The sequence below is a fragment of the Mesorhizobium sp. M0701 genome, from assembly GCF_040320365.1.
In the GTDB taxonomy this organism is placed as follows: Bacteria; Pseudomonadota; Alphaproteobacteria; order Rhizobiales; family Rhizobiaceae; genus Mesorhizobium.
Window position 1 is genome coordinate 1 of record NZ_JAMYPO010000032.1, and the last position, 57671, is coordinate 57671.

50 protein-coding genes and 2 pseudogenes (1 of these 52 running past the window's edge) are annotated in these 57671 nt (G+C 60.7%); 20 read left to right on the forward strand and 32 right to left on the reverse strand.

Going from position 1 to position 57671, the window contains the following annotated elements; all coding sequences use genetic code 11:
• Nucleotides 1-345, forward strand: a 345-nt coding sequence (locus tag NKI24_RS25025; protein ID WP_352749204.1) for an NAD-binding protein, incomplete at its 5' end; no start/stop codon positions are given.
• A 518-nt stretch (nt 346-863) separates the two neighbouring features.
• Nucleotides 864-1427, forward strand: a complete 564-nt coding sequence (locus tag NKI24_RS25030; RefSeq protein WP_352449123.1) for a cytochrome b — start codon at nt 864-866, stop codon at nt 1425-1427.
• Here NKI24_RS25030 and NKI24_RS25035 read toward each other — a convergent pair.
• Entirely contained in the window at nt 1374-2135 is a 762-nt protein-coding gene (locus tag NKI24_RS25035; RefSeq protein WP_352449124.1) for a protein-L-isoaspartate O-methyltransferase family protein, read from the reverse strand. The genes NKI24_RS25030 and NKI24_RS25035 overlap by 54 nt on opposite strands.
• A 71-nt stretch (nt 2136-2206) precedes the next feature.
• Here NKI24_RS25035 and NKI24_RS25040 point away from each other — a divergent pair.
• Nucleotides 2207-2356: pseudogene (locus NKI24_RS25040) on the forward strand (ABC transporter ATP-binding protein); the annotation flags it as partial.
• A 303-nt stretch (nt 2357-2659) separates the two neighbouring features.
• Here NKI24_RS25040 and NKI24_RS25045 read toward each other — a convergent pair.
• The 12 genes from NKI24_RS25045 to NKI24_RS25100 all read right to left on the reverse strand — a co-directional run bounded on the left by NKI24_RS25045 (nt 2660) and on the right by NKI24_RS25100 (nt 11776).
• Nucleotides 2660-3571 (reverse strand): D-glutamate cyclase family protein, encoded by a 912-nt coding sequence (locus tag NKI24_RS25045; protein ID WP_352449125.1) that lies wholly within the window; start codon nt 3569-3571, stop codon nt 2660-2662.
• 94 nt (nt 3572-3665) lie between these two features.
• The gene (sctT, locus tag NKI24_RS25050; RefSeq protein WP_352449126.1) at nt 3666-4481 is read right to left on the reverse strand and encodes a type III secretion system export apparatus subunit SctT; all 816 of its coding nucleotides are present in this window, start codon (nt 4479-4481) and stop codon (nt 3666-3668) included.
• Nucleotides 4482-4490: 9 nt separating this feature from the next.
• The gene (locus NKI24_RS25055; RefSeq protein ID WP_352449127.1) at nt 4491-4760 is read right to left on the reverse strand and encodes an EscS/YscS/HrcS family type III secretion system export apparatus protein; all 270 of its coding nucleotides are present in this window, start codon (nt 4758-4760) and stop codon (nt 4491-4493) included.
• 18 nt (nt 4761-4778) lie between these two features.
• The gene (gene sctR / locus NKI24_RS25060) at nt 4779-5432 is read right to left on the reverse strand and encodes a type III secretion system export apparatus subunit SctR (protein WP_352449128.1); all 654 of its coding nucleotides are present in this window, start codon (nt 5430-5432) and stop codon (nt 4779-4781) included.
• On the reverse strand, nt 5425-6537 hold the full coding sequence (sctQ, locus tag NKI24_RS25065) for a type III secretion system cytoplasmic ring protein SctQ (RefSeq protein WP_352749212.1): 1113 nt from the start codon (nt 6535-6537) through the stop codon (nt 5425-5427). The genes sctR and sctQ overlap by 8 nt, the downstream gene beginning before the upstream one ends.
• A gap of 29 nt (nt 6538-6566) precedes the next feature.
• Nucleotides 6567-7052: a hypothetical protein gene (locus NKI24_RS25070; protein ID WP_352749215.1), complete on the reverse strand. Its 486-nt coding sequence runs from the start codon at nt 7050-7052 to the stop codon at nt 6567-6569.
• Nucleotides 7039-8397, reverse strand: coding sequence for a FliI/YscN family ATPase (locus tag NKI24_RS25075; RefSeq protein ID WP_352749218.1), 1359 nt, complete (start codon nt 8395-8397; stop codon nt 7039-7041). The genes NKI24_RS25070 and NKI24_RS25075 overlap by 14 nt, the downstream gene beginning before the upstream one ends.
• Nucleotides 8394-9008, reverse strand: coding sequence for a type III secretion system stator protein SctL (sctL, locus tag NKI24_RS25080; RefSeq protein ID WP_352749221.1), 615 nt, complete (start codon nt 9006-9008; stop codon nt 8394-8396). The genes NKI24_RS25075 and sctL overlap by 4 nt, the downstream gene beginning before the upstream one ends.
• Nucleotides 9009-9013: 5 nt before the next feature.
• Complete coding sequence (locus NKI24_RS25085) at nt 9014-9634, reverse strand: SctK family type III secretion system sorting platform protein (RefSeq protein WP_352749224.1); 621 nt, start codon at nt 9632-9634, stop codon at nt 9014-9016.
• Nucleotides 9631-10458, reverse strand: a complete 828-nt coding sequence (sctJ, locus tag NKI24_RS25090; RefSeq protein WP_352749304.1) for a type III secretion system inner membrane ring lipoprotein SctJ — start codon at nt 10456-10458, stop codon at nt 9631-9633. The genes NKI24_RS25085 and sctJ overlap by 4 nt, the downstream gene beginning before the upstream one ends.
• A gap of 22 nt (nt 10459-10480) precedes the next feature.
• A complete protein-coding gene (locus NKI24_RS25095; RefSeq protein WP_352449134.1) occupies nt 10481-11110 on the reverse strand; it encodes a hypothetical protein in 630 nt (209 codons plus the stop codon).
• Nucleotides 11111-11128: 18 nt separating this feature from the next.
• Nucleotides 11129-11776 carry a type III secretion protein gene (locus NKI24_RS25100; protein WP_352449135.1) on the reverse strand — a complete coding sequence of 216 codons (648 nt, stop codon included), beginning with the start codon at nt 11774-11776 and terminating at the stop codon, nt 11129-11131.
• Nucleotides 11777-12008: 232 nt separating this feature from the next.
• Between NKI24_RS25100 and NKI24_RS25105 the strand changes: the two genes are divergently transcribed.
• Complete coding sequence (locus tag NKI24_RS25105) at nt 12009-12731, forward strand: L,D-transpeptidase (protein WP_352749229.1); 723 nt, start codon at nt 12009-12011, stop codon at nt 12729-12731.
• Complete coding sequence (locus tag NKI24_RS25110) at nt 12718-13767, forward strand: LysR family transcriptional regulator (protein ID WP_352749232.1); 1050 nt, start codon at nt 12718-12720, stop codon at nt 13765-13767. Before NKI24_RS25105 ends, NKI24_RS25110 begins: the two co-directional genes overlap by 14 nt.
• Here NKI24_RS25110 and NKI24_RS25115 read toward each other — a convergent pair.
• Both NKI24_RS25115 and NKI24_RS25120 read right to left on the reverse strand, forming a co-directional pair.
• Entirely contained in the window at nt 13740-23609 is a 9870-nt protein-coding gene (locus NKI24_RS25115; protein ID WP_352749235.1) for a LysM peptidoglycan-binding domain-containing protein, read from the reverse strand. The two genes, NKI24_RS25110 and NKI24_RS25115, sit on opposite strands and share 28 nt — an antisense overlap.
• Before the next feature lie 76 nt (nt 23610-23685).
• Complete coding sequence (locus tag NKI24_RS25120) at nt 23686-24561, reverse strand: MurR/RpiR family transcriptional regulator (protein WP_352449139.1); 876 nt, start codon at nt 24559-24561, stop codon at nt 23686-23688.
• Between the two features lie 197 nt (nt 24562-24758).
• On the opposite strand from NKI24_RS25120, the gene NKI24_RS25125 reads away from it, so the two are divergent.
• The 7 genes from NKI24_RS25125 to NKI24_RS25155 all read left to right on the forward strand — a co-directional run bounded on the left by NKI24_RS25125 (nt 24759) and on the right by NKI24_RS25155 (nt 30864).
• Entirely contained in the window at nt 24759-24941 is a 183-nt protein-coding gene (locus tag NKI24_RS25125; RefSeq protein ID WP_126092905.1) for a hypothetical protein, read from the forward strand.
• A gap of 123 nt (nt 24942-25064) precedes the next feature.
• Nucleotides 25065-26069, forward strand: a complete 1005-nt coding sequence (locus NKI24_RS25130) for a SctD/MshK family protein (RefSeq protein WP_352749238.1) — start codon at nt 25065-25067, stop codon at nt 26067-26069.
• Entirely contained in the window at nt 26066-26497 is a 432-nt protein-coding gene (locus NKI24_RS25135) for a hypothetical protein (RefSeq protein ID WP_352449141.1), read from the forward strand. The genes NKI24_RS25130 and NKI24_RS25135 overlap by 4 nt, the downstream gene beginning before the upstream one ends.
• A 25-nt stretch (nt 26498-26522) precedes the next feature.
• Nucleotides 26523-26834: a tetratricopeptide repeat protein gene (locus tag NKI24_RS25140; protein WP_352449142.1), complete on the forward strand. Its 312-nt coding sequence runs from the start codon at nt 26523-26525 to the stop codon at nt 26832-26834.
• A gap of 17 nt (nt 26835-26851) precedes the next feature.
• The gene (gene sctV, locus NKI24_RS25145; RefSeq protein ID WP_352749242.1) at nt 26852-28999 is read left to right on the forward strand and encodes a type III secretion system export apparatus subunit SctV; all 2148 of its coding nucleotides are present in this window, start codon (nt 26852-26854) and stop codon (nt 28997-28999) included.
• Between the two features lie 44 nt (nt 29000-29043).
• Nucleotides 29044-30402, forward strand: coding sequence for a type II and III secretion system protein family protein (locus NKI24_RS25150; RefSeq protein ID WP_352454230.1), 1359 nt, complete (start codon nt 29044-29046; stop codon nt 30400-30402).
• Nucleotides 30403-30414: 12 nt separating this feature from the next.
• Nucleotides 30415-30864 carry a hypothetical protein gene (locus NKI24_RS25155; RefSeq protein ID WP_352449145.1) on the forward strand — a complete coding sequence of 150 codons (450 nt, stop codon included), beginning with the start codon at nt 30415-30417 and terminating at the stop codon, nt 30862-30864.
• Nucleotides 30865-30947: 83 nt separating this feature from the next.
• On the opposite strand, the gene NKI24_RS25160 is transcribed toward NKI24_RS25155, so the two are convergent.
• Complete coding sequence (locus NKI24_RS25160) at nt 30948-31745, reverse strand: tetratricopeptide repeat protein (RefSeq protein ID WP_352449146.1); 798 nt, start codon at nt 31743-31745, stop codon at nt 30948-30950.
• A 90-nt stretch (nt 31746-31835) separates the two neighbouring features.
• On the opposite strand from NKI24_RS25160, the gene NKI24_RS25165 reads away from it, so the two are divergent.
• Nucleotides 31836-32876, forward strand: a complete 1041-nt coding sequence (locus NKI24_RS25165; RefSeq protein WP_352749247.1) for an EscU/YscU/HrcU family type III secretion system export apparatus switch protein — start codon at nt 31836-31838, stop codon at nt 32874-32876.
• Between the two features lie 207 nt (nt 32877-33083).
• On the opposite strand, the gene NKI24_RS25170 is transcribed toward NKI24_RS25165, so the two are convergent.
• The 6 genes from NKI24_RS25170 to NKI24_RS25195 form a co-directional block, all read right to left on the reverse strand.
• Nucleotides 33084-34712, reverse strand: coding sequence for an ABC transporter ATP-binding protein (locus NKI24_RS25170; protein WP_352449148.1), 1629 nt, complete (start codon nt 34710-34712; stop codon nt 33084-33086).
• On the reverse strand, nt 34702-35586 hold the full coding sequence (locus tag NKI24_RS25175) for an ABC transporter permease (protein ID WP_352449149.1): 885 nt from the start codon (nt 35584-35586) through the stop codon (nt 34702-34704). The genes NKI24_RS25170 and NKI24_RS25175 overlap by 11 nt, the downstream gene beginning before the upstream one ends.
• On the reverse strand, nt 35583-36629 hold the full coding sequence (locus NKI24_RS25180; protein ID WP_352449150.1) for an ABC transporter permease: 1047 nt from the start codon (nt 36627-36629) through the stop codon (nt 35583-35585). Before NKI24_RS25180 ends, NKI24_RS25175 begins: the two co-directional genes overlap by 4 nt.
• Nucleotides 36630-36729: 100 nt before the next feature.
• A complete protein-coding gene (locus NKI24_RS25185) occupies nt 36730-38337 on the reverse strand; it encodes an ABC transporter substrate-binding protein (RefSeq protein WP_352749252.1) in 1608 nt (535 codons plus the stop codon).
• Between the two features lie 113 nt (nt 38338-38450).
• On the reverse strand, nt 38451-38804 hold the full coding sequence (locus tag NKI24_RS25190) for a Rieske (2Fe-2S) protein (RefSeq protein WP_352449152.1): 354 nt from the start codon (nt 38802-38804) through the stop codon (nt 38451-38453).
• An 11-nt stretch (nt 38805-38815) separates the two neighbouring features.
• Nucleotides 38816-39898 carry an amidohydrolase family protein gene (locus tag NKI24_RS25195; RefSeq protein ID WP_352449153.1) on the reverse strand — a complete coding sequence of 361 codons (1083 nt, stop codon included), beginning with the start codon at nt 39896-39898 and terminating at the stop codon, nt 38816-38818.
• 133 nt (nt 39899-40031) lie between these two features.
• Here NKI24_RS25195 and NKI24_RS25200 point away from each other — a divergent pair, with 133 nt between their 5' ends.
• Both NKI24_RS25200 and NKI24_RS25205 read left to right on the forward strand, forming a co-directional pair.
• On the forward strand, nt 40032-40889 hold the full coding sequence (locus NKI24_RS25200) for a LysR family transcriptional regulator (RefSeq protein WP_352449154.1): 858 nt from the start codon (nt 40032-40034) through the stop codon (nt 40887-40889).
• Between the two features lie 91 nt (nt 40890-40980).
• The gene (locus tag NKI24_RS25205; protein WP_352749257.1) at nt 40981-42057 is read left to right on the forward strand and encodes an FAD-binding oxidoreductase; all 1077 of its coding nucleotides are present in this window, start codon (nt 40981-40983) and stop codon (nt 42055-42057) included.
• Nucleotides 42058-42291: 234 nt separating this feature from the next.
• On the opposite strand, the gene NKI24_RS25210 is transcribed toward NKI24_RS25205, so the two are convergent.
• The 4 genes from NKI24_RS25210 to NKI24_RS25225 form a co-directional block, all read right to left on the reverse strand.
• Nucleotides 42292-43437: a LacI family DNA-binding transcriptional regulator gene (locus tag NKI24_RS25210; protein WP_352449156.1), complete on the reverse strand. Its 1146-nt coding sequence runs from the start codon at nt 43435-43437 to the stop codon at nt 42292-42294.
• Between the two features lie 88 nt (nt 43438-43525).
• A complete protein-coding gene (locus NKI24_RS25215; protein WP_352449227.1) occupies nt 43526-45055 on the reverse strand; it encodes an amino acid ABC transporter permease/ATP-binding protein in 1530 nt (509 codons plus the stop codon).
• 76 nt (nt 45056-45131) lie between these two features.
• The gene (locus tag NKI24_RS25220) at nt 45132-45968 is read right to left on the reverse strand and encodes an ABC transporter substrate-binding protein (protein ID WP_352449157.1); all 837 of its coding nucleotides are present in this window, start codon (nt 45966-45968) and stop codon (nt 45132-45134) included.
• Nucleotides 45969-46129: 161 nt separating this feature from the next.
• Nucleotides 46130-46996, reverse strand: coding sequence for a PfkB family carbohydrate kinase (locus tag NKI24_RS25225; RefSeq protein WP_352749261.1), 867 nt, complete (start codon nt 46994-46996; stop codon nt 46130-46132).
• 90 nt (nt 46997-47086) lie between these two features.
• Here NKI24_RS25225 and NKI24_RS25230 point away from each other — a divergent pair, with 90 nt between their 5' ends.
• Together NKI24_RS25230 and NKI24_RS25235 are read left to right on the forward strand one after the other, a co-directional pair.
• On the forward strand, nt 47087-48088 hold the full coding sequence (locus NKI24_RS25230) for an SIS domain-containing protein (RefSeq protein ID WP_352749263.1): 1002 nt from the start codon (nt 47087-47089) through the stop codon (nt 48086-48088).
• Between the two features lie 64 nt (nt 48089-48152).
• Nucleotides 48153-49280: an NAD(P)/FAD-dependent oxidoreductase gene (locus NKI24_RS25235; RefSeq protein ID WP_352749266.1), complete on the forward strand. Its 1128-nt coding sequence runs from the start codon at nt 48153-48155 to the stop codon at nt 49278-49280.
• 680 nt (nt 49281-49960) lie between these two features.
• Here NKI24_RS25235 and NKI24_RS25240 read toward each other — a convergent pair.
• The 4 genes from NKI24_RS25240 to NKI24_RS25255 all read right to left on the reverse strand — a co-directional run bounded on the left by NKI24_RS25240 (nt 49961) and on the right by NKI24_RS25255 (nt 52412).
• Complete coding sequence (locus NKI24_RS25240; RefSeq protein ID WP_352745134.1) at nt 49961-50398, reverse strand: TA system VapC family ribonuclease toxin; 438 nt, start codon at nt 50396-50398, stop codon at nt 49961-49963.
• A complete protein-coding gene (locus NKI24_RS25245; protein ID WP_023679266.1) occupies nt 50395-50622 on the reverse strand; it encodes a hypothetical protein in 228 nt (75 codons plus the stop codon). The genes NKI24_RS25240 and NKI24_RS25245 overlap by 4 nt, the downstream gene beginning before the upstream one ends.
• A 343-nt stretch (nt 50623-50965) precedes the next feature.
• Complete coding sequence (locus NKI24_RS25250; protein WP_352540695.1) at nt 50966-51559, reverse strand: DJ-1/PfpI family protein; 594 nt, start codon at nt 51557-51559, stop codon at nt 50966-50968.
• A 151-nt stretch (nt 51560-51710) separates the two neighbouring features.
• On the reverse strand, nt 51711-52412 hold the full coding sequence (locus NKI24_RS25255) for a GntR family transcriptional regulator (RefSeq protein WP_352749271.1): 702 nt from the start codon (nt 52410-52412) through the stop codon (nt 51711-51713).
• A gap of 323 nt (nt 52413-52735) precedes the next feature.
• On the opposite strand from NKI24_RS25255, the gene NKI24_RS25260 reads away from it, so the two are divergent.
• The 3 genes and pseudogenes from NKI24_RS25260 to NKI24_RS25270 all read left to right on the forward strand — a co-directional run bounded on the left by NKI24_RS25260 (nt 52736) and on the right by NKI24_RS25270 (nt 56288).
• On the forward strand, nt 52736-53962 hold the full coding sequence (locus NKI24_RS25260; RefSeq protein WP_352749273.1) for an iron-containing alcohol dehydrogenase: 1227 nt from the start codon (nt 52736-52738) through the stop codon (nt 53960-53962).
• Nucleotides 53963-53971: 9 nt separating this feature from the next.
• A pseudogene (locus NKI24_RS25265) lies at nt 53972-55458 on the forward strand (NAD-dependent succinate-semialdehyde dehydrogenase).
• Between the two features lie 8 nt (nt 55459-55466).
• Entirely contained in the window at nt 55467-56288 is an 822-nt protein-coding gene (locus NKI24_RS25270) for an alpha/beta hydrolase (protein WP_352749276.1), read from the forward strand.
• Here the strand turns inward: NKI24_RS25270 and NKI24_RS25275 are convergent, their stop codons facing one another.
• Both NKI24_RS25275 and NKI24_RS25280 read right to left on the reverse strand, forming a co-directional pair.
• Nucleotides 56289-57038 (reverse strand): ribonuclease activity regulator RraA, encoded by a 750-nt coding sequence (locus tag NKI24_RS25275; protein ID WP_352749278.1) that lies wholly within the window; start codon nt 57036-57038, stop codon nt 56289-56291.
• Nucleotides 57039-57060: 22 nt separating this feature from the next.
• Nucleotides 57061-57671, reverse strand: the 3' portion of a protein-coding gene (locus tag NKI24_RS25280) for a mandelate racemase/muconate lactonizing enzyme family protein (protein ID WP_352749280.1). It continues 553 nt past the right edge of the window; only the last 611 of its 1164 coding nucleotides appear in the window; its start codon lies off the right edge, out of view; the stop codon is at nt 57061-57063.

Here is a 57671-nt window from a genome sequence, read left to right on the forward strand (position 1 = left end):
GTCAGCAAGGGCGGCGTCGACAAGCAGCTATATCTCGACATTCTGACCTCAACGCTGTTCGGGGCTCCCCTCTATAAGACCTATGCGGCGCTGATCGTGGAGGGCAAGTTCAAGCCGGCCGGCTTCGCGGCGCCGTTGGGTCAGAAAGACATCCGGCTGACGCTGGCAGCAGCCGAGGATTTGCGCGTGCCGCTGCCGATCGCCAGCCTCCTGCGTGACCGCTTCCTCACCCTGCTCGCCCATGGCGGCGAAAAGCTCGACTGGTCGGCCATCGGCAGGCTTGCCGCCAGGGATGCCGGCATGGACGCACCTTCGGGGGCGGGCATGCCGTCATCGGAGGCATAACCAAACAGTATTCCGCTGCCCTGTCCCGAGCGGCCTCGCCGGCGTTCGTCGGAATAATGACAAGCTTTCCTCGAGGTGAGCGGCGATTCGAAACAACTAAAGCGGCAAATCGATAGAACTTCTTGGATATCCGTTGCATCCGCACACGCGTCACAAAGCATGAAATTACTTTTTATCCGCAAGCGGGAGGAATTGGCCGAAGATCCGACAATTTTGGTTATCTGTCTCGAATGGCGAGCCATTTTTCCGTCCCCAGCAGGAGTTCTACGCCTTCTATCTGCTCAGCCACGGCCTGATGGTGGAGGATCGTGCGACAGCGCAAGCCCCGCATGACAATGGGTTATCGCACCTCTGCTTAATGGAGTGGACGACTGACCAATAGAGGATTGCTCAGGCGAATCCCGCCTGAGGGTAGCTTGCGGCTGAGAGACGCTTTGCATTACGAAACCGTAATATCGGAGCCGCAACTTCGCCCTAATGCAGATAGCAACTCGGACGGTCGAAACCGGAGATGCCCTATGCCGACAGTCGGCTATTCCTCGACCCAGAAGAGTTTGCACTGGGCTTTGTTCGCGTTGGTTGTAGGCATGTATCTGCTGACCTTCGGCGATGATCTCTTCCAACGTGGCGATCCCGACCGAGCCCTTGCATGGTGGCTTCACATCTCTTTTGGCCTGCTTCTGGCTGCTCTCGTGCTCTGGCGGGTGGCCTTGCGGTTGGCAAGAGGCGCACCGACCCTGCCCGATTCCATGACAGGTTTCGAACGTGCCGTGGCCAAGCTTGGTCATCTCGCCCTGTATGTCCTGCTTGTCGCAATTCCCGCGCTTGGCATCCTGCTGACGTGGTTCAGAGGCGATGCGCTGACCTTTTTCGGATTGTTTACGATTCCGGCACCTTTTGCGCCGGATCGCGGCATCGCGGGCAGTATCAGAGAAGTTCACGGCCTTTGCGCTAACGCAATCTTGATCCTGGCTGGAGGACACGCGCTAGCCGCGCTCTGGCACCATTTCGTGAAGAAGGACGACGTGTTAAAGCGGATTCTGCCCCGAAGGGAACCAGTAACCTGCTTCGAACGCCGCTAGAATAGCTCCGCTGCAGGGGTAAAACCCGCATGGCATAAGTGATCTTACAGGAAACGCACAGCCAGCCCTTTCCAGAAGCATCATGAAGCCTCGTTGGTCTTCACCTGTGAACGGCAGCGCCATCCGACCCTTGTCGGACAAATTTGAAAGCCACCGTTCCGGCACGTGCGTCACTCCGGCAAAGGCGACCACAACATCGAGGTTTGGCAGATCAACTGCCTGCGTTGCATCACCGGATATCACTTCTACATGGGCATAATGAGCAAGATTGCTTTGCGCGCGCCGAGCGAGTTCTTCGTCGATCTCGTATGCAATCACGCGTCCTTCAGACCCCGTCAGTTCCGCGAGGATGGCGGTGAAATAGCCGACACCAGCGCCCACCTGAAGGACAGTCTGACCGGGAGCCATATTCAGATGGTCGAAAGCCAATGCCCAAAGTGACGGCAGGCCGCTGTTTAATCCGCGCTGTTCGTCAAGCGAGACCAGAACGTCGTGGTAAATCTCGTGAAGTGCGGTTGAAGGGCTGGTATGGACCGCCCCGATTTGCAATCTCGAATGGATACGCCATGGCCCGTCGCCAAGGTACTGTTCGCGCGGAACCTTTGCGAAGGCCTCGATGACCGCAAGATTGTGCAAGACAGGTGATGAGACACGCAGGTCTTCGGCAAACCACCGGCGCGCTTCACTGGCATCGATTCTTGTTGGCATGGAAATATCGGCTCGCGGATTGTGCGTACTTTGTCATGCTCTCAGAAAACCGAACGACGGCAAAGGGTCCCTATCCCCGCAAGACGATCCGCTCGCAGCTCAAGGAGCCGCTCCGAAACCAAGGGTTCGCAACGAACTCGGCAGACGTGGAAGCCGTCCTGCGGTCGGTCGGCCTGGATCCGGCCCTCAGTTACAGGTTCCCGCACCAGCTCTCTGGCGGGATCAGTTCCGGAACCTTATACCGCTACCGAAGGTTGATCTACCGAGCTGGGCCGGCGAATAAGCCAGAAGCCCAGCCAGAGCGGCAGATAAAATGAATGAGCCCAATCAAGTACAGTCCGAAATCATCACCGCTGACCTACTCTTCGCGAGGGTCATGCACGACTATGACTACCAAGCTTCGAGGCACAGCCAAGGCTCTCGCGAAAGGCCGTGGTGGGGTCCACGGTCAGAGGCCATCCCGTCCGCCCTGCTGTCGAGGTGCTTCGAAGCGTTGGACCAGGCAAGCTCTGACTTGAGCACGATCATTGCAAGCTCGCGCCAAGCTCGACATTAGGCCAAGACAGCGCCCGTGCATCCACGTCGGTGATCAGCATATGGCCCGGCGACACTGTGATCGAGATCGCGAGTTCGGCACGAGCAAGAGCGTCTTGGGCGGTCAGGCTGCTGGCCCAGAATACAGGCACCTCCCCTTCCAAGACTTCGACGGCATCGCCCCAGTCGGGAGCCATCAAATTTCGGATCCCGATCGTCGTGGGCTCTCCGACATGGATGGGCGACCCGTGCGCATGCAGAAAACGCGCGGTGAGCGCGCGAACCTTGTCGACGTCGCTATACCTTATCGGGCGCATTGAGACGACCATTTCGCCACCGAACGGTCCGACTTGGGACGTCTCGATCTTGGTGCGGAACTTGGGGGCGGTTTTTCCACGGCCGATGCGCCGGAATTTCACGCCCTTTTCGACAAGTGCGGCCTCGACGGTGAGCGAACTGCCGAGCGCGAAAGCCGAAAAGTCATCTCGCCATAGGTCGATGATGTCTGTGGTCTGCCGGATCATCTCGCCAAAGTAATAGATGCTGTACTGTGGCGCATCGGTACGGATATCGATATCGCCCAGCGCTGGCAGCAATGGGCTGCCCGCACGGCTCACGCCCACCAAAGGGCAGGGTTTCGGATTGCGGACGCAAAACTGATGGAAATCGGCGGCAAAGCTGCGGGGCACAATCACGACGTTGGCCTGGAGCTTGCCGCGCGCAAGCCCTCCTGTATGCCCCTCATAGGCACCCATCCTGACGAGCCTGCGTAGGCTGTCCGCATCGACCATTCGCAAATCCTCGTAGATCAATGAAGTGATCGGGCGAGCCATGGCTTCCAACGGATATGCACGTTTCAGAGACACGTCGAGAGCGCGTAAGATCATCGGCGGGTCGGTCACTTGTCAAATCATCAGAATCTTTTCTCATCGATAAATCGTATTTATTGGCTGGCGAAGGATGGCGCTTATTATTAGCTTTTGCTCATATTTGTTCTCATTGACAGCTGCGGCAGCCGATCGCTTTTATCTGTCGGCTCGCCTCGTGCAGGAAGCCAAGATCCCGGTTCATGTAGAAAAGCAGGAAAGCCGCATAGAGTACAAAGACAAGGCTGAAGACCAGCGTCTTGACGACCAGCGACAATGCAAAAACATTCAGGTGCGGAGAGGCCCGCGCCAGGAAAGCCAGCACAATGTCGGACAGGAGCATGCTGATAATGAGCGGGAAGACGAGGGTCAGCGCCATCGCCAGGATGCGATTGAGCAGACCGAGAAATATCCCCGCAGCATCCTTGCTGAATACAGGCAGAAGTTGATCGATCGGCCACAGGCCGTAGCTCTCGTAGAGACTGGTCAGGGAAAGCTGCACACCTCCGGCGGCCAGGTAGACCGTGACCATGATGACGGCGAGTAAGGTGCCGGTGGCACTCGTCTCATGCGTCATCATCGGGTCAATCAGCGTCCCCATCGTGGAGCCGCGCTGCAGGTCAAGGACATCGCCAGCGGCCTCCGCTGCCCAGAACGGTATACCCATTGCGAGCCCGAGCGTTACGCCGACCACCACCTCCTTGAGGATGTACACCACGATCATCGTGGTCGTGATATCGGTGTTCGTCAGCGTACTCACGATCATCGGAAGGACCGGAACCACCAGCGCCAGCGCCACGCCATTGCGCAAAAGACCTGACAACGGCACACGCGAAAAAAGCGGCATCAGAAGCATGAAACCGGTCATGCGAGCGAGCGCGAATGCGCCTGCCAGAAGATAGACCTGAAGCTCTTTGACGGAGGCGAAGAGTGGTTCGACCGGCATCCGCGTGCCTCAACGCGTGACGACGGGAAATTCGTCCAGCGCCGTCGAGGCCTGTTGCGCGATCTGTTGTCCAAGCAAAGGACCGAAGACGATGATGACCAGCAGGATCACGACCAGCTTGATGGTCTGCGGCAGCGACTGGTCCTGAATTTGCGTCAGCGCCTGGGCAAGACCGACGAGGACGCCGACCGCCAGCGCAGCAATGATCGCCGGGCTGGACGCGAACAGCACCGTGAGAAGTGCGCTTTGGACCTTTGCCAGGATGAAGTCATTGCCCATGCAACCCTCCCATCGGCGTCAGCCGTAACTCAGAATGAGGCCATGCATCAGCCGCGACCAGCCATCTATGGCAACGAAAAGGAACAGTTTCAGAGGAATCGATATGAGGACCGGCGAGACCATGATCATGCCGAGCGTCATCAGGATATTGGCAACAACGATATCGATGATGAGGAAAGGAAGATAAAGCAGGAAGCCGATCTCGAAGGCACGGGTCAGCTCGGATGCGACAAAGGCCGGAACAAGGATCGAGAGATCGTCGTCCTTCAGGTTCTGCCGCGCCTGTTCCGGCCACAGGCGGCTCGTTCCATCGAGAAAGAACTGCCGCTCCTGCGGCTGGGTGAACTTCATGAGGTGTCGCTGCAATGGTTCCCTGACCAGTTGCGCCGCTCTGGCGAGGTCGTCCGTGGTCTGGAACTGAACCTGCCCTTCCTCAAGTCGGCCCGACATCTCGCTCAGCAACGGGGTCGTCACATAGACCGTGAGCACAAGCGCTATGCCGTATAGCACCAGATTGGGTGGCATCTGCTGGACGCCGAGCGCGTTGCGGATGAGAAACAGCACGACCGAGATCTTCAAGAATCCCGTCATCGTGACGACCGCCAGAGGCAGCAACCCGACAAAGCCGACCGCGATCAGAATCCCAAGCAGATTGGGCGAATTCTCAACCATTATCGAACATGCGCACGATCCGCACGCCCAGGCTTTCGCCGATCCGCACGATCTCACCGCGGCCGACACGTTTGCCGTTGGCGATGATGTCGACAATCGCCTCGGTCACATCGGCGAGCGGAACAATAGTGCCGGGCGCAAGCTGCTTCACCTCCCCGAGAGGCATTGCCGTGCGGCCGATCTCGAAGGCAAGCACGACCGGCAACTCGTCCAGGGTTGATTCTTCCAAAGTCTGGCCGGCTGGCGGCGACGTGTTCTGGTTCATGGTCCACTCCCAATTCGATCCGGCGATAGCCGTCGGCGCGGCAAGCAATTGCGGCCCGGCGGCCGTCAGGGCGACCGGCGCATAAAGGCGCTCGGCAATGATGAGTGCCGCCATGCGTTCTTCCGCCTCATTCCTGAAAAGAACTACGTCGTCAGGCTGGAGGCTTTTAAGCTCGCCAAGGGTTAGGTTGAGTGCGCCACGCCGAAGGCAGATTGGCAGAGGAAATTCGGCCGGGCACGGCGGTCTGGCCTTGGCGATCTCGTCGAAAAGACGGCCGATCCGTACCGCCAGCCCGGCGTCATTCGTGTTCAAGACGCAGTCAATCGTTTCCTGACTGCCGGTCAGGACAAAAGCCAACGGGGTCTCGCCCGAAATGGAAACGGCATCTGCTTGTGTGACCGAGGTGAGCGCGATGCTCTCGCCCAGTTTGGCCTCGACCCATTCGAGATCCTCTTCAAACGCGGATTCCAGCAGCAGTGCTGCGTGAGCGGGGGCCAGCCGCTTCATGTCGACCAGTTCGTCTGCCCTGGCGAAGCCCCGTTCGACCACAGAAAGCGGCAGGCGCAATTTGCCCATCGTGTCTCCGACGGAGAACGCAATCGTGCACCACCGCTGGTCGGCAGGGTTCGGCGCCGGCCAGACGGCGGCAATCGCCACGGCCTTGCCCGCGATCGTGATTTCCGCGGGCGCGCGCCGGCGGTAGAAGGCGTTCAATGCCTCAACGTCGACAGACGCAACAGAGTTCAGCACCAGCCGCTCGCCAACGCTCGACCGTGAGGCCTTGCGTTTTGCCGGCTTTACCTGCGCTCTCGTTTTTCCCGACGCGAAGGCTTGGGGCATCACATCCATATTCACGATCACAAACTGGGCTATCGTTCTGTGGACAGGCGCGTTGGACCGCGCTCCTCTTCCTCGGAAAGCTCGGCAAGCGCCAAGCAACGCCGTGCGGTGCGTTTGGTCAGATGCTGCAACAGCCTGTCCAGCTTCGTCACCGCCTTCATGGTTGCACGATGATCATTGCGGGCTTCCGACAGCTCCGCTTTCCGTTGCTGCTCGACAACGCCCGCCATCTTCTCGTTTTCCCGCAACTGCGCGGTTTTTCTGGCGGCGATTTCGAACCGTGCCTGTAGCCGGTGAAGACTGGCAGCCTTTATCGGATGCCCAACAAGCGAGCCGAACGCTGCGTCTTCGGCATCGATGCGCTGGAGGTGCTCCGTGACCGCACCGGCCGCCTCCCGACCCTTCCTCGCGGCCCGGTCCACAGCAGCGTGCCTTCTGATCACCTCTTCCCTTGCGCGGTCTTCACGCCGGCGTCTGAGGTCGCGTAATCGAGCGATCATCTCACGATCTTTCACCGACGATCTCCCGCATGAGTTGGCGTGTCCTCTCCAGGCTCTCATGAGTGGCGGACGCCTGACGCAGAAAGGCGTTGATGACACCGATCTTCGCCACTGCCTCGTCCGCCACGGGATCGCTGCCTTTTTCGTATTCACCGACGCGCAGGAGAAGCTCGATGTCAGCGTAGCGGGCAAGCAGTTCACGCAGGTGGCCGGCGTCGGACCGATGTTCCGGCGCCACAACCGCATCCATGAGGCGGCTTCGGCTGCGCAGGACATCAATGGCCGGGAAATGGTTGCGCTGCGCAAGCTCGCTCGACAAGAAGACGTGGCCATCAAGGAGGGCCTGAACTTCCTCGGCGACAGGGTCCAGCGTACCGTCGCCTTCAAGAAGAACGCTGTAGAGGCTGGTGATGGATCCGACGCGACCCGTGCCTGACCGCTCGAGCAGACGGGGCAAGACCGCAAACAGCGAAGACGGAAAGCCGCGACGCGTCGGCGGCTCGCCCGCGGCCAGGCCAATCTCTCGCTGCGCACGGGCAAACCGCGTTATGTTGTCCATTGCAAGCAACACATGCTTGCCCTGGTCGCGAAAATATTCGGCAATACTGGTCGCCACATAGGCGGCCTTGACACGCTCGATGGCAGGACGGTCGGAGGTCGCAACGACGACAATGGCCCTCGCCCGCCCCTCCGGCCCGAGCTGTTGTTCGAGGAATTCGCGCACCTCACGTCCGCGCTCTCCAACAAGGGCGACCACGGCGACATCGGCATCGGTGCCGCTGACGATATCGGAAAGCAGGATCGACTTTCCCACCCCAGGTTCGCCAAAGATGCCGACGCGCTGCCCGCGCGCGCAGGTGAGCAGCCCATCGAGGGCGCGTATTCCGAGCTGGATCGGCTCGGAAATCAAGCTGCGCTCCAACGGAGATGGCGGATAGGCATTGACCGGATAGCTGCCGATGATGCCATTCGGCGAAAGCGGCTTGCCGTCCAATGGCTCGCCAAGCGCGCTGATCACTCGACCAAGAAGGCTGGGACCGACTGGCACCTGCTGGTCTTTTCCGGTCGCCACGACCTCAGTCAGGTTTGAAAGACCGGCCAAATCGCCAAGCGGAACAAGGACCGCCATTTCGTCCATGAGGCCGACGACTTCCGCCTTGGTCATCCTGCCAGTCCTGGGGTCGACGAGTTCGCATATCTCGCCAATACGGGCCTCCTCCACAGTCGCATGAATGACCGTGCCGGCGACCCGCCGTACACGCCCCTTCCTGGGCCGGCCGGTATCGTCGCGCAGGCCCGAACGCAAATTCGGAATGATGGAGGCCAGACGGCTTTCGATATCGGCGGCGGGCGCGGTCATCGGACCTCCGTCTTCGGCGCAATCGCGGCAGCTATGGCTTTGAGCTGCGCGTCGATGCTCGCGTCGACGACGGCAAAGTCGGTCGAAACGATGCAGGCGTCCGCAGCCAGCGCGTCATCCGCGTCGATCTCAACCGTCATCGCCAGATCACTCTCGCGCAAGACTGCCTCCAGCTCATCACGAACCCTTTCGATGGACCCGGAATGAACTCGGAGTTTTAGGTACTTGGCGCGGCGGATTTCAGTCACCGCCTGTCTTGCGCCTTTGGCGACAAGCGCGCCGACGTCGAATTCTCCCAGAATTCGCCTGACGATATCGACGGCAAGGCCAACGACTTCGGATTCCAGCCCACCGAAATAGCGATCCACTTTGACCGCCGTCTCGCTGATTAACCGCGTGGCCTCCGCATCGCCTTGCGCCCTGCCGTCGTCATAGCCCTGCGCGTATTCGGCCGCATAGGCTCGCCGTGCGGCGTCGCGCAACTGCTGCGCATCACGCCTTGCTTCATCGAGAAATGCATGCCCATCCTGGAGAGTGCGCACCTCGGCGGCCCGCAGGATCCGAGCGTAGGGACGCCTCAGAGCTTCCGACGCTTTGCCCGATTCGATCATCTCGTCTAGCTCATCGCTCGTCGAACAATTGCGGGGCCGACCTCGGCAAATTGTTCGGCTACCGGCTGGTGAATAAGCTGTTGCGGCATCAGCTTGAGACGCACCCGCATGCTCGTATCGCTCGGCATGGTCTGACACCAGGCGCCAAGGCAACTCAGGCCGTCGGCATAGACGCGATCGGAAATGTCTTCCAGCGGCCCCAACCGCTGCATCGGGCCGGCCAGATCGCGGTTGGCTACGGCGAAAGCACATAGATCAGCGCCAAGCGCCGCCTGCAACGCGGCCGCTTCGCGCCCGACAATGACAGCGGCCAGACTCCCGGCCCAGTAGATCGCGCCCGAGCGAAGCGCAAGTTCCTCCAACTCTTCGCCAGACGACAAGGCGATCGCTCGATCCACCGCATCGGCCGGCTCTTCGACTGCCGGAGAGAGCCTATGCCGGTCGAGCAGAAGCTTCGACAGTCGCTCCTGCAGGCGTTGCGACCGCAGCATGCGCTCGCAGGCAGCCTCGCCGATGGCGCCGTCAAAGCACTCCGCGAGCCAAGCCGCATCCACATAGGATGCGGGGTTGGACATGAATGCCTGCCATTCCGGGCTGGCAGTTTGCTCCGAGCCGGGCTGGGTCATGTTTTCTTCACCGGCATTGCGGAAGCATCGAGCGCATAGATGCCGGGCCGTCGATACCACTGCATGTAGGCCAACCGACCAGCCAGCGCGAGTATGGCCGCCGCCATGCCGTAAAACAGCGACATCGCGGCGGCGACGCTGTCGGGATGTAGCCACAGGCCGAGGAAGCTGGTGAACCCGGCCTCGCCGGTTTCCTGCTCGGGGGCTGTCGCTGCAACCGGAATGAGGGTGACGGAAACATTGTCATAGGTCAGTCCGGCGATGCCCTTAGCCACCAGCATCTTGACCTGCGGGATGAGCTCATTCATCGGAACGGATGCGCGATGCCGGATGAACACGGAGGCGGAGGACGGTACCAGTTGCTGCCTCAGCGGATCGTTTTCGGGCAGGACGAGATGAACGCGCGCCGAAAGCACGCCGTCGATGTCCGAGATCGTCTGCGAAAGCTCCTGGCTCAGGCCATAGATCATCGTTGCCCGCTCTTCCACCGGCGAGGACACAAGCCCATCCCTTTTGAACACCTCGCCGAGCGTCTGGAATTCCTGTTTGGGCAAGCCGCTCTCGTCGAGAATGGCCATAGCTTCGGCGAAGCGGCCCTTCTGTACGGAAACCGTCATCTTGCCGTCCTTGCCGACCTCGCGTTGGGCCGGGATCCCGTGACGCATGAGCGTGGCCACGATCTCGTTGGCCTGCCGCTGGTTAAGGTTGGAATACAACTCCACCGAACACGCCTGGAGCACAAGCATACCCATGACAACGAGCGCAACGCGACACCGGACGCCGCATTGATTCAATCGCGTTGAACGCCGCAGCGAGGTTGGCATGGGCACGAACACTCCGCGGCGCTTACTGTTGTTTGATCAGCGTGCTGGTGGACGACGTGACGGCCGTCACGCTGCTCGTAACCACCTCGAGATTGGCGGCTGCCCACATCACCGAAATCGATCGTTCCAGGAGTTGCTCTGCGTTCTTGGCTGGGGAGTCTTCGCCTTCCTTGCCGGACGGGGCCGTCTTGTCGGCGCGATCCTGCATGGCGGCCGTTTCAGCACTTGGGGAAGCGTTAGCCTGGCCAAGAGCCTTCTGGACCTGCTGCATGGTTCCTTCCAGCGACTTAACGGCAGAACCGAAAAGGGCCGATGGTTCCGTGAACACCCCACCTGCAGCGTTCTCCGTCTCGGCCATGTAGTCGAAGAGTTTGTGTTCGACGATCGGCTCGGTCTTCTCCGGTTTGGAAGTCTGTCCGCCGATTGCCGGATTGGCGCCGGGCGTCTGCGCCACCTGCTGACCAGCCGGCATCGCGACATCACTGCGCTCAGGCATATTGACCTTCGCGGCATCGTGCTTTTCTTGCTTGGCGCCCACCATTCGGTTACCGGGCTGCGCTGCCGCGGCGGCGGTGATTTGCTGTTGCGAACTTATGCTGGTGGTCAAGTTTGCAAGCGTAGCCTCTAGGGCTCCAATCGGCGCGATTTGCATGAATGTGCCCTCCAGTTCTTAGTTCGGTTTGGCGGAGGGGACAGTCTGCGCCTCCGCCTGCTTTCCGCGGAAAACGCGGACCGACACAGCTTTGCCGGTCTCCTGCTTCGTGCTCGGCGTGGCAGGAACCCCGAGCGTTTTCCTGACGAGTTCGATGTAGGATGGCGGCCCCGATACCGAGATGACATCGTCTTGCTTGGAAACCTTTATTGGAAACTTCGGGTCGTTGACGCCCAGCCGTGAAAGCCTGTCTTCGGCGTCAGCAGCCATGTTGGCATCAAGCGGGATCATTTCCGTCTGGACTTCCGCTTCGGTCGCGACGTTCATGACGATACCGTCGAAATGCCAGACCAGCCCGTATCGATTGCATATCTCTTCGAGGAACTCGCGGGCCGTTCCAACCGGCATGCCGGCGCTCAGGCGCCCCTTTACCAGCTTGCTGACACGCATGGGCACCCGCATGTTGCGGCCGAGCTCAACCAGCGCGTCTGTCACGGACTGATCGATCGTGATGTATTTGTAAGGGCCAGGGGGCCAGCGCGGTTCGGCAGCGGACGCACGCTGCCAATCAAAGCCGAGCGCCAGGATGACGGCAAGGCCGCAGGCGACAACGGTAGCCCTGCCTCCCGACAACCGATCCGCATGGTAGATACCGCGTCCCGTCACATTGGTCCTATCGCAAGCGACCCACGAGTGATGACCCGCCTCGCTTACTTCATAGCTTGTCCGCCGATGTCATCCTATCGCGCACACTCGAAAATTGGAAGTCCAATTGGATTATATATCAACGACCTGTGCCAAATGTTGCGAACGATCCGCAAGGCGATATGGTGCCGCGTTGGAATCGGTTACCACGGGGTTCGCAATCGTCGGTTCAATGTGGAAGGGAGTGGTCTCGGTGACGGCAAACAACAGGCTGCTCGCGAACTTGGACCTGCCCGCAGGCGTTGCTCGAAGCAAGAGGTTTGTGGCAACGCGTCTTGTCGAGGGATTGAGTGCATCGGTTCTGGTCGCCGTGGCGTCGCTTGCCGCCATCGCTTCGGCGCAGGCCCAATCGAACAGCGGTTATGACCCTAGAAGCTGGACATACGATCGGGCGAGAAATGTACTGGTCTCCCCTAGCGCTTCCGGCCTGACGTCGGACGGAGAAATCGTGCCCGGGCGGTCAGTGATTCCCAGGCAGGTCGTGACATTCAACGAGGCTCAGCCGAAGGGGTCGATCGTGATCAACACCACGGAGCGGCGCCTCTATTACATCCTGGGGGGCGGCAAAGCGCTGCGATACGCGGTGGGGGTTGGCAAGGAGGGGCTGGAGTGGTCCGGTCGCGACACGATTTCGAAAAAGAAGGACTGGCCAGATTGGCGGCCACCGGCCGAAATGCGATCCAGAGAAGCATCAAAAGGCCGTATCTTGCCTGCGCACGTGGCCGGAGGCCCGAACAACCCTTTGGGCGCACGGGCATTGTATATCGGCAACACGCTCTATCGCGTCCACGGCACCAACCAGCCATGGACCGTCGGACAGGCCAACTCCTCCGGTTGCATTCGCATGACCAACGAAGATGTCATCGATCTTTACGACCGAGTGAAGATCGGTACCCAGATCATTGTACGGCATTGATGGTTCGACGCCCCCTCCCCGGAAAGCCGCAGATGAGCGATCGACCGTAATGATACCTTTCAACATCAAGCAGCTCGAAACCTTTCTCCTGGTGGCGACTCTCGGAAGCTTTCGAAAGGCGGCGGAACGCCTGAATACCACGCAGCCGGCGGTATCCACACGAATTGCCGGGTTGGAGGAAGCGCTGGGTGCCAAGCTGTTCGAGCGGCAGAGCAGCACAGTCAGGCTGACCGCCGAAGGACAACGGCTGCTACCACCTGCCCAACGGGTCCTGCGCGTAGCGGAGCGGCTGCAACTGATGGCCAGCTCTCTTTCAGAGACTTCAGAGACGACGAGGGTGCTGAGGCTTGGGGTTGCCGAAACGATCGTGCACACCTGGCTCCCGGATTTCCTCAAGGCACTGAAGGCAAACTATCCGCTTGTCGAGACGGATATCGTCGTCGATGCAACGACGACCCTTCGCAATGAACTCATGTCACACCGGCTCGATCTTGCGGTGCTGATGGGCCCTGTCCTGGAGTACAGCATCGAGAATATCGGGATGCCGTCCTTTCCGCTTGTTTGGGTCTGCTCGCCGCAATTGGAATTGCCCAATCGACGCAAGGTGACGCTGAACGACTTGATGCAGTTTCCGATCATCAGCTACGCGCGAACCACGCGCCCCTATAGCGAACTCTACCGCAAGCTCAGCGGTGAATTCGAAGAGACGCCGCGCATATTTCCGGCCAATTCGCTGGCCGCTTCCATCAAGATGACACTCAACGGAATCGGAATAGCTTCCCTGCCCGCGGGAGTCGTCCAAGACTATATCGCAAACGGTAAACTGCGCATCGTCGAATGCGAATGGCACCCGTCCGACTTGCAGTTTACCGCCTCCTATTCTTCCGAACCATCCAATCCGATAGCGGAGCGGGCGGCAAAGCTGGCCGCCTCCGTAGCAAACGCCTATGCCGCGAGAACCGGCAAGGCGCAGGAGCCAACGGACGACAGGCTTGGCCCCGCGGTTTCTCAGCCGGTCGAGGTGACCGGCAGATAGATACGGTCGCCTGAGAAGATCAGGTCCGGGCTCAGGATATGATCCATGTTGAGCACAACCGTGTCCGCCACATCCGCAGAATGGGTCTTGGCGATCAGGCGAATGCTGTCGCCGTCCTTGACCTCGACCCACTGATAGCCGTCTTTCTCCAGCGTTGGGTTCGTGCGGCCCTCAGGGTTGCTGCTGCCCTCGGCATGAGCCTCGACATAGTCGCCGGAAACCCAGCCGCTATGTATTTCGCCATCCGGTGCGAAACCTTCGACAGGTATCCAGGTCTCCCCTGACGCATCGGTCGATGGCTTCGCGGTCTGTTCGACGAATGTGCCGGGTTGCAGAACCGTTCCCACAGTCGAATCCCCGTCAGGTTGGGTCCGCAAATTCAGGCCGTCATCGGCGACCACGACAAGTTGCGGGAAATCCTCCCCCGGGATCTGCGGGCCACCTGGAACATCCGAAGGATCATCGGGTTGCTGGGACGAGGCATCGCCATCCGGTTTTTTCGGATCGGGTGGAGGGGGCGTCTTCGCGCCCTCCCAAGGCTCCGCGAGCAGGGCGTCCAGCGAGAAGAGAAGCATTCCAACGCCGAAGGTGATGCCCAGAGTCCACCGATCCCATGCAGCCCATCTCTTGTCGGACTTTTCCGCCGCCGCGATATCAGCATCGGTTCGCGGCACTGAACGGCGATTCATCCGGTCCGTCCTTATGGCCGACGCCCAGAATTCCGCGCAGCCGAAGGTGAACATGGTGCCGGCGACTGTGGCGATCGGCGCCGGCCAGGAGTGCACCGTGTAGACAGCGCAGCCAAGCACATAGCCGGGTCCAGCCAGATATTCGGCCAGGTTTCGGATCACCGGTCTGCCGGTGAACGACTGCAGCATCGACTTCGTGCCATAGACGATGTTGCCGAGCGTGAACGTGCTGTTGACGACAAGATCCTTACCCTGGATCATCCCGGTCGCGGCACCTGGTGCTGCGGCAATGAATGTGGCTCCGCCGAGCGCGTTGAGGAATCGCCCGAACGGCTTGTGACTTGCGGTTGCGTTGGGGAAGAGCGCCTGCGCGCCGAAAACCATGCCTCGCACGCCAGATGCCACCGATCCGGCGGTGGCGGTCCAGGTTGGCGGCAACGAACTCCACAACATGTAGGAGGTGGTCGACATGCCGCCAAAGGTGGCGAGCGCCTGAGCGTTTTCCCGCATCCTGGCATGGCTGAGGGCCAGATCGACGCTGGTGCCCTGATCCGGCGTCATCGCCTTTTTATGGGTCGCCCGATAGGTCGTTATCTGCAGCACGGAAAGCGCGTTTGTTTGCTCCGTCGACATCCAGGCAAACTGCTTGGGCGTGAACTTGCGCAACTGGCCGGGGCTTAGCTCGCCAAGCTGCTTCGGCGTCAGCGCCGCTATCTGTTGCTTCGTCAGCGCCTCGATCTGATGAATGGTCAGAGCGCCAAGCTGCTCCCGCATAAGCGCCGAGATGTGGTCCGGCGACAGCTTTGCCGTTGTCGCGGGATCGCGTGCTGCGACGAGATCAGGGTCCAACGCCGCGAACTGGGTCGCATCGAGATGGCCGAATTGGGCAGGTCTCATGGCGGCGACTTGTTCCGACGTAAGCGCATTGCGCTGCTCATCACTGAGCTTGGCGATCTGGTCGGGTGTCAGCTTGCGCACTTGCTCAATGGTCAAGGCAGCAAGCTGCTCGGGTGAAAAGGCAGCGACCTGATCCGGTCGCAAACCGCTGATACGGCCAGGGGCAACGGCCTGCAATCTGCTTGGCCTGATCGCCTGGAGCTGTTCGGCACTCAGCGCCCGCAACTGCTTCGGTCGAAGCGCCGCAAGTTGATCAAACGTCAGCTGCCCGATCTGCTCGGGGCTCAGTGCAGCAACCTGCTCGGGCGCCAGCTTGGCGATGTGCTCCGGCTTGATGGCGTGCAATTGCGTGCCGGTCAGTTCGGAAATCTGATCGGCTGAAAGCGCCCTGACCTCCGGCCCGGTCGGCGCCCGCACCGGTTCCGCATATCCTGGTTCCGCGGCGGAGCTCACCGGAAGCTCAAGGCTGACGATCTTTCCGCTGGCAGGGTCAAAACCCGCCCTGCCCCGGTCGGGCGCCGGCGGCCATGTAGCGGCTGTCGGCGTTTCGGCAGCAATATTCACCGCCTGCGGCGTTTCGCCAGTCACAGCCGGGGCTTCGTTGCTGACCACCTCGGCCACTGGGGGCGGCGGCGCTTCGGTCGGCGCTGGCGTATTGACATCCCAGAACTCGTCGGCCGGCCGCAAGATGACCTGCGGGCGTTTTTGTGTCGAGGTGCCGGGCGCGACGGCATCTTCATTGCGCGTGAACTCACCGACGAAATTCCCGTCCGGATCCATCGTCCGCCAGCCATAGACCTCGCTCCATGGTATGCTGCCGTCGATTGCGGTCTCGTCTACGCGGGCCATCCTGTCGCCGACGGGTCGGCCCATTGCCTCGAATTCAGTCGGGACGTGGAGGCGCGGTCTGCTCGGATTCAGCGTGTAGAGATAAGTGTAACCTTGCTGCCGCGCGGCTCGTGACTCTTCCGAAACGAAAGCCTTGGCTCCCGAGATCGACTGGCTCGTGGCGACGAAACGGCCATGGGTATTGCCCATGACATAGCTGCTCAGGGCGATGCCTTGCGGATTGTCCACCCAGATTCCTGTCGGGGGCGGTGGCGAGAAGCCTCCCGCGTCCCTAATCTCGGTTGGCGAGCGGGTATCGGCCCGGAACACAAACGGGCCGACATTGCCGCGCAAGGGTCTTGTAGGGTCGCCCGCGCCTTCGACAGGCTGATTGCCCTCATCGGGATGCCCAAGGCTCCCCGGCACATGGTCGTCGGAAGCACCACGTATCCATGGCAGAACATAGGGCTCTCCGGTTTCCGGATCCCGGAACAGGATATGCGATCTATGCACCAACTCCGGTTCGTCGCCATGCGCCCTGGACCCGTCGGCCGGCGGCACATAGATGTTCTCCACACTCTTCGGCAGCGGCCCGTAGCGGGTTGCCGTCACGGACTGCCCGTTCTCGTCCCTTATCTGGATAGGTCCGCTCCTACGGCTACCCACTTGCGAGGAGAGGAACGTCAGCACGCCATCGGCAACGTTCTGGCGCATGAAGCCGCCATCGACGATTGACGGGCCGAATTCCGTCCGGAATTGCTCTATCGCCGCGCGCTGGTCGGGTCTCGCCTTCTTTTCCAGTTGGCCGAGGAACTGCTCCAGGGAGGCCTTGCCACCCTTCGGAATGGCTGTCGCCGCGCCGTCACGCGAGGTTTCTAAGGCATGAGCAAGCCAGGCCGGGACCGTCAGCGTTTCATTCTGTCCATCGGCTCGATCGAAGGTCAGCGTCGCTGTTTCATCCTTGGCGATTGAAGGAGCGACCTTGGCAGCCTTGGACTTGTACTGGATTCTCACTTCAGCACTGAAAGCCACCGCCCCGGCAGGCAGAGGAGGTGTCGACAGTGAAAGCGTGTAGCGTGTCGCCGGCGTGCCGTGCGAACCGTACAGGTTCTGATAGATGTTGCCGGCGCTCGGCATATAACGGGGCTGCGGCGTCTCGTCGGGACTGAAGCGCGCCGGCAGCCATGACTGTACCGTCGATTTCACCTTATAGGCCGCGGAAGTTATCGTCCGGTCGGGATTGAAACCCAGCACACCGGGAAGCCTGTTGCGGTCGTTGAAGATGATGTCGACCAGCATCGCCTCGGGATTGACGACGCGTGCCTTCTCCCCGGTCAGCAAAACGATGTCTGCCGTGGGCGCCTTGCCCGGTACGGCCGAAAGCCGCAACCCGCTTAGCGTCGGTTCATCAACAAACGAAACTGTGTTCGACGGATCGATCTGACCAGATTTGACGAGGTCGCGGATCGACCGGATGCCATCACCCTGTCCGATCGCTGCGATGAGTTCGGACGCCTTCGCCGGATCCTCGACCGCGAACTGGATCTTCAGGCTTGTCGAGCCGAGAGCGGACTGGATCTGGTCGTAGGTCTGCTTCGACACGATGTCACCCGGCTGGAGCGTGTCCTTGACGGGCACTTCCGGGCGCTTCTCGAAGCCGACGCGTGGCATCTGGTCGACCGCCCCGACATGATTGGCCACGATCGGCAGCCGCAGTCCGACCTTTGTTTCGGTCATGACACGGTCGAACGGAAGCGCACCTTCCAGCTTGACGTGGCCAGCGCTGTTTTCCGCCGGCACGCCAAGGAAATCGTGCTGGCCGGGGGCGAGCGTGACCTCCTCGCCCTTGAGCGAAGGCTTATAGGTCATCTCGATCACGGTGCCTTCGCCGTCTGGCGTCATGCCGACGATGGCAGCATCCAGCGGCTTGGCGTTGTAGCCAGTCGCATCGCTGAATATCGCCTTGGTTGCCGCCGCCGAAAGATCGCTGCTGCGAACCGGGAAAGCCGTCTGATTGGACACCGGCCAGACACCGGCCTGAAGGCCGGTGATGTTCCTGTATTCCCGTGCCCGGTAGGATACGACGCCTTGAGTGCCGAGCGCATCCGTGAATGGTGTCAGGCTGCGCTGGCTGATGCTGTCGACGACCGACCACCCGATCATGCCGACATCGGTCTTTGTCCCAATACCGAAGCCCACGGCCGCGACCGTCGGCGAGCCGATGTCGAAGGCCTGGCCCGTATTCAAGCGCGTCCGGAATGTGACGCCGATGCGGAAGTCGGGCAGTATGTCGCGGAGCGGCGTGCGCGGTATCTGAACGCCATCCGGGCCGTAGCGCTCGGCCAACTCGCGGTTCGAATAATAGCTCTTTTCTGCCTCGTATCGCGCTACAAGCTGCTCGACGCTCAGCCCGTCAAGATAGGCTGAGGGAGTCTTGGCATCCTTGCCACTGGTGTAGATGTGCCCGCTTGTGTCGGGTTCCGGCATGCCGGTGAAGCTGCGCGTCTCCGGATCCCAGACGAGGCGCATCGTGTCGTCTTTTCCTGCCGGCTTGTTCGGCACAATGATGGGATCGCTATCAGCGGGAGGCGGTGAATTGCGCCCGGTCGATCCATGCGGATCGCGGCCCGGCAGCATCGTCGGACCGTCACCGCTGGCATCGCTGGTCTTGATCACTTCTCCCGGTATGACAGGATGGTTGGGATCCTGGAAGACCCGCTCCCCCGTCGGCCTGTAAACGCCGTCGGCGCCAATTTCATAGACATTCATCGGACGTCCGGAGGGGCCGGGTTCCAGCGCCGGAGGCGGCTGGCGTGGTCCTCTGCCGTCGGACCATGGCGGCGGCTGGTGCGGTCCGCCGCTGCCCGGTGGCTGGTTGGCGCCGGGACCATTGGCGCTTGCCTGCGTGCCCGTTCCAGGTCGCAGTGTCCGCAGACCGTGAATGCCGAGGCCCGTGCCGGCAATGCCGGTGCCAAGGCCCGTAAGCGCGTTGGCAAGCTGAAGACCGTTCATCTGGTCTCCGTTGACGGCGAGATCGTAGGCCGATGTCGCCAGCAAAGGTGCACCGACAATCACGGAGCCGACATCCGCTCCCCACGCCAGCTTGTTCAGGCCGGCGGTCGACTGCATGTAGGTTCGGGTTTCGAGCGCCAGGGGCGAGCTGGACCGTGTTGCGCCTATGCTGCCACGGAAGGCCTGCAGGGCCGTCATTTCCTTTCCCGCCAATCCGGCGGCCGTCATTTCCCTTCCTGCTAATCCAATGGTGCGCAGACCGCTGGAAGCCATCGGCAGAACCGTGGTTGCCACGCTGGCGACATTCATCAGCGACTCGGTATCGTCCCACTCGCCGCCATGTTCCAGATGGTTGACCTGATTTATGACCGCTCGGGTGCCGAGATAGGCAGCGCCCGTATAGGCCAAGGGTGCTGCAATCGGCGCGGCCGGCGTGAACGACAGAATGGTGGCTATACCCGTCCCGATGCCAACCAGCGGATCGACGACCTTGTCCCAAGCAGAAACATTGCGCGACTTGACGACTTCCAGTTCGATCCTGCCGTCATCGCCGGCCTTCATCTCCAGACCCTTGGGGACGACGAGCTTGCCATCTTCGCCGAACTGGTTGTTGTTGTCCTGGAAATCTCCGAGGTCGTCGAACTTTTTGCCGGTCACATCGACATAGCGAGTGTTGCCGTCTCCGTCACGCACAGCAAACAGCGCGACCTGCTGTGTCCCGACCTCATCGTCAACATAGAAAATCGGCACGCTGCGCACATAAGGATTGTCGCCGCCGATGTCGCGGATCTCTTCCGTCACATTCTCGATCGCCTCGCGACCTTCCTCGGTCGAACGATCTATGCCGAGCGTTCTGGCGACCGTCTCCTCAAGGACCGTGCCGCGCTGTTCACGGAACTCGTTGTCGTAGCCGCTGTCGAGCAGTTGCTGGAACTTCGGCTGATAGATGCCGTCAAGCGTCTGCTGCTCATGCTCGTCTAGATAGGTCTTATCCACCGTGCTGTTGCGGTCAACCAGCAACGAGGGATCGGTGGACCGAAGCTCATGATAGTCGCTGAAGCCTTGCACCAGCCCGCGCAGCTCCTCGGCCTGCGTTATCTGAAGCCTTGTCGCGTCCAGCTTGAGTTTGGCGACCGCTAGTTCGGGATCAACCCAGCGTCCACTGGCATCGTCATCTTTTGTATCCAGGTCGATCCAGACTGCCTTCCCGCTCTGGGTCAACGCATCGATCCCTATCTCGTTGTATGTCTGGGCAACCTCCGGCGCCACCTTGATTGTCTGTCCGCCGACGTTGATCTCGACAGGCTGCACGCCATTGGGCAGGGTGCCTTCAGGAGCATCGACTGTTCCTGGCCCGTGCTCCGTCAACGCATTGTTGAAGTTGGTCTGCAGCGTTGACAGCTCGGAGTTCAGGTCTTCAATGCTGTCGCCGAGCTGCCGATCCAGGACATCGTTGAGATTCTGCGCCGCCTGCGCCTCGCTGGCCCTCACCGCTTCCAGGCCATTTGCCGTGCACACCGGCCCGGTGGAACTGCTGCCGCCCAAAAGCTGCTGCCAGTCCTTGTTGAGTTGCCGATCGCGGTACTCATCCCTGATGTTCGTTTCGCTCAGATTGTAGGTGAGCTGCTGCTCGGTCGTGCCCTCTTCGAACTGGTTGACCACCCACAGCTGGCCGTCGCGGACCTCAAGTTTTTGCGATTGGAAGAGACCCAGATAATCGCCACTGACCCTTTGATGTTTCTTTCCCTGTTCGAACAGAAACTGGTGCTCGCTATTATATTCGGCGAGCAGTCTCTGCTCGAGGTCCGTCTGCTGCGCACCCACTTGCGTGGCATCGGCATGGGCGTTGAAGTAGCTTTGATAGGCTTCCGCCAATTCGAGCTGATTGCCTGCTGTCGTCTGCAGCGCCTTGAGGTCCTGATATTCCTTCGAGTCGGTCGGAATGCCGTCAAGCTCGGCTTGCCCCACCAGGAAGTCGATGGTGAGCTTGTCGCCCTTGCTCAGATGCAGGCCGACTTCGGAGAACAGCTGATCGACAGCCGCATGATCCGCGAGGCCTTGCGCGTACTGCGTTTGCCGATTGGGACCTGGCTGCCCTTGCGCGGATGCAACGTCTGCATTGAGATCAATCAGCGGGGCTAGTTCGCTCTGCTGGGTGATGGCGTCGGCGAGAATGCGCCCGGCAGTCTCATATTCGCCACGGGCATCCTGCGCGTTCTGCAGCAAGGTGTTGGCCTTGGTAAGCCGCTCCTGCGCATCGGCAAGCGTGCCTTCCGGTTTCTGCGGGGTCCATTGCAGACCATGGGGTGCCAACGCCTCGTTTATAACTGTCTGCGCCCCATCAACAGCATCCTTGTAGGCGGAGTCGAGCATATAGACGTTGAACTGTTCCTGCCGCTGACCGGCCAGAGCTCGCGTCTCTGTAATTTGGGACAGCGCGATGTTCTCAGCAATGATGGCCTGGGCCACCTCGGGATCGACCCAGGTCCAGACGCCATCGATCTTCATCGGCGTCCACTTTCCGCCGGAGGGTGCATTACCCTGCGGCGGATCGCCGAATGGATTGACAACCCTGTTCTCACCGTCCAGCTCGGGCGTGGCGACGGTACCTAGACCATATCTCTCGATCAGGTCCTGTTTGTTTTGTCCGGCTTCTTCTGCCGCGTCGATGAGACTGGGCAAGGCTTCACCCGCCAGCAGCCCTTCGACGAAGGTCTTTACGACCTCGCCCTCTTTTGCCTCCGTGGCATCACTGCTGTTGGGGTTCACCGCCAACAGCGTCCTGGCCAACGCCTCCTGCGTACTTCCTGCTTCGATCTTCAGGTCGGTCCCGGTGGTGTTGTTGTGCAGCGTCATGCTGCCATCAGGGCTCGTGGTCAGCGTATAACCGTTGAAGGTGACTTCCACGGTCGTGCGGGTACCGTTTTCGATGGTAACCTTTTCGCCCGGGTGAATGATGTCGGGGTCACGAGGGGAATTGAAGAGCTCGGGGTTCGTTCTCCTCAGATCGTCCAGCGACACGCCATATTGCTGCGCTATCAGGGTCAGGTTGTCGCCTGGCTTGACCTCGTACTCGACGGGCTCGCCGTCATTGATCTCCTCGGTAGTCGTTGTCGTCACCCGACCGTTCTTGTCGGTGACGATCGTGGTTTCAGTTCCGGCCTTCGGATCGACCATTGTGGTTGTGGTCTCGCCCGTTTCGGTGTTGCGAACACTGTTGCGCGTCCTGCCGTTCCCGTCCTCCGACACCGTCGTTTCCTTGCCGTCAGACGTCGTCACGACGGTGCGCTCATCATGCTGGTAGTCGTGATAGTAGACGGTCTTGTCGCCGGTGTGCGGATCGACGACTTCAACCGACTGCACGTCACCATTGTCGCTCGTCGGTTCGCGCGTCGTGACCTGATAGCCGGCGGCCTGCAGCTCGGCGATCACCTGCTCGTTGGTCAGACCCCTTTCCTGCGCGATTTGCTCGATGCTCTTGCCGTCCGCGAGATCATCCTTGATGCCCTGGGTGGGTGCCCCGCCCGGATCCTGAGATGCAGCGAGGACGGTCTTGCCACCATCTGGACCGTTGACGGTGGTGACCGGCAAGGCCGGCCCGTTCCCGGGTGTAACGGTTTCCACCGAAGCGCCGTTCGGCAAGGTGGTCCGCTCGGTGACGGTTCCGGTGCGCAGATCGTCTTCGTAACGCGTCGTGATGGCACCGGTGTCGGGATTATGGCTGCTGGTTTCCTTGCGCCCGAGCCCATCCCGGATCGGCGTAGTGGTTGCCGTGCCGTTGGGTTGCTCCACGCTCGTGTAGTAGCTGTCGTGCTGGTAGTCGTAATATTGCGTGATGGTGCGGCCGCTGGCATCCGTAATCTTCGTCGTCAGCACGTCGCCATTGCCGCTCGGGTCAGCGGTCGAAACGGTCATCCCGCCGGACCTGAGCGCGGCGATAACCTGTTCGCGCGTCACGCCCCGGGCAGATGCAATCTGGTCGATGCTTTTGCCGCCGGTAACGTCGCTGACAATGTTGCGCGCAGCCGTCGCTTCCGCGCCGTTGTCTTCGGGCGTGCTGCCATCCAGTTTCACCGGTGTCGCGGCCAGCGCGAGATCGGTCTGCGTGTAGAGAGCCGGCGTCACCGTCCTGCCATTGACGGATGTGCCGTTGCTGGCGTTGACGACGTTGACACTCGGCGCTGCCGAAGCCGCAACCGGCGGCGACTGAAGCGAATCCAGTTGCGTGCTCACATGGGCCAGTTCCTGGCGGGCCTGTGCCGCCCAATCACGCTCGCCCATCCTGTTGGCAAGCCTGATCTGCTCCCGCAGCTTGGCAGCCTGGGCCTCCAGCCGCGCTATCTGCGCGGCGTTTGCCTTGGCATTGACCTTTTGCGGCTGGACCGGCGGCTTGGTGGGCGTTATCGGGCGAACCATGAGGAAGATCTCCGGAAATTAACGTTGCCGGCAGCCTGGCTGCCGTCACGCCCGCCCGATCGCAACCTTTCGGATGTTATCGAGGGGGCTTCCAATAAATGCCGAAAGCAGCAAGCTGCTCTTCCGACTGTTTTACCCGTTCTGCGGCGTTCGTTTCAGACTGCGCTGCCGCCAGCGCCGCCAGAATCTCGACGGCGGCGAACGCCGGCGCCATGCTTCGGAAGAACGACTGCGAATTTGACGTAACGATAATTGTTTCCCGCGCGATCTGTGTCAGCGGCGACACGCTGCTGTCGGTGATCGCCACCACGCCGATGCCCTGCCGAGCCGACTGGCGCGCAACGTCGATCGTCGTGCGCTCGTAGGGCGATAGGCCCACCGCAAGAAGTACCGCGCCGCGTCCCGCGTGCTGGAGGGCATCCAGGCCCGGTCCGGCCATCTCGCCGACAAGCGTCACCTTGCAGTCGGTGCCAGCCAGCAAGGACATGATGTGAACGAAGTGGCTCGCGACCGGATAGGCGGCGCGCGAGCCGACAGCGAACAGATCGCGTGACCGGGCGAGCAGACCGGCTGCCGCGATGAACTGCATGGCGTTGCCGTATTCGCCAAGGCTTGAGATCTGGGCGGCGAGCGTGTCGGCAACGACGCCGGCAGTCGAATATCCCGGATCGCCATGCTGTCCGATACCCTGTCGCGCCGGCTCGCCCGCGATGGTCTCGCGCAGCGCGCGCGCATAAAGGCTGCGCATATCTTCGTAGCCTTCAAGGCCAATCCATCGCGCCAGCCGCATCATCGTGCTGTGCGAAACGCCGGCCTGGTGCGCCTGCTCGCGCATCGACATCAGTGCGACATCCTTGGGATGATCCAGCACGAAACGTGCGGCGACCCGCAACTGCGGTGGCATAGTCTCGAACCGTTCGACCAAAAGCTCGGCCAAAGGACCTTTTTCCATTCTGAAACCCCATTCACCCACCTGCCAAGGTACTCCTTGAACACAGGCGACGCAACAGTTGGAACCGAAGTGTCTCAAATATTCCAACTGGACTTTCATTTTCGGCCATGCTGCCTTAAGCTGCCTTCGCAACCCTCCGGACTGCAGCGATGTGAGTCCGGAGTTTGCAACTTGGATAGTCCCTCAAGGAGACAATGATGGCTGCTACCCCTCCCATTACCTCCGGCTCAGCAGGGTCGCCGGAACAGAACCTGGACAAGATGATCAAGCACCAGGAGCGCATGTTTGGCCTGGAGATCACGAAAGAGATCGCGAAATCCCAGCATGACATGCTGATGAGCACCGCCAGGACGCTCGGCCAGTCGGCTGAAAAGGCCTAAGGCGGCGGATTCCCGAACCATGCGCCGCCGCAAGCACCCGGCGGCGTACTTTGCACGGCGCAATTTTTTCAGCGCCGTCATCAGGCCGCATTTGAAATGGTCATCGGCGGGAGATGAAGTGGCATGACCGCTCGTCCTATCACCAAACATCTGGAACCAGCAGCGCCGGCGCGCCGACTCGGATCGATCATCGCCCCCTCTCCGGAAACCGGACATTCCATTGCGCTGAGCGTGACCCACGGATTTCACGCCGGCGCCGAAGTCAGTCTGGTCGAGCCACAATATACGATCGGCTCCAGCACTGAGTCGGACATTGTCCTGCGCGATGCCGGCATCGCACCGATTCACGCAAGGCTGCGGCGCAAGGGCAGCCAAGTTGAAATCGAAGCCGTCGGCGGCGATGTCACGTTGGCCACGGGCGAGACCATCCATGAGGGACATGGCAGCCGCTGCAGGCTGCCGCTCACCATAAGTGTTGGCGAGGCGCGCATCAAGCTGGTCAGCCTGCAACGCGTACCCAATCGATGGTCCTTTGCCAATCGCCCGCTGCTGGTCGCGAGCAGCGTTCTCTGTGCGGTTCTCGCAATTTCCGTTGCCGCGAACGGGTTTTCTTTCGCCAAGCAAGAGATTGGCGCAAAGGCGTCCTCTCAAGACGGGCAACCAGTCAGAGTGGCTTTCGTCGGCCAGGCAGGGGAAAAAATCCTGGACGATTCATCGCCAGCGCAAATCCACACTGCCGCCGAAGCGGAAAGCCAGCTCAAGCTGCGCCTCGAGCAATCCGGCATAAGCACATTAACGGTTCTGCAATCGGAGGGACGCCTCGTGGTCTCGGGTATGATCCCGAATGACAAGAGTGATGTCTGGGCACAAACGCAATCCTGGTTCGATCAGTCGTTCGGCGCTTACCTTCCCCTCATCTCAAACGTCATGGTTGGCAATGCGCAGCAGGCCCCGCGCCTGAGGCTGCAGGCGATCTGGTATGGCGAGCGGCCCTACGTCATCGCAGCCGATGGGGCGCGCTATCACGAAGGTGCATTCACCGATGACGGCTGGGCCGTCAAACACATCGGCGAAACCGAACTTTTCCTGACCAAGGGCGGCGCCACGGTCGCGCTGAAATATCCGTGAACCGGCGGCTTGAAGCGGCACGATTCGACACGGCACGGGTTGACACGGCGGGCCGCGAGGGGCGGCAGGCGGAAGGTGTGCGGGGCCAGGCCATCAGCCGGCGGCGGATGAATGGGGTCGACAAAGCAGCAAACCGTGCTCAGGGGACGAAATCAGCCGCCGGTGCAGAAAGGCCGGAAACGGCGGAATTCCAGGCTTCTCAAGGTGCGGCCGGCGAGTCGCTCGACGAGATACTCGCCAATTTCGTCATGCCCAATATTCCCGAACCAGCCATCCTGCGTCGCTCCGTGCCTATTCTCCAGCATCTTGTAACGCACCTGGTCCCAAGCCTGGAGGGCGGGGAGCAACTCAAGACGCTCGCCAGAACGCTGATGGAGGATGAAATCGAGCGTCATCGCGATCTGCTTGGTCGCATGCAGGAAGGATAGAACTCTGACCGAGCCGCGTGACACCGTGCATCTTTTGCATGTCCTAGGCTATCTCTACGGGTGTCACGGGCAGGCAAAGCGGGGCGCGGCCTACCTGCTTATTGCTGCACAGCTCTCGCCGGGAAATGCCGGCGTCCTCAGAACGTTGGCGCACCTTCTCATACTCGATGGCGAGGCGGAAAAGGCGCTTGCCACGATTGCCAGGCTGGAGACCTTGGAAGGAATGGATCACCCGGTGCTTACATTGCTGAAGAGCCGCGCCTTGCTCGTGGCGGGGCGCAAGACGGAGGCGCGCAGTGCCTTGCTTAACTTCCTGTCGCAACGAGGCGTCGGATGACCGTCTCGGAACGACTGATGCAATTTCTTGCCAGGCTGTCACGCCGCAGCGATCTGGTCATTGCCATCCTGATGCTCGTCGCGGTGGTGATGATGCTCATTCCATTGCCGACGTTTCTCGTCGACATTCTCATCACCGCAAACATCGCCATCAGCGTGCTTATCCTGCTGGCCTCGTTCTACGTTTCTCATCCACTCCAGTTTTCGTCACTGCCGTCGGTCATCCTCATCGCCACTTTGTTCCGGCTGGCGATCACGATCACGACCACGCGACTCATCCTGCTCCAGGCCGACGCAGGCGAGATCATTGCCGCCTTCGGCACCTTCGTCGTCGGTGGCAGCATTGCGGTGGGCCTCGTCATCTTCCTGATCATCACTGTTGCGCAGTTCATCGTTGTTGCGCGGGGTGCCGAACGCGTCGCCGAGGTGGCCGCGCGCTTCACGCTCGATGCGCTGCCGGGCAAGCAGATGAGCATCGATGCCGAGTTGCGCAACGGCGACATCGATCAGGCGGAGGCACGCCAACTGCGCCAGCAGCTAGAGCGCGAGAGCCAGCTGTTTGGCGCAATGGATGGCGCCATGAAATTCGTCAAGGGGGACGTGATCGCAGGCATTGTGATCATTCTGGTCAACCTGATCGGTGGTTTCGCAGTCGGTACGCTGCAGCACGATATGTCGATCGGCGACGCGGCTGCGACCTACACGCTGCTCACCGTGGGCGACGGCCTGGTGGCGCAGATACCTGCACTGCTCGTCGCTGTGGCCGCCGGCACAATGGTGACGCGCGTCGGCAGCGCGGACGGAACGGGCGATCTTGGCCGGCAAATAACCAGCCAGCTGCTGCGCGACTCCCGCGCGCTCGCGCTCGCCGCGGTGATCATGGTCGGCCTTGCCATGGTGCCAGGCTTCCCCTCCATCGCCTTCCTAGTCCTTGGTGCCTGCTGCGGAGCCGGCGCCTATGCAATCAATCGCCGCACCGCCCAGGAATCCGAGCCTCAAGACATCGGCCATATCGCCGCGCCTGCACAGCGGGGGAATTCCGCGTCGCTTTCGGCAATCTCCACCGCAACACTGTCTCCGTCCTACCGCGTCGTCGTGCGCTTCGGAACCGAGCTCGGACGCTTGGTCCCGGAGCTCGAATTTGCCGCGCTCGCCGACGGCGTGCGCCGCGACCTCTTCGGTGATCTCGGTGTCGACGTTCCGGCCATCGGTATGCAGGTCGACGAGATGCTTTCGCCACGAAGCGTCCGTGTCGATCTGGAAGGTGCGCCCATCTTGGATGCCGAAATTCGTGCCAACCGTGTTCTTGTCGAAGCGGACACGACGCATCTCGATCTGCTCGAAATACCCTACGAAAAAGGTTCTCCGATTGCCGGTCAGCGCAAATTCGTGTGGGCCAATGACAGCCACCTGTCGGCATTGAAGGAGGCCGGCTTCGTCTTCTCAACGCCGGTGCAAACAGCGGCCAAATGGACCGGCAATGCACTTCGTCTATATGCCGGCCATTTTGTCGGGATTCAGGAGACACGCAGGCTGCTCTCGGACATGGAACCGGACTATGCCGATCTGGTCAGGCAGGCGCAGGAGATCGTGCCGCTCCAGAAGATCGCGGAAGTGCTTCGCCGGCTCGTCGGCGAAAACGTGCCGATCCGCAATCTGCGCCTTATCCTCGAGGCCCTGATCGAATGGGGCCAACGCGAACAGGACGTCGTCTTGCTGACGGAATATGTCCGCACATCCTTGAAGCGTCAGATCAGCTTCCGCTGCGCCGGCCGCAACAACATCATCGCCGCCTATGTGCTGCAGCGGTCGGCCGAGGATATCCTGCGAAACGCAGTGCAAAGCACATCGACCGGCACCTTCCTGAACCTTTCGGACGATGATGCGCAGGCTTTGATCACCGAAATCGAGCGAGCCCTGTCGCAGAACACCGCCGACGTCTCGCCGGTCGTCCTCGCCGCGATGGATGTGCGCCGTCACATGCGCAGCCTGCTCACACACAATGGCATCGAGCTTCCGGTCCTATCCTTCCAGGAACTCGCACACGAGTTCAATGTCCAGCCGCTGGCCACGATCGCCGGCCGCTCCGGCAAAGCCGGCGCGCGCGTCGTCTCCCATTCGCTCCCGTCGGCTCAGGCGAATGCCGCGCAGGAGGCGCCCTCCTGACGCCAGCCGGACGGACGACATTGGGGATTCAGGAGAGAAATGGCATGACCATCCACAACACCGCGGCAGGCGTAGGATCAGCCGCTTTCGCCCGGCGGGCAGATTTAGGCCGGCTCGCTATCGCGACGATTGGCGTCCTGCTGGCGTTGTTGCTCACACTGGCCGATGCGACGGCACAGAACATATCAGCGTTGCCGAGCAAACCAACGGTCGGCTTGCCGGTCGGGCAAGGACGCTTATTGCGGTTCAATGAACCGGTCGAATCCGTGCTGATTGCCGACACCACGATCGCGGACCTTCAGGTCGTGTCGCCGAGCATGGTCTATGTGTTCGGCCTCAAACCCGGCCTGACCAACCTCATTGCGATCACGGCCGATGAACGGATCGAGGCAACGGCCCAGTTCCGCGTCACCCCCGATGTCACGCCTGCTACCGAGGCCAAGCAAGCAATGCAGCCGAGCTCGGCGACAAATCTCCACATTTTCGGGACCCGTATCGTTGCAACAGGCGAGGCGCGAGGCGTCGATGAGGCAACGGATCTGGACAATGTCGCCCGGACCTTCTCGCCACCGGAACAGCCGCCGCTGAACAACATGACCGTGCAGGGCTCACAGCAAGTCAACATTCGGGTTCGCTTCGCCGAGGTCTCGCGCACGGAACTGCAGTCCTACGGCGTCGACTGGTCCGTCGGCTACAGGAGCGGCGGCTTCGAATTCAACATGTTCCAGGACAACGGTGTGCCCTCGGGCAACGGGAATTTCGGTTTGAACATGGACCAGGCGCATGGCCTGAACTTCGACATTCTGATCGAAGCCCTGCAACGCAACGGCATCGTCAAGATACTGGCCGAACCGAACCTGACGGCCATGACCGGTCAGACGGCAAGCTTTCTCGCCGGTGGCGAAATTCCGGTTCCGATCCCGCAAGGAACCGACGTCGTCACCGTCCAATACAAGCCCTTCGGCGTGTCCCTCGGCTTCACCCCGACGCTGATCGGCCGCAATCGCATCGCGCTCCATGTCCAGCCGGAAGTCAGTTCTCTATCTGAGACCGGATCCGTAAGCGCCAACGGTTTCGCCATGCCGAGTTTCGTCGTGCGCAAGGCCGACACCACGGTCGAAGTGGCGAGCGGTCAGACATTTGCGATCGCCGGCCTTTTCCAGCAGCGGACTTCGCGCAATCTGGAAAAGTTTCCGGTGCTGGGCGATGTACCGGTGCTTGGCCCGCTTTTTCAATCACAGCGTTTCCAGCACGAAGAGACCGAACTGGTCATTTTGATTACGCCCTATCTGGTGGAACCGGTGCGCGACAGCCTCGCCACGCCGCTTGATCGTCCGGCAGCCAAGCACCGCAGCCGCAAGCACGCCAATGACGCATCGGCGACGGGTCTGATCATCAAGTAACGAGGACCGGATATGACATCCCCCATCGCATTTTTCTGCGTTGTTCCAGCGCTGGTTCTGGCCGGCTGCGCGAGTAGCCCGCAACAGCGGCAGGATTATTCGCCTGGCTACAACTATGTTTCGACGGATGCAGGCGGCTCCGAGAAAGGTGTCGGCGGCTCAGTTCTTGCTCCCGATGCCTGTCTGGCCGAGCCAGCCGACGACGACAACTCTGCTGCCAAGACGAATCTGACGATCGTCTCCGGCGTCGGCTCCCATCTGCCGCCCGGTTGCGCCAATGCCTTCAATCTTCAGCGGATGTCCGAAAGCCAGCGTGACCTCGTAGAAGGCCGCCGCATGGGCCCGGCGGCGGCGGCACCGACCGCGCGCGCGGCCCGTCGCTACCTCGATGGCGAGGAGGCTCCGATAGGCGGCGCCAACAGCGCGCCGTCGGTGCCGCAAACAACGCTCCCAGTCGAGTGAGCCGGCGCGGTATTCGCCCGCGTAGTGTCACCCTACGCGTCGCGCTTGGCGGAAGATCGCTTCAGGCCCTCCGGCCCGATTCGCTAGCCGAGGATGGAGCCGAGCGCCTTCGCTTTGGCCTGAGTGCTGCCCTTCAGCCGAATGGTTCTTGCGCGGGCAAGCAGGGTGGCCACCTCCTTGGTCGTCAGCCCGATTGGCGGCGAGGCCTTGACCTGGTCGGCCTGGCCAAGAAGCCCGTACACCACCACAATGTTGCGCTTGTGGTGCAATTGCGCATTGGGAGCGGCGGCAATTTTCTGCACCAGCGGCAGCGCCGCAGCGGAATTGTCTTCGAGGGCTGCCGCCAATGCCATGTTGGTCTCGACGTCAAGATCGCCCGGCGCAAGTCTCAACGCCTGGGCGAAAGTCTCCTGCGCCTGCCCTGTCTGCCCGGCGAAAGTCTGCGCAACGCCCAATCGGTTGTAGGCGCCACTGGTGTTGACCAGCGGCGCTGCCTGCGCAAGCGCGCGCATGCCTGCATCGATATCGCCTACCTCCATCATCGCCGAGCCAAGCCCAAGCATTGCTCCCCCGTCATTGGGAGCTTTGGCCAGCGCGGCCCGATAAGCTTTGGCGGCATCGGCAGGATAGCCTGCCCGCATGTAAGCGTCGCCTGTCTTGACGAACGCGCTCGCCTTGGCGCCCGGCATTGCTGCGGCGCGCTGGTAGAGCGCGATGGCGGTATCACTTTCTCCGCGCGCATCAATATCGTCGGCAAGCTTGATCAGGCGCTCGGATTGAGACGATGGGCCCTGCGCCTTGGCCTGCACGGAGCCGGTTTGGGTCGTCTGGCAACCGCTCAGCGCCAGCGCGACGACGACTGGCATGAATACGACACGCAACCGCAAATCCACCTCTCCGTATTCAAGCCTGTCCCACCTTACACAGGGCATCGGCCGACTGGAACCACGATAGTGCGGTAAGATTGCAACATGGCCGAAGAAGCTGAGGAAAAGAAATTACCGGCGTCCGACAAGAAGCTTCGTGACGCCCGCCGCAAGGGCCAGGTTTCGCAAAGCCGCGACCTGGTATCCGGCTTCACTCTTTTCGCAGCGCTTGGCTATCTCTATTTTTGCTGGCCGCTGCTCTTCAAATATCTTTCGGAACTCGTGCAGACTGTGACGGTGCCCGGCGGCTCTTTCGAGGAGGTCAGCCTGCGTGCCATCCACCACTTGTTCTCATTGCTGATGCTTGCCACATTGCCGCTAGTCGGCATCGTTGTGGTTCTCACCGTAGCCTTCGGCATGCTGGCCACGTTCGGGCCGGTCTTCTCGTTCGAGCCGCTCAAGCCGCAGTTCGATCGCATAAACCCGGCGAAGGGCCTTCAGAAGATCCTGTCGCTCCGCAATGTCATCGAGTTCGCCAAGGGCCTCGTCAAGGTGGTGTTCCTGGCAAGCCTTTTCGTATTCATCCTGATCGCCTGGCTACAGCCTCTCTTCGATGCGCCAGGCTGTGGTCAGACATGCCTGGAGCCGACCATCAAGGCGGTGATGACACCTCTCGGGACTGCCGCCGCCCTGGCCTTTATCGTCATCGGCTTGATCGATGTTCCTATTCAGCGCTGGCTGTTCCTACGGGACATGCGCATGACAACAACCGAATACAAGCGCGAACACAAAGATCTCGAAGGCGATCCATTGATCCGCCGTGAACAGCAGCGACAGCGGCGCGAAGCAGTGATGCAGCCTGCGAAGCTAGGTGTGAAAAACGCGGTCATCGTCTTGGTGTCAGGCGACCGCGCCGTGGCCTTGCGCTACGTCAAGGGCGAAACGCCTGTGCCGACAATTGTCGGCAAGGGTCAGGGCCGTGCGGCCGAAGATATGATGGCTCAGGCGCGCGAGGCAGGTATCCCCATAGTCGAGGATGCCGTTACCGCCCAAGCGATCTTCGAAAATGCGAACATCGGGTCTTATATCGGCCAGCAGATGTTTTCCCCGGTCGTTCGCCACCTCGTCCGGCACGGGCTCACTTGAGCCAAAATCCTGCGATTGTCGTTCTATGCCAGTTTAGCCCTGTCGGCTGGTGGAAGCGAAGCGGAAGTCCGCTGGTCGCGCATCCGTCAGTGTCAAGGCGGCACGGCGGAAGACCGACCAGGGCGATTCAATGAGGGCGTTTCGGAGGACCTGTCATGCCGCCCGATCCGCAGCTTGCGTTCATTCGCGTTGAATAACAATGCGTCCTCAGCCCCGGCTGGCCAGCAGCCTTGTCAGCCAATCCGGATCCATTTCCGGCACGGAGGATAAAAGCCGTTCGGTATAGGGGGCATGCGGCGGCGTGAGAATTTCGCTCTTTAATCCCTGCTCAACGACTTTCCCCTGGTGCATGACCACAATCTCGTCGGCGATCGCCCGCACGGTGGCAATGTCATGGGTGATGAAAATGTAGCTCATGCCGAGCTCGCGCTGAAGCCGCATTAACAGCTTGAGGATTTCCTCCTGCACAATCTGGTCGAGCGCAGACGTGATTTCGTCGCAGATGATCAGTTCCGGATCGGCGGCCAACGCTCGGGCGATGCAAACGCGCTGCTTCTGGCCCCCCGACAGTTCGGCCGGCACACGATCCAAGTAAGTTTCGCTCATCTCGACCATGTGCATGAGTTCGCCGATCCGCCGATCCCGCTGCGCTCCCTTGAGGCCAAGATAGAATTCAAGCGGCCGAGCTATGACTTCTTCGACCGTCTGGCGCGGATTTAGCGCGTTGTCGGGCATTTGATAAATCATCTGTATGCGACGCAGAATCTCTTTTGGGCGGGTCTCCAGGGTCTTGGAAAGGGCCTGGCCGGCAAAGGAAATCGACCCCGAAAGCCGCGGCAACAGGCCGGTAACGACGCGAGCGAGCGTCGATTTCCCGGAACCGGATTCGCCGACCACAGCCACTGTTCGTCCACGTGGAACTTTGATGGAGACATCCTGGAGCACCTTGACCCTCCGCGCGTAAGCCGCGGTGACGTTGTCTATCGTAAGCAGATATTCATCGGCCGGAACTTCGGGCTTGGCGAGCTTGCGCACGGCCCAGAGCGTTTTGGTATATTCCTGGCTGGGCGAGGCGAGCATCTGGCGTGTTTCAGCCTCCTCCACGGTAAGTCCATCGCGCAAAACCATGATGCGGTCCGCCATTTGCGCCACCACCGCCAGATCATGCGTCACATAAATTGCAGCCGTGTTGAATTCCTCCACGACATTGCGAATGGAGGCGAGAACTTCGACCTGCGTCGTCACATCGAGCGCCGTCGTTGGCTCGTCGAAGACGATGAGGTCCGGACGACAGGCCATCGCCATCGCGGTCATTGCCCGTTGCAACTGTCCGCCGGAAACCTGATGAGGATAGCGAAAGCCGATGGTCTCCGGGTCTGGAAGCTGAAGACGCCGATAAAGATCGACGGCACTCCGGTTCGCTTTCTCTCGGCTGGCAATCCCATGCGCCACCACAGTTTCGACAGTCTGGTCGAGGAGCCGGTGGGCCGGATTGAAAGAGGCCGCGGCGCTTTGTGCGACATAGGCGATACGGGAGCCTCTGAGGCGACGCCGCCCTGTTTCGCTGAGTGCCAGAAGATCGAGCCCGTCGAACAGGATCGAGCCCTGTGTGATACGGCAGCCCGGCTTGGCGTAACCCATCGCGGCGAGGCCAATGGTGGATTTGCCGGCGCCTGACTCGCCGATCAGGCCAAGAACCTCCCCCCGCTTCAGCGCCAGATCGACCCCGCGGACAATGGGATGCCATCGCTCGTCCGAGAAGCCCTCCACATGGAGATTGCGGATCTGAAGTAGATCCTTACCTTTTTCGCGCGAGGCCGGACCGCTACCTTTCATCCCGCAACCCGCTTGTTGCGTGCAGAAACCAGTCGACGACGAAATTCACGGATACCGTGAGGAGGGCAATCGCGCCGGCCGGCAGCAGCGGCGTGACATCGCCGTAGGTGATCAGGGTTGCATTCTCGCGCACCATCGATCCCCAATCGGCGGTCGGCGGCTGAATGCCGACGCCCAGGAAGGACAGTGCCGCGATCGTGAGGAATACGAAGCAAAATCGCAAGCCGAACTCCGCGACCAGCGGCGGCATGACATTGGGAAGGATTTCCTTGGCGATGATCCATTTCGGGCCTTCGCCGCGCAATCGCGCCACCTCGACATATTCCATCACTGCTACGTTAAGCCCGACGGCGCGTGCGAGCCGAAAGACGCGGGTGGAATCGAGCAGCGCAATGATGATTATCAGGCTGGTGATCGACGACCCGAAGATCGAAAGCAGCACCAGGGCGAAGATCAGGCTTGGGATCGACATCAACACGTCCACCGCACGCGACAGTATCTGGTCGAGCCATCCCCTGTACAATGCGGCAAGAAGGCCGAGCGAGACGCCGACGGCGAAGGACAGCAGTGTGGTCGCGACGGCGATACCGATGGTGTTGCGCGCACCGTAAATCAAGCGTGTGAGCATATCGCGGCCGAGCTGGTCGGTTCCCAGTTTGAACTGCTGGCTCCACGGTGCGAAGGCTTCGCTGAAGACCTGCGTTTCGCCGTATGGGGCGATCCAGTGCGCGAACACCGCAACGATGACATAGCCGATGATGACGAGGATGCCGAACCAGGCACTGAAGGGTGCCTTCTTCAGCGCCGTTTTGGCCCGGGTGGCGCGCGAGCGCCTCAGCCTGTGAACCTGAGCGATGGGTTCGTAGCTGGTCATCGTGGATGCAAGAGCCTTGGATTGGTGGCGATCGAAATGATGTCGGCAGTCAGATTGAGCAGGATGTAGGTCGCCGCGAAAATCAGGGCGCAGGCCTGGACAACCGGAACATCCCTGGATTTGACCGCATCAACCATCAGCTGACCGATGCCGGGATAGACGAACACCACTTCGACAACGACCACTCCGACGACCAGATAAGCAAGATTGAACGCCACCACCGTGACGATCGGAGCCCATGCGTTGGGCAAGGCATGCCTGAGTACGATGGCCATGGGCGACATTCCCTTCAGCCGCGCCATGTCGATATAGGGGCTTGCCAGCATGTTGATGATCGCCGCTCGTGTCATGCGCATCATGTGGGCGACGATGACGAGCGTAAGCGTGGTTGCCGGCAAAGCTACTCTCCAGACGTGATTCCAGAATGGCGTCTGGTCGTTCACGTTGGACAAGGTCGGGAACTTGGGAACTGCGTTGAGTATCCAGTTCAGTGACACTGCGAGCCAGTGCGGCAGGGATTGTGCGAACTCGGATCCGATGAACGTGTCGCGCGAGATGACCAGGTAGGCAAGCATATAGGCGACGAAAAACTCCGGGAACGAAATGGTTGTCAGCGTCACTGCGTTCACCAGCCGGTCGAACCAGCCATTGCGGTAGAGCGCAGCGAGGATGCCAAGTCCCAGGGCCAGCGGAACTGCGATCAGCGCGGTCATCGACGCGAGGAACATCGTATTGTAGAGGCGCGGCGCGATGATCTCGGCCACGGTGCGCCGATACCCGGTGCGGCTCGCGAACGAAGAGCCGAAATCCCCGTGGAGCATCTGCCCGACCCAGACGAAGTAGCGCTCGACAGGCGGACGGTCGATGCCAATTTCTCGCTGGAAGGCGGCGACCGTTTCGGGTGTCGCGGATTGCCCGAGCGTCGCCTTGGCGAAGTCGCCCGGCAGCATTGCGATCGCCGAGAAGATAATGATGGACACGATGAACAGCGTGACCAGGCCGAGGCCAAGGCGCTGCAGAACCGTTCTTGCGACGGGGTTCATGGGTACGCATTTCCCGTTGCGGCCGCTGCCCTCCCACATCCGGCAGGGCACACCGGGGCCAACCGGACCCTCGCAACCATCGCGGGTCCGGCCCGCACTCTCACGCAGTGGCGATCCACCAGCGTTCGGCCATCTTCAGTCCATCGTTCTCCCAGTTCGGCGCCACTTCGCCATGTGCGAGCTTATTGGATTTGGCGCTGACGAAATTGTTGAAGACCAGTACGATGCTGCCGCCATCATCATGGGTCAGTTGCTGCATCTCAGCATACATTGCCGCCCGCTTGGCCTCGTCGGTCTCGGCGCGCGCCTGGACAAGCAACTCGTTGAAGCGGGGATTTTTCCAGAACGACTCGTTCCAGCTGGAGTCCGCGGCGAAGGCTTGCGTGAACATCCAGTCGGCCGTCGCGCGACCGCTCCAATAAGAAGCGCACCAAGGTTTCTTGAGCCAGACATTGTCCCAATAGGCGTCCTCGGCCTCGCGCACCACGTTTACGTCGATGCCGCACTGGGCGGCCGTTTCGCGGATGAGCGCAGCCGCGTCCACAGCGCCTGCAAAAGCGGCATCGGCGACCGAGAGGTCCACCTTCAGTTTTTCCATTCCGGCCTTTTTCAGATAATGCTTGGCTTTCTCCGGATCGAAACTGTGTTGCGGCTGCGGATTCGTGGCGAATTTGATTGCCGGCGCGATCGGGTTGTCGTTGGCCACGGTGGCGTGGCCGAGAAAAATCTTGTCGACGATCTCCTGACGGTTGATCGCCCATTTCAAGGCCATTCGGACGTCCGGATTGTCGAACGGCGCCATCGTGACATTCATCGGCAACGTATAATGGCCATAGCCGGTGACCTCGACGATCTCCACCTTGGGGTTGCGTTTCAACATGCCTAGGGTCTTGAGGTCGGCGCGGCCAATATAGTCCACCTCCCCTGTCGATAACGCGGCCATGCGAGCGGCGAGATCGGTGATGGCGATGAACTCCACCTCGTCGAGATAGGGCTTGCCGTTCTTGAAGTAGTTCGGATTGCGCTTGAGCTTGGCCGAAACTCCGGGCTGGAAGTTCTCAAGCACGAAAGCACCGGTGCGAACGCCTGATCCCCAATCCGCCTTGCCGTCCTTGGCCGGCATGATGACCAGATGGTAGTCACTCATGATGTAGGGGAAGTCGGCGTTGCCGCTCTTGAGCGTGAAGACAACCGTCTCCGGGCCGTCCGCCTTGATGCTGGCTACGGGCTCAAGCAGCGGCTTCGCCGCCGATTTGGTTTCGTCGCCCATATGATAGCGCAGCGAAGCCACGACGTCGTCCGCCGTGACATTCTTGCCGTTGTGGAAGGTTGCGCCCTTGCGCAGCTTGAAGACCCAGGTTTTGGCCCCGTCCGATGATTCAAAGCTCTCGGCAAGGTCCGGCTGGACGTTGCCTTTCGCGTCGACCTCGGTGAGGCTGTTGGACATCGAGCCCGAGAACGCGGTTTGTGTGAATGTGTCCGGATAGCCGGCCGGATCGATCGAATCCGTCGTCGCGCCATGTGCCATGCCGAGCTTGGCGAAGCCGCCCTGCAGCGGTTCGGCCCGGGCCGTGCTGACGAAGAGCTTGTCCGCAGCGGTGACCGTCAGCCCAGCGGCCAGCCCAAGATGAATGAAGTCGCGACGGGAAATCTTGCCGCGACCAATCAGGCTTTGAGCGATACCAAGCTTGTATTCAGATTCTGACATTTGACTCTCCCGTTGCGGATTTTCCGCGTTATTGTTCGTCAAGCACCTGTGAAGAAATCTGCTCGTCAGCCGCGATCACCCTTTCTTCTGACCGCTCAAAATCCGCACCTCGATCAGGCTGTCACATAGATGCTGCCCGCCTCGACGGTGACTGGAAATGTGCGCGCGCGAACGGACGGATCGACCAGGGCCGCGCCTGATTTGATGTCGAATTCCCAGCCATGCCAGGCGCAGCGCACGATCTCGTTTTCGCGGTGATAGATGAATTGCGCCCCTTCGACCGGTGCAGTTGTTCCGCATTGCGGCCCCTCGCAAAGCGGAGCGCCGCGGTGCGGACAAACATTCAGCAGGGCGTGGAATGAATCTCCGATGCGGAAAACGCCGACCGAAAGGCTGCGGATCTTAGCGATGAAGGGAGATCCGGTTTCGATCTCGTCGACGCGGCAGATGTATGTCTTCTCGGGCATCGTCTGCTTCCTCAGGCGGCATTCGCCGCTTGCGCGCGGGGAATGCGTTTGTAGACCTCCAACGCATTCAGCCCCATGATCTTGCTCTTCCAGGCGGGAGGGATTTGCAGCGTGTTGGCGTCGTCGTAATCCCAATGCGGATAATCGGAGGCAAACATCAGCGTATTTTCGCCGTCCATCGCCTCGAGAGTGGACCAGAGATGCTGAATATTTGCGGGCTGCTCCAGCGGCTGCGTGGAAAAGCGGATGTTGCGCCGGCAATATTCGGACGGCAGCATTTTCAGCCATGGCGTCTCTTTGCGTAGGGCTTTGTAGTCGGCGTCCAGGCGCCACAATACAGATGGCACCCAGGCGACGCCGCATTCGATGACGACGAAGTAGAGGTCCGGCCATTTTTCGAAGACGCCATGCGCAATCATGCTTGCGACATGCGAAATGGCCGACATGTGCAGGATGGCATGGGTCTCCCAGAAGAATGTCGTCGGGGCCGGAGCAATCGCGGTCGAGTTCACGCCGCCATGGCCGCCCAGATGAATGGCAAAGGGCAGCCCGACCTCGGCGCAAGCCTCATAAATTGGATGGTAAAACGGATCGCCATAGGGCTTGACGGAGCCTTGCGAGGCAAGAACCTGAACCATCCGCGGATGATTGCCCAAGCGGCGTATCTCGGTGGCCGCGAGCTTCGGATCCTGTGGCGCAATGATGATCGAGCCCACGAAGCGATCGTCCTTCGGCAGCCAGTGGTCGATCTGGTAGTCATTGTAGGCGCTGACGAGAGCGCTGGCATAATAGGGGTTGGCGAGGGTAGACGCCTCGATCGGCTCATCGCCGGTCAGGATCGCCACGTCGACCTTGTACTTGTCGAGGTGTTTTTCCTTCATGATGAGATAGTTGTCGGCTTCAGTTTTCGGACGGACGTCCTTGCGGGAGAAGTCCTGCGGATGAAACCAGGGACGGTGGCCATGCGGGAAGGCGCCAACGGGACCTGTTTTCTCGCCTTCGACGAACATGTCCTTCCACAGGCCGGAAAGGTAGGGCTCCAGTACAGTGGCGCTTGACCAGTAATTGTGACAATCGCAGTCGACTATGAACACGTTGCTCAGCTCCGTAGCTTCAGCCTGGTCGATCTGCCGGCCGATTTCACCGCGTGAAGCTTCCGCCTTGAGTATTGTTTGATCAAGCTTATGATCCAGCGCAATATGATCGACTTTTTCGATTGGAGGTAACGTGCAGCTAGATCACATCGAAACCTTTCTCGACATCATCGAGTCGCGAAACTTCAATCGCACCGCCGATCGGCTGGGATTGACCCAGTCGACGATCAGCACCCGGATCAAGAATCTGGAGAGCGCGATCGGGTCCGAGCTCTTCCAGCGCGGGCGCGCCGGTGCTGAGCCCACAGCCGCCGGACGGCGGTTCGAAGCTTACGCCAGGTCCCTGCTGTCGACCTGGTCGCAAGCTCGACACGACGTGCGAGCGTTCAACCGGTTCGAGGGCACCTTGCGCATCGCCGCACAGGTAGGCATGACCCGCTCGGTTCTGCCGGGATGGGTCGAGACACTGTGCCAGGCCCTTCCAAAATCCTCGATCCATGTCGAGTCGGATTATTCGAACCAGATGGTCAGCGACCTAAGCATGGGAAATCTCGATATCGCCGTGCTTTATGCACCTCGTTACCTGCCTGAGATCGCCTACGAACATCTGATGGTCGAGGAATATGTAATGGTTTCGACGGCTGCCAGAACGCTGCCCGACGTCGACCCTGAAACCTACATTCGCCCAGGCTACACCGCCGTGCTGGAAAAGACGCACGCAGAGCTGCTGGCCGAGTTGGCGATCTGTCGGCTTTCGACGGGATCGGAAACTCTGGCGGAGATCATGCTGCGGCGAACGGGCGGCACCTGCTATATGCGTAGCGACGATGCGCGCAGGTTCACTGCCGAGCTCCCATCGTTTCTCGTCGAGGGAGCGCCGACGCTGCACCAGCCAGTCCACACCGCGATACTCGCGCGCCGCAAACATGAACCAATTATTCGCAAAGGCATCCGAGCTCTCCAGGTTGCTGTGATGTCACTGGAAGTCTAATCGAAATTACCGATCATAAAGGCAGGATTGCGCGGCTGTTCAGCGGGGTTTGAAGTGGCATCTTGGCTCGACTTCAAACCCGAGTTGACTGATGAATGCATACGCGGCCTTTGCAGCCTCCGGCTTCGTCCCAACAAAGCGTCACCGGCATTGGGCACAGACCACACCGCAGCTTGTGCTCTGCCGGCGCGTGATCGACGAAACGCACGATGTGAAAACATTCGTTCTCACACCCACTTCAGATCGGATGTTCTGCTTCAGCGCTGGCCAGTATGTTCTGGTGCACCTTAGGATCAACGGTGCCGCGGTGACGCGCTCCTACTCCGTTTCGTCACCGCCGACGCGACCGCTCGACCTACAGATCACCGTGAAACGGACGCCGGGCGGGCTCGTTTCGAATTGGCTCCATGACAACTTGAAGCCGGGCGACGGGATCGAGATCGAAGGGCCGCTCGGCTCGTTCAATCTCGACGATCTGCCGCATGCAAAGTCCCTCTTCCTCTCAGGTGGCAGCGGGATAACTCCCGTCATGTCAATGCTGCGCGCATTTACCGACCGCGCAGCCGACCAGGATATCCACTTCATTCATAGTGCGAGAACGCCGGACGACATCATTTTTCGGCTCGAACTGGACGCACATGCCGCTCGCTTTCCCAATGTTCATGTGACGTGCATTTGCAGTCACGGAGACCCGGCCTGGACGGGTCCAACCGGGCGAATTAACAGTGAGATGCTCCTGACCTTGGTTCCCGATCTCCACAGCCGCACGATTTTTGCCTGTGGGCCGGAATCCTACATGAAGGCTGCACGCGGCTGCCTCGATGCAATCGGGCTCGCCCCTTCACAGTATCATGAGGAGAGCTTCGGGGGCGGCAACATTTCGCGTTCGCTATCGGATTCAAAGGTTTCGTCTTCGGTCCGCTTCGCCCGCTCCGGCCTTGCATATCACTGCGCGCCCGGAGAGACCCTGCTGGAAGCGGCGCGCCAATGTGGCGTCTATGTCCCAACCGCTTGCCAGCAGGGAGTTTGCGGTACGTGCCGGATCGCCAAGCTGTCCGGCGAAGTCGTCATGGATGACCTAGGCGGACTGACCTTGGAGGACAAATCGGCAGGCTATATCCTGGCGTGCTGCAGCCGCCCACAAGGCGACATTTTGCTTGATCTCTAATTCTAGCCATCGCGGAACGAAATCGGGCAGCCTATGCGTTCAACGACCGAGCCATACTACTGCGACCGCAAGTGATTAGGTTTCGGAACCCGGATGGGCTCGCCCGATTTCTGGCGCAGCTCACGCTGGGCATCGCAAGCGACAAAAGTCCTACCCAGCAATACGCTTGAGCTATCATTCAGCCGTTGCATGGGATCGACCTCGGCACAAAGAGGCGCGGCAATTCGGCTCCAGCTACACCGTCGCGGCCGGATCAGGGGCGTTGCGGTTGAGATGAACCGCAATCGAATTACGGTTCACCAGGCGACCCGCGAGGACACGGTGTTCAAACGGTGCGGTGTCGCCAGCCAGCCTCTTCAAGAGAAGCTCGGCTGCCGTCGCCCCGATCAGATGCGCCGGCTGCGCGATGGCTGTGATACCTTGGGCCACGAACTGCATCCAGTCGAGATCGTCGAAGCAAAGCAGCGAAACCTCTCCCGGAATCGCAAGCTTCAGTGCGGATGTCGCCTCCAGAACGCCTGTCGACATCACACCGTCCGCGGTAAACAGGGCGGACGGCGCATTGCGCATTGTCAGTAGATCGAGTGCCTCCTTTCGTGCTGCCTCGCTGGAATAGACCGCCACGCGGCGGATCAACTGCGGATCCGGCGAAATGCCCGCAGCGCGATGGGCTTCGAGATAACCCAACAATCGTTGCCAGCTTGGATGATGGTAGCGAACGTCGGAGCTGGAGAGATCAGCGTTCGTCACAAAGGAGCCAACATCATCGCGTTGGTCCGGCCCGAGTTCCGCCAATATTCCGATGCGGCTGTGTCCGGCGGCGATGATCGCCGCTATGCTGCTACGCGTTACAGAAACGTTATCGACCACGACCGAATCGGTTTCCATGCCCGCCACGATGCGATCGAACTGCACGACGGGACAGCCGGCCGCGACTGCGTCACGAAGATGATCCGGCTTGTCCAAGAAGGTCGATGAGACGACTAAACCATCGACCTGCTTTTCCAACAGCAGCTGCACCGCCTCTCGCTCGAGTTCGGCATTTTCGTCACTATTCGTAACGATAACCCCGAAGCCGCCACGGCGCGCGACGTCCCCTATTCCGCGCAGCACGCTTGCATAGAATGGGCTTTCGATGTCGCCCACGACAACGCCGATAGTCTGGGTCTTACCGGTGATCAGACCTTTGGCCAGGCGATTGGGTCGATAACCCAGCGCAGATGCTGCGGCGCGCACCTTCTCCTGAACCTCGGGGCTGCTGTAGCCGTAGTCACCAAGCACGCGCCCAGCCGTGGCAGAGCTCACTCCAGCCCGGCGAGCGACTTCGATGATAGTTGCGTTTTTGGATCTTTGAGTCACCCAGCAAGTCCCGCCGACCATGCAACGTCGTGGCGACGAACTAGCGGCAGTTAGGCACGCCCCGCAAGGCCGAACACCGTAGAACCCGCCGCTGCGCACACCATTTGAATCACAGCACCTCCGACAGAAAGCGTCGAAGACGAGGGCTCTGCGGATTGTCGAATAGGTCTTCTGGTCGGCCTGCCTCGACGATCCGGCCCTCGTCCATGAACACGACCTGGTTCGCGACCTTGCGAGCGAAATTCATCTCGTGTGTAACGACCACCATCGTCATCCCGCCCCGCCCGAGGTCGGCCATCAAGTTCAGGACACCTTTGACCAATTCTGGATCGAGGGCGCTGGTGACTTCGTCGAACAGCATAATTTCGGGTTCGAGGGCGAGCGCACGCGCGATGGCCACCCGCTGCTGTTGCCCGCCCGAGAGATTGGCCGGCCGATGGTCCTTACGCTCCAGCAGTCCGACTTCATTTAGCCTCGCCAAGGCCGCGTCATTAGCCTCCTCGCGCGACATGCGTTTAACTTTGCGCAGCGCCAAGGTGATGTTGGCGAGCGCGCTACGGTCGGGGAATAGATTGAACTGCTGGAAAACCATGCCCACGCGCCGCCGGAGTTGGTCAGGGGTCTGCTTGTAGATGCTTTCGCCATCGAGCAGAATGTCACCGGCTCGACACTCTACGAGACGGTTGAGGCAGCGCAGCAAGGTCGACTTGCCCGATCCGGACGGACCGATGAGGCAGGTGACGGTCCCGGGCTCCACTTTCAGACTGACGTCATGCAGCACCTGGACGGCGCCGTAGGCCATGTCGATATTCTTGACCTCGATGCCGCCACCCTTGAAGCGTGTGGGCGCTGCTGCAGGCAACGTCGCTGCTCCCGGCACGACGGCTTCGGCAAGCTCGGCGACCTCCTTGAGGCCACTCTGCACGGCGGTTATTCGTTTGCCGACGCGCATGCGCGCGTCGATGTAGTTGACGAGATGGGTCAGCGGCACCGTGATCACGAGATAAAACACGCCGGCCAGCAACAGCGGCGACAAGTTGCCGGTCAGCACAGCCTGGTCCTGGCCGACGCGGAACAGTTCGCGTTCGGAGGCGAGCAGACCAAGGAAATAGACCAGGCTGGAGTCTTTGACATTGCCGATGAACTGGTTGACCAGTGCAGGTAGGACGCGACGGATGCCTTGCGGGATCACCACCAGGCGCATGCCTTGGCCATACGTCATACCGAGAGTGCGCGTGGCGTCGATCTGACCCCGCTCGACGCTCTGAATGCCGGCGCGGAAAATCTCCCCGATGTAGGCGCCGGCGATCAGGCTGAGCGCCAGAATGCCCAGCGGATAAGGCGATGGACCGAACAGATCTCGGCCCAACCGCGCGAAGCCTTGGCCAATGATCAGGATTGTGACAATGGCGGGAAGCCCACGGAAGATATCGGTGTAGACTCGGGCCAGGAGTTTCAGCGGCCGGTTCTCGGAAATCCCCATGACTGCGAGGACGATACCGATCAGCGTCCCGAAAAACGTCGAGGCAAGGGCCAGGATCAAAGTGTTCTTGAGGCCGACCATCACCATGTTTGGCAGAACTTCTGCCATCGCCTGGAAATCAAGGAAGCTGCGGGCGAAGGTATCGAACCAGCTCATATCAAGGCCATCTATAACTCGGCCGGGCACCGTTGCTGACGGGCCCGGCCGGAAACGAAAATGAATACGCGCGAATTTACTTCTTGGGCAGATATTGATCCGGCATCGGAGTGCCCGGGAACCATTTCTCATGCAGCCGTTTCCAGGTGCCATCGTCCATGGCCTCGCGCAGCGCCTTGTTGAGCGCCTCGCGGAAGGCATCGTTGCCTTTCTTGACCACGAACCCGGCCGGCGCATCGAAGGACGGCACGTTCATTGTTATCTTCAGGTTCTTATAGCGCTCGACATACTGCTTGGCGGACTCATAGTCAGTGAAATGGCCATCAATCGTGCCGTTATTCAGCGCCGCCACCGCCGTGTTGTTGTCGGGAAATTTGACAATGTCGCCCTTGAGGTTCTTCTCGGCATAGATTTCCTGCAGCGTTCCCTGGATCACGCCGATGCGCTTTCCGGCGGTGCTCTCATTGCTCGTCAGTGCCGGATCCGCCGAAATGATCGACAGGTAGCCGGCGAGATAGCCGTCGCCAAAATCCACGGTCTTCTTGCGCTGCGCCGTTGTGCCGATGGCGGCGACAGCGACGTCGAAGCGGCCGTTGGCAACGGACGGCAGCAGCGCCGAGAATTCCTGGCCGGTGAAAACGACCTGCTCCTCCTTGAACCCGAGCCGGCGCGCCACATCACGGAAGAGTTCGGCGTCGAAGCCGGTGAAGTTACCGTTGGCGTCGGTGAAGACATAGGGTTTCGCATCGCCCATGGTTCCGACGCTGATCACCGTCGGGTCGATGAGGTTGTAGGGGTTGTCCGCCGCGTTTGCCTGAGTTGACGAGGCCAACGTGCCAAGTCCTGTCAACAGCGCGATAGTCAGCGCCAAACCGGATTTCAAAAGTAGGCGCCTGCTCGAATTCGTGTGCATGTCTTCTCCTCTTACGATTGGCCGAACTCGGCCTTGCGATCCCACTCGACGACTCATCCATCAAAACGCTCTTTCATGGCGTTGGTTGGATGAATGAGAACGTTATCACTTGAACTAGCATTGTCCATTTCTCGCGTCAATTGCTCAGTTGAATTTCGCAGCTAGACGGTTCTCTCGTCTTGAATGCGCCGAGCTCCGCGGAGGACCTCCGGCGTGATCTTTCCTAAATCGATTGCTGCCGCATAGCCGATGGCCCCGTAGTACCGGCAGGTAGCGGCCGCCGCGTCCGCGGCATGACCAAGGATGTCTTGAGGCGCCTCTTTCTTAAGCAGGCCGAATAGCGTTCTGGCGATGAAGGTGTCGCCCGCGCCCAGGGTGTCGACGGGTTTGACCAACCGCGCCGGGGTTCGGTAAGAGACGGTGTCGCCGTGAAGCACCGCGCCGGCTCGACCACGAGTCACAAGAACCCACTTTGAACCACATGCAAGCAATTCGGCCGCGATTGCGGCCAATTCCTTGTCGTCGAGACCGTCACCCGAGACACAAGCCAGATAGCAATGGGGTCCAATCTCGCGTCGATGTCCCGGTTCCCGTCGCGTGGAAAAATCATAAGACAACAGTGACTTACTTGATACAGTGGCAACCCACGGGTCCAAACCGCTGGACTGGCCGATGTGGACGGCCTGAAAGCCCGAGAGAAAATCCAGATCTTCTTGCGTCGGCGTAAACACCGAAACTCCGAGATCGAAGTCCAGGAAAATCCGATCGGCGTTGCGGTGACCTATGAGGCAGTAAGCGGTCGGTCCCTCGAGGCGCCGTAATCGGGTGATGTCCACGCGCTCCGACGCCAGTGCAGTGCAGATAAGGTCCCCCGCCCGGTCTTTGCCGATCGCTCCGACATAGGCCGATCGCCCGCCGAAGCGGCTGACATAGACCGAGACATTGAGGCAATTTCCACCAGGATACATCTCGCCGCGAGCAAGATAACAATCGACCACGTTATCGCCTATCGCGGCAATCTTGACCATTGCAGGACTTTCAGTTTAAAGGGTGTGATAACGTTCGCACAATGGCTGCCCACCTGTCAATGTGGGCCGGCCAACGAGACGAGGAAGCTCATGATTTCCGCCCTGCCCGCCGACCTGGAACGCGCCTTGACCGCTACGGCGGGCAGGCAGTTTTCGCACCTATTCCTCGTGGCATGCGGCGGTTCGCTCTCGATCATGATGGCAGGCAAATACTTCGTCGACCGTCACAGCGGCACATTCGCCTGCGACATCTACAACGCGGATGAGTTCGTCTGCCGAGCTCCGCGACGGTTGGGACCTGACGCGCTCGTTGTCCTTTGCTCGCAGACCGGCACCACCCGCGAAACTGTGCGAGCGGCCAATTATGCAAAGGATCGAGGCGCAACGACAATCGCCATGACACTCGACCAGATATCGCCCCTCGCGCTGGCGGTCGACCACGCAGTCGCCTACCAGGCCTCCTACACGACGGGCAAAGCAATCGATTCAGCCTGCAGCAACTACGGCGTGCTCTACATGTTGCTCGCCGGCCTGATCGATGCTCGGGAGGATGCCGGGCTAACTGCCGATCTGCTGAGGAGCCTGAGCCATCTTCAGCCGGCGATCGAGCGTGCGCACCGGACCTATGCCGACCGGTTTCAGGCCTTCGCCCCCCGTTTCGCGCCGCGCAATGCGATCTACACTCTGGCCAGCGGTGCCAGCTATGGTGCGGCCTATTCGTACGCCATCTGCGTGTTGATGGAGATGCAGTGGTACGACTCGCAGGCCATACACGCCAACGAGTTCTTTCACGGCCCATTTGAGGTGGTCGACCGGGACGCTTGCTTCGTGGTCTTAGTGGGTTTGGACGAAACGCGGAGCCTTTCCGAACGGGCCCGCGATTTCCTTTTCAAGTACGGCAGCCGGGAAAACATCCTGGTGCTCGATGGAGCGGAACTCGACCTCAGCGGTATGTCCGAACACATCAAACCTTATCTCGTGCCCTTGGTCTTCTTCGACACGCTTTGGCGTTTTGCCTACGAGCTGGCCGCCCTGCGCGGCCGGCCAATGCTTGATGGCCGGCGCTACATGAAGAAGCTCACCGACTATTAGTTCCGCCGCGCTCTGCAGCCATCCAACAACTCCCAGCCCGGCTTCTGCGAAGAAGGATTTCCCTATGACTGCATCTGCAAAACCGCGCCAGGTCGTCGTTGTCGGCGCAGGCATCTTCGGCACCTCTTCCGCGCTGCACCTCGCTCGTCTTGGCTTTGATGTAACCATTGTCAATGACGGCGCGCCGGCCAACGGTGCATCCGGCCGTTCACTTTCCTGGCTGAACTCAGCGCGACGTGCCGACACTGCCTATCACCGCTTGAGGCTTGCAGGCATCGACCGTTATCGGACCCTGGCGGCCACAAGACCGGAAACCGCGTCGTGGCTTCGCTTTGACGGCGGCCTCACCTGGGATGCGGATGATGAGGCGAACCAGATCGCGTCCATCTGCCAGCTGGAGCAGGAAATTGGTTATGACGCGCTTCTGCTCGGCCCTGCCGAAGTTGGTGCAATGACGCCCGGCGTCAATGCCAATGCAATCACCCCGCAGGGCGCAATCTTCAATCCTGGCGAAGGATGGGTCGACCTGCCCTCCCTGATCGATCTACTACTCAATGAATTCCGCTCCCGCGGCGGCAAGCTTATCCAGGACGCTGGACGCGTGCGGATAGATGCCACAGGTGGTCGCGCGCGTGGCGTCATCACTGCCGATGGTGCGCCGATAAAGGCGGATGCAATGGTCCTTGCCGTTGGGCCAGCGACGCCTGTCATGCTTGCGGAGATCGGCGTCCGTGTCCCCGACGCCACGCCGATTTCACTTCTTTTGAAGACCAAGCCGACCAAGACCGAGCTCCGTGCCGTGCTGAATACGCCGCGCGTGGCAGTGCGGCCGACGCCGGATGGCGCATTTGTTTTGGATTCGGCATGGTCGGAGGAAGAAGTCGTGGTCAACCCGGACGGCACCTACACCGTGCACGACAAGACCATCAAAGGACTACTCGACGAGGCCAGTGCCGTGCTCGACGGCAATCCGCGGCTCCAACGCGCTACCTATGCTGTCGGCCCGAAGCCTATCCCCGGCGACGGCGAGCCGGTGCTTGGCTCAGTCGAGACCGTCGCCGGTCTTCACGTCGCCTTTAGCCACAGCGGCGCCACGCTTGGACTGATCGTCGGCGAATTGCTTGCCAAAGAAATCGCCTCCGGCAATCCGCACCCGATGCTTGCAACCTTCCGCGCCAACCGTTTCAGCTGACAGGGCATCGCGGCCGAGGTCGAACTGGCCAGATGGGCCGCGGGCCTGGGGAATCCTGGCAAGGTCGCTAAACAGCGAATTTCTGCCTCTTGCAGCTTCAACGTTGGACCGAGGGTGGTCAAGGCCAAGAAGCTGAGGTGCCCGGAGGAGCATCTCCAACCCGAATCCGAGCGTGAACTCGGCCGCGCCAGCCATCGAGATGAACACGTCCCGCGGCATGCCGAACGTCAGAAACGGCTTATCTTACCAGCGGGTAGAACCACTCCGGATAGGCTCGATGTCGCGAGGTCCTGGAGGTTGTAAGGTGGGACACGAACGTGCGGCGCGTCTGTCTGGCGCCAGTCTCGAAAGTATTGGCGACTACACCGCCAGCGCCCCTGAGCACCGATGTCTTGCAATGGATCACCCAGCAAACATTCGTCGCCAAGAAACAACAGCTTCGCTTCGTAAGCCGACGCATTGTACCAGTCGCAGGCAGCCGCGCAACCGTTCAAGCCCGACCTTGACTGGAAGCTGGAGAACGAACCATCCAAGAGGGGCGGCATGTTGAGACAGTCGTGGCCTTGGACGAACGGTAGCGCATTGCGCCTGAGCGCACCGGCCTGATGGTGCTGCGCGGCTACGCCTATCTCAACCTGCGCGGTTCGGCCATGCAGAACAGACAAAAGGAGCCCGGCGGTCTACCTTGTGGGAATCAGGTGCAGTGCAGACCTCCCGCCCTTCACGGCCGCGACTGACAGCTTGCGGTCAAAACTCGCAAGTTGGCCGCCACGCGCCTTGGCGAGCGCGAGAAGATACGTATCCGTGACCTGTGCCGAGGTCAGGATTTTCGCTGCATCGATGTCGCCCGAGCCAACCAGGCTCACATCGTCGGGCCAGAAGCTGTGCCCGTGCAGAGCCCGCAACTTGGTAACGATTTGCGCAACGATGGCGGGCGAGCCGGGAGAATTGGGATATCTTTGGTTGCCGACGATGCGCAGGACGCCGTTTTCGGTGATGGGACACGTAGCCCATGCGGCGTTGCCGGTCTGTTCGAACCAGCCATGCGCGTCGTCATGGGCGACGTGGCCAGGATCGATCAGTGCGATCAGCACATTGACATCGAGCAGGAACGTCAAGGCAGTTCGTCTCGCAGGGCATTGACCGTCTCAAGCGTGACAGGAGGTGCATCCGGCCGAGGCGACAGTAGAGGAATCCCGTTGCGCTCGCCGCCGGCTTGAGGCCGGCGCAGCGAGCGCCGGGCGAGATCGGTGATGACCTCGCCGAGGCTGCGATCCTGCTGCCGGGCGATGGCCTTGGCCGCGACCAGGACGTCGTCATCGATCGCCAGTGTGGTTCTCATGTCGCCCTCCTGGTGCGCATCAATCATCACGCATCATATAGAGCAGCAACGTCGGGTACTCAAGCGGTGCGACTTCCGACAGCGGTGCGACTTCGTAGCGTCGTAAGCAGATGAGTTGTCCGGATTAGGTAGCACACGAGTTGTCCGATCACTCGTAAGCGAGTTTGGTTTCCCTCACCCTTTGACTACCGACAAAGTTGCGCAGGGCCGAGGGGACCGTTATGGCCGCGCTACCTAAGGGACGTGCCTTCCGGAAGCTTATCAGCTCGGGAGACTATCGGCAGAAGCTACGGAGGCTGCAGCAAGGACCGACGCACCCTTTTGGATGCGTCGGAGCAAAGGTCTACGCGTGGCGGATCTCCGTTCCGAGCACCTTCAGGCATTCGCGGATGAACGCTGCAAGCGCCGTCCAGCCTTTTGCCGAAACCATCGTGCCATCCACATATGCCTCCGTTGGAGACAGGTCGATATAGGTGCCGCCCGCAAGCGTCACTTCGGGCTCGCACGCCGCCAGCGCGCCGACCTTCTTGCCACGCACGACGCCGTCTACCGCAATCAGGATCTGCACACCGTGGCAGATCGTGAAAATCGGCTTCTTGGTTTCGTGGAAGTGGCGCACCATCGCCTGCACGCGCTTGTCGGTGCGGATGTATTCGGGGCCACGACCGCCCGCGCAGTAAACGGCGTGGTATTGCTCCATCTGCTTCTCAGCGTCGGAGAAGGTCTTGTTGATCAGCGCATAGTGGCCGAGCTTTTCGGTGTAGGTCTGATCGCCCTCGAAATCGTGCAGCGATGTTTTGATCAGGTCTCCGGCGCTTTTGTCTGGGCACACGACGTGCACGGTGTGGCCCACCGCTTCCATCGCCTGCTGGTAGACGAAGATTTCGTATTCCTCGGTGAATTCACCGGTCAGCATCAGGATCTTTTTGCCTGGCATGGTACTTCCTTTCCTGTGACAACGGCCGGGCGAGACCTGTACTCGCCTGGTAGGTTTGAGTTTCTAGAAGGGTGAATCGGGGAAGTAGTCTTCGTTGGCACTGGCCTGCGTGATGACCGTCAACGGCGGGTAGGGCGACATCGGGACAGTCTCAGTCGAACGCCAGCAACAAACGGTCGCGGGAATGCTCGATATGGCGACGCATCGCCTGCTCGGCAGCGGCAGGATCGGCCGCAGCGAAAGCGGCCAGGATGGCCTCATGCTCGTCAAGCGCCTCCTCGGTGACGCGCGAATGGAACATCAGGCGGAATATGTGGAAGTGGGTATGCTGGTGCGCCAGTGTCTCGCGCACGAGTTCGTTGTTGGCGAATTCCATGACCTTGTCATGGAAAATGGCATCCTGGCGGGCGAAGTTGGAATACCGCAGGCGCTCGTCCTTGCCCTCACGGCGCGCCATGACGCCGGCCGATGTCTGAAGCTGTGCGAGCTTTACCTCGTCCATGAGCACCGCTGCCTTGGCTGCACCATGAGGCTCGAGCAGCAGGCGAAGCTCGTAAAGTTCATCGAACCGCCGTTTCGTGATCTGCGGCGCAGCGCGGTAACCGATCAGATGCGTCTTCAGCACCAGGCCTTCGCCTTCGAGCCGGCCGAGCGCCTCGCGGATCGGCGTGTGGGATACGTTGAATTCCTTGACCAGGCTGTCGACGGTGATGCGCGAGCCCGGCGCAATCTTCAGCGACATGAGTTGCGCAAAGACCGCTTCGTAGACGTCCTCAACCAAGCTGCTGGAGCGCTGGATACGTCCGCCGGCGGGGTTCGCTTCCTCTACACTGGGTAAGTTCATGGGCTGCATTTTTTGCCTCTTGACACATCAAGTTGCTAACACGATGCTCCGGCCAATGCAATCCAATATCCTATACGATTTTATAGAGGATATTATTTGAGGCCGTTTCAAGACAAAGCCATGGCGCTTGCGGTGATCCTGCTGGAACAGCGTGCCGCCCTGGCAGCCCGTGCTTCCTCACCTGCTGAACGGACAGCCAGCGTTGCGGGCGATGGTTCGGCACGTCGATACGCAACCGCGTTGCGAGACGCGTTTTACATAGAACCCGGCCTTTGGGCCGAGTTGAACGCCATCTCGCATTCCAATCCAGTCATCATCACAGGATGCAGGTCATGAGCCTTTTCGCTGCCCTAAGGCTGCCGCGCGAAATCCTATTCGGGAACGGCCAACGCCACGTCATTCCGGTTGTCGCGGCCAGGCTCGGGCGTCGCGCACTCGTCTGCACCGATGAACGTTTTGCCGCAACGGGCCCGTTCGCAGAGATTGTCACGGGGCTGCGAGCCGCCTCGATAGACGTACTGGTGCATGATCGTGTGCTGCCCGACGTTCCTCGGGACACCGTTGCCGTCTGCGTCGAGGAAGCACGGAAGTTCGCGCCCGACGTGGTGATCGGCATTGGCGGCGGCAGTTGTCTCGACATGGCGAAATGCGCCGCGTTGCTCATCACTCACGGCGGTCAGCTCCAGGATTACTACGGCGAGTTCAAGGTGCCCGGCCCGACGCTGCCGCTGATCGCGGTGCCGACGACAGCCGGCACGGGCTCTGAAGTGACCCCGGTCGCCGTAATCTCCGATCCGGATCGCACGCTGAAGGTCGGCATCTCCAGCCCGTATCTGATCGCGGCCGCGGCCATCTGCGATCCTGAACTGACGATGACATGCCCGCCGGCATTAACCGCGATCGCAGGCGCCGATGCGCTGACGCATGCAATCGAAGCCTTCACCGCCGCCAGGCGCGGAACCGATCCCGGCCTTCCGCAGAAACATGTCTTTGTCGGCAAAACCGCTTTGACCGATCACTTCGCCCTGCTGGCGATCAAGCTGCTTGGCCGAAGCCTTGAAACGGCATACCGCCGGCCGTCCGACGAGGACGCCCGGGCCGACGTCATGATGGGTGCACTTGCAGCCGGCTGCGCGTTCGGAACGGCCGGCACAGCGGCAGCGCACGCCGTACAATACCCGGTCGGCGCGATAACCCACACCGCTCACGGATTGGGTGTCGCCACCATCCTGCCATTCGTCATGAAGTACAACAGAACAGCCGCAGCGGCCGAGATGGCCGAGATCGCCAACGCGCTCTGCCTCGATGGAAAAGGCCGGACGCCCGAAGAGTTGGCCGACGCGACCATTGGCGAGGTCAGTCGGCTGTTTGGGGCAATCGGGATCACCCCCACGTTGGCCGAGCTGGGGCTGCCTGCCGACAAGCTCGATTGGACGGCGGAACAGGCGATCGGTATCGAGCGCCTCATCAAGAACAATCCGCGGCCATTCGATTTGAGGTCCATGCGACGTCTGGTCCAGGCCGCCTTTGATGGCGACCTCGCCAGCTGCGTCATGTAAACAATCGAGATGAACACGTTTTCACAGGTTCTGTCGGATGATCAGGGCGTCAGCGACTTTCACACAATTTCGCACCGGCTGTATATTGGCGGCCAATGGCGGCAGTCCGCGGATGGCAGGGTAATTCCGGTCATTGATCCGTCGACGGAAGCCATCATCGCGGCCGTACCCGATGCGACCTTGGAGGACGCGGCCGCCGCCGTTGACGCCGCTGCCAAAGCAGCCCATGGCTGGCGGACAACGTCGCCGCGAAAGCGCTCCGAGATCCTCAGACGCTGCTTTGAGCTGATGACGGAACGATCGGAGGCACTGGCTACTCTCATCGCACTGGAAAACGGCAAGGCCCTGCGGGATGCCCGAGGCGAGATCGCTTATGCCGCGGAATTTTTCCGTTGGAATGCCGAGGAGGCCGTTCGCATTACCGGTGAATTCGGTACTGCGCCTTCCGGCACCAATCGCATTGTGGTCGACTACGAACCGATCGGCATCTGCATCCTGATCACGCCCTGGAATTTTCCTGCCGCGATGGCGACGCGCAAGATCGCGCCGGCACTTGCCGCGGGATGCACGGTGATCCTGAAACCGGCCAGTGAGACACCCCTCACCGCCTATGCGCTCGCCGCGCTCTACCAGGACGCGGGCGTTCCACCGGGGGTGGTCAACGTCCTGACAACCTCCAGTCCCGGGCCTTTGACAGCCGCCATGCTGGCCGATCCGCGGGTGCGCAAACTCTCCTTCACCGGTTCGACGAGGTGGGCCGCGCTCTGCTGGCAGAGGCTGCCAGGCATGTGATCTCGTGTTCCATGGAACTCGGCGGCAACGCACCGTTCATTGTGTTCGACGACGCCGATCTCGAAGCGGCGCTCGATGGCGCAATGGTGGCCAAGATGCGCAACGCCGGCGAGGCCTGCACGGCCGCAAACCGCCTCTACGTCCAATCTGGCATCTACGAAGCCTTCTGCGAGGGCCTCGAGAAGCGGATGTCGTCGCTCAAGGTCGGCGCCGGCACCGACCCGGACACGGAATGCGGGCCTATGATCACGAAAAAGGCGATCGAGAAGATAGACCGCCTTGTCGTCGACGCGGTCACACGCGGCGCGCGGGTCTTGTGCGGCGGCTCAGTCCTGTCCGGACGTGGTTTCTTCTACCCTCCGACAGTGCTTCGCGACGTGCCGGGCGACGCAAAGATGGCGCATGAGGAGATATTCGGGCCGGTGGCGCCAATCTCCAGCTTCGAAACAGAGGCCGAGGTCATCGCGCGCGCCAATGACACCGAATATGGGCTTGCTGCCTACATCTACACGCGCGATCTGGCGCGCGGCATGCGGGTGGCCTCCCGGATCGAGGCCGGGATGATTGCTCTCAACCGCGGGCTGATGTCCGATCCGGCAGCCCCTTTCGGCGGCGTCAAGCAGAGCGGGCTTGGCCGCGAGGGAGGGCAGCATCACGGCATTGCCGAGTTCATGGAGGCGAAATACCTCGCCATCAGCATGTGAGCAGAAGAATGCAAGGCGATCCCTTTCGCATCCGCGACCACGTCGCGGATTTTGACGAAATCGTGCAGGACTTCGTTGATCGCAGCGAGGTCGCCCGCGCCACCATTGCGATGACCGCTGACGTGGCCTACGGACCGGATCCGACCGAGACCATGGACCTGTTCTTTCCCGCGGGCAAAAGAACGGCGCTTCCGGTGCACATCTTTGTCCATGGCGGCTACTGGAGAATGTTCTCCAAGCGCGACTATTCATATATGGCGACGACGATTACCCAGGCCGGGGCCATTGCCGTCATCCTTGATTATGCTCTGATGCCCAAGGTCCGAATGGCGAGGATCGTCGACCAGGTGCGCCGGGCCAAGCAGTGGGTGCTCGCCAACATCGCCGATCATGGCGGAAACCCGGCGGCCCTGACCGTCAGTGGTCATTCGGCAGGAGCCCATCTTGCAACGTTCCTGTTCGATGGGGCGCACACCCCCTCGAATGTAAGGGCAGCCCTTCTGTTGAGCGGGCTCTACGATTTGGAGCCGCTCCAGGATTCCTTTCTCGCCAACGAGATTGGAATAACCGACGAGGAAGTCGCCATGTTCACGCCGCTCGCCTGTCGGCATGATCCTCAAACCAAGGCGGTGGTTCTGGTCGGAGCCAATGAGACGCCACTCTTCCACCAGCAAGCCGATCGATTCAAAGCAAGCTTGCTGCGGCAGGGATCGTTGGTAACGTCGCATGTGCTCCCGAACCGCAACCACATGGACAGTGTCAGAGATCTCGGCGTGCCGGGGACCGGGGCTGCCGATTGCCTGGCAAAACTGATCGCCAAGGCCTGCTGACTAACTCGGGTTCTCGGGGCGGTTTGTTTTGCGCCACTCCTCGTACTCCCCGCGGGCATCGTCATGCAGCGGATAGTAACGTTGCAACGGGCCGCCCTCCATGAGCTTCACTCGTGAGAATTCCTCCCAATCATGATGCTTTTGTGATTCTTCGATCACCTTCGGGGCCATCACGACGGGAAGCACCACCACCCCGTCGTCGTCGGCGACGATGATATCGCCGGGGATCACCGTGACACCGCCGCAGGCAATCGGAACGTTGACGGCATTGGGATAGATGCTGATCTGCACATGATAGTTTGGCGTCCAGCCGCGCAGCCATAGGGGCAGGTCGAGCTTTTCGACATTGGGCCGGTCGCGCATGCACCCATCGATGACGATACCGGCCCCGCCCCTGCCCTTGAAATACGTCGACATCATATCGCCGAAGACGCCCGAGCTCATGTCGCCGCGCGCGTCGACCACGACCACATCGCCCTCCTGCGCGTGATAGAGCACGTGCCGGTGCAGCTGTGTCTCCGGATCGGCATATTCTCCTTCGGTGAAGAGGTCCGGCCGCTGCGGCAGGAACTGCAGCGTCAGCGCCGGCCCGACGATCGACTTCCCGTGGTTTTGCGCCACCGGACCGACCATGTGCGGATTGCGGAAACCCATGTGGCCAAGCGTGCCGGCAACCGTCGCGGCGCCGATCTCCCTTAGCGCGTCGATCAGGTCTTTAGGCGGTCGCATGATGTCGGAAGTATGCGTCATTGTGGACTCCGATTGAATGGAACTACCAGTTCGTAACAGAACCGTCGCGGCGCTTAAGGTGAGGCGCTTCCCAGAAACGCAAACTCTGCGCCTGGACCGCAACTTCGTTGACCTCGACGCCGAGCCCCGGCAGATCGCCGACCGGGTAATCGGTCCCGTCGAGCCGTGGTTGCACGGGGAAGAAGTCGGAATTGTCGAAGCCCAGCTTTGTTTCGGGTGCCCTGGTCTCGAGCCACGCGAAGTTGGGTACCGCGGCAGCGAGATGCACAGTCGTGGCCGTGCACACTGGACCAAGGGGATTGTGCGGCATCAGGTCCACATAATGCGCCTCGCTCCAGCCAGCGATTTTCATCGCCTCGGTGAGCCCGCCGACATTGCAAACATCGATCCGGTTGAACTGATGGATGCCGCGCTCGATGTAGGGCAGGAACTGCCACTTGCTGGCAAATTCCTCGCCTATGGCAAAGGGGATTTCGGTCATCGTGCGCAGCGATTCATAGGCCTCCGGCGTTTCGGCCCGTATCGGCTCCTCGAGGAAATCAAGCACGCCGCGACCGAGCTTGTTGCAGAAGCTCGCCGCCTCTGCCACCGACAGCCGATGATGATAGTCGAGGCCGAGGACCACGTCGTCGC

What these genes read in the sequence shown, in the direction of transcription:
- NKI24_RS25030 (WP_352449123.1), top strand. Translation starts at nt 864, where the DNA reads ATGCCGACAGTCGGCTATTCCTCGACCCAGAAGAGTTTGCACTGGGCT.
- NKI24_RS25035 (WP_352449124.1), bottom strand. Translation starts at nt 2,135, where the DNA reads ATGCCAACAAGAATCGATGCCAGTGAAGCGCGCCGGTGGTTTGCCGAA.
- sctT (WP_352449126.1), bottom strand. Translation starts at nt 4,481, where the DNA reads ATGCCGGTCGAACCACTCTTCGCCTCCGTCAAAGAGCTTCAGGTCTAT.
- NKI24_RS25055 (WP_352449127.1), bottom strand. Translation starts at nt 4,760, where the DNA reads ATGGGCAATGACTTCATCCTGGCAAAGGTCCAAAGCGCACTTCTCACG.
- sctR (WP_352449128.1), bottom strand. Translation starts at nt 5,432, where the DNA reads ATGGTTGAGAATTCGCCCAATCTGCTTGGGATTCTGATCGCGGTCGGC.
- sctQ (WP_352749212.1), bottom strand. Translation starts at nt 6,537, where the DNA reads ATGCCCCAAGCCTTCGCGTCGGGAAAAACGAGAGCGCAGGTAAAGCCG.
- NKI24_RS25075 (WP_352749218.1), bottom strand. Translation starts at nt 8,397, where the DNA reads ATGACCGCGCCCGCCGCCGATATCGAAAGCCGTCTGGCCTCCATCATT.
- sctL (WP_352749221.1), bottom strand. Translation starts at nt 9,008, where the DNA reads ATGATCGAATCGGGCAAAGCGTCGGAAGCTCTGAGGCGTCCCTACGCT.
- NKI24_RS25085 (WP_352749224.1), bottom strand. Translation starts at nt 9,634, where the DNA reads ATGACCCAGCCCGGCTCGGAGCAAACTGCCAGCCCGGAATGGCAGGCA.
- sctJ (WP_352749304.1), bottom strand. Translation starts at nt 10,458, where the DNA reads ATGCCAACCTCGCTGCGGCGTTCAACGCGATTGAATCAATGCGGCGTC.
- NKI24_RS25095 (WP_352449134.1), bottom strand. Translation starts at nt 11,110, where the DNA reads ATGCAAATCGCGCCGATTGGAGCCCTAGAGGCTACGCTTGCAAACTTG.
- NKI24_RS25115 (WP_352749235.1), bottom strand. Translation starts at nt 23,609, where the DNA reads ATGGTTCGCCCGATAACGCCCACCAAGCCGCCGGTCCAGCCGCAAAAG.
- NKI24_RS25120 (WP_352449139.1), bottom strand. Translation starts at nt 24,561, where the DNA reads ATGGAAAAAGGTCCTTTGGCCGAGCTTTTGGTCGAACGGTTCGAGACT.
- NKI24_RS25125 (WP_126092905.1), top strand. Translation starts at nt 24,759, where the DNA reads ATGGCTGCTACCCCTCCCATTACCTCCGGCTCAGCAGGGTCGCCGGAA.
- NKI24_RS25130 (WP_352749238.1), top strand. Translation starts at nt 25,065, where the DNA reads ATGACCGCTCGTCCTATCACCAAACATCTGGAACCAGCAGCGCCGGCG.
- sctV (WP_352749242.1), top strand. Translation starts at nt 26,852, where the DNA reads ATGCAATTTCTTGCCAGGCTGTCACGCCGCAGCGATCTGGTCATTGCC.
- NKI24_RS25150 (WP_352454230.1), top strand. Translation starts at nt 29,044, where the DNA reads ATGACCATCCACAACACCGCGGCAGGCGTAGGATCAGCCGCTTTCGCC.
- NKI24_RS25155 (WP_352449145.1), top strand. Translation starts at nt 30,415, where the DNA reads ATGACATCCCCCATCGCATTTTTCTGCGTTGTTCCAGCGCTGGTTCTG.
- NKI24_RS25165 (WP_352749247.1), top strand. Translation starts at nt 31,836, where the DNA reads ATGGCCGAAGAAGCTGAGGAAAAGAAATTACCGGCGTCCGACAAGAAG.
- NKI24_RS25170 (WP_352449148.1), bottom strand. Translation starts at nt 34,712, where the DNA reads ATGAAAGGTAGCGGTCCGGCCTCGCGCGAAAAAGGTAAGGATCTACTT.
- NKI24_RS25175 (WP_352449149.1), bottom strand. Translation starts at nt 35,586, where the DNA reads ATGACCAGCTACGAACCCATCGCTCAGGTTCACAGGCTGAGGCGCTCG.
- NKI24_RS25180 (WP_352449150.1), bottom strand. Translation starts at nt 36,629, where the DNA reads ATGAACCCCGTCGCAAGAACGGTTCTGCAGCGCCTTGGCCTCGGCCTG.
- NKI24_RS25185 (WP_352749252.1), bottom strand. Translation starts at nt 38,337, where the DNA reads ATGTCAGAATCTGAATACAAGCTTGGTATCGCTCAAAGCCTGATTGGT.
- NKI24_RS25190 (WP_352449152.1), bottom strand. Translation starts at nt 38,804, where the DNA reads ATGCCCGAGAAGACATACATCTGCCGCGTCGACGAGATCGAAACCGGA.
- NKI24_RS25205 (WP_352749257.1), top strand. Translation starts at nt 40,981, where the DNA reads ATGAATGCATACGCGGCCTTTGCAGCCTCCGGCTTCGTCCCAACAAAG.
- NKI24_RS25210 (WP_352449156.1), bottom strand. Translation starts at nt 43,437, where the DNA reads ATGGTCGGCGGGACTTGCTGGGTGACTCAAAGATCCAAAAACGCAACT.
- NKI24_RS25215 (WP_352449227.1), bottom strand. Translation starts at nt 45,055, where the DNA reads ATGAGCTGGTTCGATACCTTCGCCCGCAGCTTCCTTGATTTCCAGGCG.
- NKI24_RS25220 (WP_352449157.1), bottom strand. Translation starts at nt 45,968, where the DNA reads ATGCACACGAATTCGAGCAGGCGCCTACTTTTGAAATCCGGTTTGGCG.
- NKI24_RS25225 (WP_352749261.1), bottom strand. Translation starts at nt 46,996, where the DNA reads ATGGTCAAGATTGCCGCGATAGGCGATAACGTGGTCGATTGTTATCTT.
- NKI24_RS25230 (WP_352749263.1), top strand. Translation starts at nt 47,087, where the DNA reads ATGATTTCCGCCCTGCCCGCCGACCTGGAACGCGCCTTGACCGCTACG.
- NKI24_RS25235 (WP_352749266.1), top strand. Translation starts at nt 48,153, where the DNA reads ATGACTGCATCTGCAAAACCGCGCCAGGTCGTCGTTGTCGGCGCAGGC.
- NKI24_RS25245 (WP_023679266.1), bottom strand. Translation starts at nt 50,622, where the DNA reads ATGAGAACCACACTGGCGATCGATGACGACGTCCTGGTCGCGGCCAAG.
- NKI24_RS25250 (WP_352540695.1), bottom strand. Translation starts at nt 51,559, where the DNA reads ATGCCAGGCAAAAAGATCCTGATGCTGACCGGTGAATTCACCGAGGAA.
- NKI24_RS25255 (WP_352749271.1), bottom strand. Translation starts at nt 52,412, where the DNA reads ATGCAGCCCATGAACTTACCCAGTGTAGAGGAAGCGAACCCCGCCGGC.
- NKI24_RS25260 (WP_352749273.1), top strand. Translation starts at nt 52,736, where the DNA reads ATGAGCCTTTTCGCTGCCCTAAGGCTGCCGCGCGAAATCCTATTCGGG.
- NKI24_RS25270 (WP_352749276.1), top strand. Translation starts at nt 55,467, where the DNA reads ATGCAAGGCGATCCCTTTCGCATCCGCGACCACGTCGCGGATTTTGAC.
- NKI24_RS25275 (WP_352749278.1), bottom strand. Translation starts at nt 57,038, where the DNA reads ATGACGCATACTTCCGACATCATGCGACCGCCTAAAGACCTGATCGAC.